Raw genomic sequence first — 56,524 nt, forward strand, 5'->3', positions numbered from 1 at the left:
TCCACAACGGCATCGAGTACGGAATGATGCAGGCCTTCGCCGAAGGCTTCGACATTCTCAAGACCAAGAACTCGGAAAACCTGCCGGAAGACCAGCGCTTCGATCTGAACCTGGGCGATATCGCTGAAGTCTGGCGTCGCGGCAGCGTCGTGTCGTCCTGGCTGCTGGACCTGACCGCCGATGCGCTGGCCACCGACCCACAGCTCAATGCCTACTCCGGCTCCGTGGCCGACAGCGGTGAAGGCCGCTGGACCATCGAGGCTGCCATGGAGCAGGCGGTGCCGGTGCCAGTGCTGTCCACGTCCTTGTTCGCCCGCTTCCGCTCCCGTCAACAAAGCACGTATGGCGACAAGATGCTCTCCGCCATGCGTTTCGGTTTTGGTGGTCATAAGGAACCAAAATAATGGGTTTGACCCGAAGCAAGCAAAAGGCCCCGGTCGCTCCGGCGACCACGCTGTTCCTGTTCGGCGCCCACGGCGACCTGGTCAAACGGCTGTTGATGCCGGCCCTCTATAACCTGTTCCGTGACGGACTGGTAGGCGAGGACCTGCACATCGTCGGGGTTGACCACAACACCGTCAGCGATGCCGACTTCGCCAAAAAGCTCGAGGACTTTATCCGTCAGGAGGCAGCCAGCAAGGTCGCCGAAGGTGGCAAGGATCCGCTGGACCCGGCGTTGTGGGGCAGCCTGGCCAAACGCATCACTTACATCACCGGGGATTTTCTCGACGACGCCACGTACACGGCCATCGACGACAAGATCAAGAGCACGGGCACCAATAATGCCGTGTTCTACCTGGCGACCGCGCCGCGTTTTTTCAGCGAAGTGACTCAGCGGCTTGGCTCGTCTGGCCTGATGGTGGAGGGCGAGGATCATTTCCGTCGCGTGGTGATCGAAAAGCCGTTCGGTCACGACCTGCCAAGTGCGGTCGCGCTGAACAATTGCTTGTTGAAGGTGATGAGCGAGAAGCAGATCTACCGAATTGACCATTACCTGGGCAAGGAGACGGTGCAGAACATTCTGGTCAGCCGTTTCTCCAACGGTCTGTTCGAATCGTTCTGGAACAACCATTACATCGATCACGTGCAGATCACCGCGGCCGAAACCGTGGGTGTCGAGACGCGCGGCAGTTTCTATGAAACCACCGGCGCGTTGCGGGACATGGTGCCTAATCATCTGTTCCAGCTGCTGGCGATGGTGGCCATGGAGCCGCCTGCGGCGTTTGGCGCTGATGCGGTGCGCGGTGAAAAAGCCAAGGTGATTGGCGCCGTTCGGCCCTGGTCGGAGATGGAAGCCCTGGCCAACTCGGTGCGTGGCCAATACACCGAGAGCACCGTCAATGGCAAAAGCGTGCCCGGCTACCGTCAGGAAGACCGGGTCGCGGAAGACAGCACGACCGAGACCTATGTCGCGCTCAAAGTCATGGTCGACAACTGGCGGTGGATGGGCGTGCCATTCTACCTGCGCACCGGCAAGCGCATGAGCGTGCGTGACACGGAGATCGCCATCTGCTTCAAGCCCGCGCCGTATGCACAATTCCGCGACACCGACGTGGATCGGGTAGCGCCGAACTTCCTGAAAATCCAGATCCAGCCTGACGAAGGCATGTGGTTCGACCTGCAAGCCAAAAAGCCCGGGCCGACGCTGGATATGCAAACCATTGAGCTGGGGTTCGCCTACAAGGACTTCTTCGAAATGCAGCCGTCGACCGGCTATGAAACTCTCATCTACGACTGCCTGACCGGCGATCAGACCCTGTTCCAGCGCGCCGACAACATCGAAAACGGCTGGCGCGCGGTGCAGCCGTTCATTGATGCCTGGGCCAAGGATCCCCACGTCGAGCCTCATCAGGCCGGCGAGGATGGCCCTGCCGCCGCCGATGAGTTGCTGGCCCGTGACGGCCGCATTTGGCAGCGCCTCGGATGAGTGCAGCCACGCAGCCCCTCATCCGGTTCATGCTGTCGGACATCGATGGCACGTTGCTGCGGCCCGATCACAGCTTGAGCCAAGCCAACATCGACGCCATACGCCAGCTGCAAGCCGCCGGGATTCAATTCTCGGTGGCGAGCAGCCGGCCGCCTCGCGCGATGCGCCGGCAGATAGAAGCCCTGGGCATCGACCTGCCGACGGTGGCATTCAATGGCGCCAATATCATTAACCCTGACGGCAGTCTGCTGAAGGCTCATCGCATCGACCCTCAGGCCGCGCGCACCAGCCTCGACCTGTTCGCCGGTGAGCAGGTGGCGGTGTGGGTGTTTGCCGACGATCAATGGCTGCTCGTCGACCCCCACGGGGATTACGTCGAGCATGAGCGCAATACGCTGGGTTACGACTTCGTCAAGGTCGATCACTTTGATGACTACCTCGATCGGATCGACAAGATTGTCGCCGCCAGCAAGGATTTCGAACTGCTCAAGCGGCTGGAGATGCGGCTCAACCCATTGATCGCCGACACCGCGCGAGCGGCCCGATCCCAGGCCTATTACCTCGATGTCACGGCACTCGATGCCAACAAAGGCACGGCGCTGCAATCCCTAGCGGAAACGTTGGGAGTAGCGCTCGCCCAGACGGCGGCCATCGGCGATGCCGGCAACGACGTGGCGATGTTCCTGCGCGCAGGGCTGTCGATTGCCATGGGGCAGGCTGAAGCCGAGGTCAAGCACCATGCCGATCATGTGACCGGCAGCAACCTGGAGGACGGCGTCGCCACGGCCATCGAACGTTATATCCTGCCGCGCTGATCGGCGTGGCAGCGGGCGGCGGCCGATCGATACGTCGAGCGGCCGAGCCTCTCTCCCAAAGACACCAGAAGGGACCTGCACCCCATGGCTGTATTGATCGAAGACTATGCGCTGCTCGGCAACTGCCGCACAGCAGCGCTGGTGGCTCGCGACGGGTCACTGGACTGGCTGTGTTTCCCCCGATTCGACGCTCCTGCCTGTTTTTCCGCGCTTTTAGGCGACAGCGATAATGGCCGCTGGAAAATCGCTCCCACCGACTGCAACGCCACGTCCCGGCGCCGCTACCGCGACGGCACGCTGATTCTCGAAACCACCTTCACCACCGACACCGGCTCCGCCTTGCTGGTGGACTTCATGCCCATGGCCGAAGACAGCAGTGTGGTGCGTATCGTGATCGGCCTTGAAGGGCGGGTCGATTTCGCGATGGACCTGGCAATTCGCTTCGATTACGGCAGCACCGTGCCTTGGGTCGAAAAGCGCGAGCCCCACACCATGACGGCGGTCGCCGGCCCGGAAATGCTGGTGTTGCGCACGCCTTCCGAATTGCACCCGATGGACCATCACACGGAGAGCCGGTTTACGGTCGAGGCTGGACAGCGACTGGGTTTCGGCTTGTCTTGGCAGGCTTCCCATGAGCCTGTGCGCGAGGCCTTCGATTTGGAAGCGGCATTGGCGCAGACCGAAGGTTTCTGGCGTGAGTTCTCGGATCGCTGCCCGGATGTCGGCCCCTGGACCGATCAGGTCAAGCGCTCATTGGTCACCCTGAAAGCCATGACCTATGCGCCCACAGGTGGCATCGTCGCCGCGGTAACCACGTCGCTGCCCGAACAACTGGGGGGCGAACGCAACTGGGATTACCGCTTCTGCTGGTTGCGCGATGCGACCATGACGTTGCTGGCGTTCATGAATCTGGGCTACTACGAAGAAGCCACGGCCTGGCGTAACTGGCTGTTGCGTTCGGTGGCGGGCAACCCTGAGCAGGTGCAGATCATGTATGGCCTGGGCGGCGAGCGGCGTTTGCCGGAATATCAGTTGCCCTGGCTGAGCGGCTACGAACACTCGCGCCCGGTGCGCATCGGCAACGCCGCGGCGACGCAAATGCAACTGGACGTCTATGGGGAAGTGGCGGACGCCATGACTCAGGCCCTCAAAAGTGGCTTGCCGCGTCTGCCTCGCAGCACGGAAATCCAGAAAGTGATCATGCCGTTCCTTGAGAAGGTCTGGCATCTGCCGGACGCCGGGATCTGGGAAATCCGCTCCGAGCCCAGGCACTTCACGCATTCCAAGGTCATGGCTTGGGTGTCGTTCGATCGTAATGCGGGGGTGCTGGCCCAAAGCGACAATCCTGAAGATCGCGAGCGGGGGCGCCACTATCGACAGATCGCCGACGAGATTCATGCCGACGTCTGCGCCCACGGCTACGACGCCGATCTCGGCAGTTTCGTGCAAACCTACGGTGGCAAGGCATTGGACGCCAGTCTGCTGCAGATCGCCCTGACTGGGTTTTTGCCGGTGGACGATCCTCGCGTGACCGGCACCGTTGCGCAAATCGAACAGACCCTGATGCAGGACGGCTTGCTGTTGCGCTACGACAGCGAACGCAGCACCGATGGCGTGTCAGGAAGCGAAGGGACGTTCCTGGTCTGCTCATTCTGGCTAGCCGACGTTTACGTGCTGCAAGGGCGTGACGAAGAGGCGTGCGAGTTGTTCGATCGCCTGTGCGGGCTGTGCAATGACCTGGGCCTGCTGGCCGAGCAATACGACCCGCGGGAAGGCCGCATGCTGGGCAACTTCCCTCAGGCGTTCAGCCATATCGGCATCATCAACACCGCGCTGAACCTGCACCGGGTGATTTGCCCGGTAAAAACCCGCGCGACGGCGGAGTCGGACGCTGTGGTTGGTTAAGTGAGGGCCCATTGGAAAATGGCGCGGGATACCCGCGCCGAAGACCCTGTAGGAGACGCCGGAGGTACGACGGCAGCGACAGCGGTGGATCAGCGGCAGATAGGCGAGCTGACAGACCGTCGTCGCTGCCGTCGTACCTCCGACGTCCCCCACCCCGTGAACTGCCTGCGGCGTCTCGCAAGGTTGGCGCCATCGTGGCGGTCGTCAACGCGCCTTACGAAACGTGAAATTGATCCGCTGTTCGCCCAATTGCGGATGCTCAGCCTGTTTGATCGGCATTACGCCGTGGAAGCGCAGACGATCTTCGCCGCCCCACACCACCACATCGCCATGGAACAACGGTACCCGCTGAGTAGCATCGTTTCGTGCCAGCCCGCCGAACAGAAACATCGCCGGAATGCCCAGTGAGACCGAGACCACGGGCCATTCATACGCCTGTTCATCCTTGTCTTGATGCAGTGACATTTTCGCGCCGGGGATATACCGATTGATCAAACACGCATCGGGCACAAACCCCGGGAAACCCGCCGCATCCGCTGCCTGCTGCGCCAGTTCGAAAAACACCTCGGGCATTGCGGGCCAGGGCTGACCGGTCTGAGGGTCGATGCTCGAATAGGCATAGCCTCGCGGGCTGGTGATCCAGCCGAAGCTGCCGCAGCTGCTCAACGCTGCTGACATGGTGTGACCGCCGGGGGTGACCATGTGGCGAAAGGGCGCCTGGGCCAACACGCTGTCGAGGGCGGGCAGCAGCCGGTCGATCAGCGGCAGAGCGAAGCTTCGCAGCACCCAGGAACGCGGGCCAATTCGTTCAGTGGCGGGTGGCTGGGGCGCGTCGTCCGCGAACAGATCCAGGGTCGTGGGCAGGGTGCCTTTGCGGTGCATCATCAGGAATTCCGATTACAGCGCCTTGCTGACCTTCACATCGCTGATCACGTCATCGCTGCCGCTGTGCATTTTTTGCAGGGCGGCCCGCGCTTCTTCAGCGGAAGGGGATTGCAGCAGGGCAAACTCGAAACGGCGTTCGCCATTGAGCTTATAGCTGATGGCATATTTCACGACGGAAGTGGTGGTCGTCATGGCGAGGTTCCTTGAACGGCTGAAGCAGGTGGGATGAACGAAGCTTTCACGCAGCGTGTGCTGGAATGCTCAACTCAAGCGTGAAGACGAACGTCGCACGATCTTGATCGAGTGAGTGAACGTGGTCTTGCGGCCCCCATGGCTGTCCATCTTGCGCCCGGCGGTGTCGATGGTGATGTTCCAGAAACCGGTGCTGGGCACGGCAATCTTGGCCGGGAAGCGGTCGAACGCGCCGCCGTGGTAAGTGTGGCGGCCGCCATTCTTGAAGCTGCGGAAATTCGCGTCGCTCATCAGGCGGATGTTGCAGAGCTGGGAGCACTCGATGACGACCAGGTCGTCTTCATTGAGGTGCTCGCGCTGGTGTACGAATTTCATGGGTGTCTCCGGAGACAGGGCATTCTCGAAAACGCGAAACGATAGCACGGACCGTCGTCAGGTTGAGCGCGACGCCGACTTTTATTGCGGCTCGGGTGACGAAATAAAATGCAAGCGTTCGGGATTTAATCGAAACCCGGCTTGTCGTAGCACCTTTACTGGAGGGATTGTATGAAACTGGCTGTTGTAATGTTGGCGTTGGCGATGACAGGCTGCGCCAGTGTCGCTGACATCGAACACACGCCCGCGACGATGAGCGTGATGTCGGGGAAAAATCCTCAGGAGTACGCCGAGTGCTTCGTCGCCAGAATTTCAGACAGTCGCACGCCCCCGCAAGTCGAACCTCATAAGGAAGGCCTGCGCGTGATCGTCCCGCAGAAATTCTCCAGTGGAACGCCGACCGCTATCGTTGTCATCGAGAAACGTTCGGGCGGAAGTTCGATCAAGCTGTTCGAGGACGGCGGCAACAACCCGTTGCGGCCCAAGGACATACAGCATGCAGTCACGGCCTGCATCTCGGGCGAGTGAGTTAGGCAGGCTGGGTCGTAACTGGACGCTCGGTAAGCGACGCGCCAATATCCGCGTCGTTTACTTGCACATCACCAATACGGTGCGTGTCTTGTAGTTGCCGACGTCGACACCCAGCGTCTTGTCGTCTTCCTTAGGCTGCGGTGTGCCGTTGGTGCTGACGATGTTGTAGCCGGTGCCCGCGCACGAGGCGTCGGCCTTTTCATAGCAAGCGGCCCAGGACATGGCTTCGCCCGAGCAGTCGATGCTCAGGGCCTGCTTGCCGTTCTTCAGGTAAGTGCTTTGCGCGGTGGCGCAGCCGGTCAGGCCCAATACGACAAGGACAAACAGGATCTTGGTCATTTCAAATGCTTCACGATGAGGGCCGGGGTTGAATAATCAGCCTCTGTCTGACTGAGGGGTTGTGCCATCGTTCCGGCATCACCAAAACATTTTTCTGTTCCAGGGCACCCTGAAGCGTTGTCGTTCGTGCGTTACGAGCGTGTGCCGAACGACCCGCTCACATCAGGATTTTTTGTCAGCGCGACGACGTGGCGCTGGGGTGTCCTGAAACACCGAGGCCACTTCAACGGCGCTGCTTTCGCTCGTGAAAGGGCCTGCCACGGCTTCTTGATCGTGGCCCACCAACCACCACTGGCCGTCCTGCAGCTTCTTGATCTGGTAACCGTTAACGCTTTTGACTTCCGACATCGATCCATCTCGATAAGTGATTCAGGCGCGCATGATACGGCGTAACCGCATTATTTTCCTACGCACCCGGATCTTCGCGTCTACGCTCTGAAGTGTCGTTCAATGGCGGTTTCGAGGGAGGGATCCCTCGAACGAATGAGGTCAGGACGGTGAAGGGGTCACTCTCTCGTTCGGCGCAGCCGTCCGCTGCCGAGGTGTCGGGGTGGCGTCATCAAAAAAACGTACGGAACGCGGTGCGGAACTATCTGCGCGGCTGCTCCTCTACCAAGACATCGAATCGGCCAGTGGCGGGGCATTGTAAGGTGATCGCCTCCTGATTAGACTGCGCCGCAACACCCCCAGCCCCATCAAGGACTCATATGATCAAGAAATGCTTGTTCCCTGCAGCCGGTTACGGCACTCGCTTTTTGCCAGCGACCAAAGCCATGCCCAAAGAGATGCTGGCAGTTGTTAACAAGCCACTGATCCAGTACGGCGTAGAGGAAGCACTGGCTGCGGGTTTAAACGAAATCTCCATCGTGACCGGTCGCGGCAAGCGCGCCCTGGAAGACCACTTCGACATCAGCTACGAGCTGGAGCACCAGATCAAGGGCACCGACAAAGAGAAATACCTGGTCGGTATCCGTCGTCTGATCGACGAATGCAGCTTTTCCTACACGCGTCAGACCGAAATGAAGGGCCTGGGTCACGCCATCCTCAGCGGCCGTCCGCTGATTGGCAACGAGCCGTTCGCCGTGGTGTTGGCGGATGACTTGTGCGTCAACCTCGATGGCGAAGGCGTGCTGGCGCAAATGGTCAAGCTGCACAAGCAATACAAGTGCTCGATCGTGGCCATCCAAGAAGTCGATCCGAACGAGACCAACAAGTACGGGGTGATCGCCGGTGAGGAAATCAAAGACGGTCTGTTCCGCGTGACTGACATGGTCGAGAAGCCAAAGCCGGAAGACGCGCCGTCGAACCTGGCGATCATTGGCCGTTACATCCTGACTCCGGACATCTTCGAGAAAATCGAACAGACCGAGCCAGGCAAAGGCGGGGAAATCCAGATCACTGACGCCCTGATGAAGCAGGCCGCTGAAGGCAACGTTCTGGCTTACAAATTCAAGGGCAAACGCTTTGACTGCGGTGGCGCTGAAGGTTACGTCGAGGCCACCAACTTCTGCTTCGAACACTTCTACAAAACCGGTAAGTCCACTCAGTGATGACGCTGTGCCGATAACCTTCGGCGCTCTGTATCGCAGCACAAAGCCACCTTCGGGTGGCTTTGTCGTTTCTATCTTCGAGCCCTTGCCGCGCGCGCTGGAGCGGTTATGCTAGCCCTCCTGCCAAGGAGACATTATGAGCTACGACTTCGACCTTTTCGTCATCGGTGCCGGTTCCGGGGGTGTGCGTGCCGCGCGTTTTTCTGCCGGTTTCGGCGCCCGTGTCGCGGTCGCCGAAAGCCGCTATCTGGGCGGCACCTGCGTCAACGTCGGTTGCGTACCGAAAAAATTGCTGGTGTACGGCGCGCATTTTTCCGAGGACTTCGAGAATGCCAAGTCCTTCGGCTGGACCGTAGGAGCACCTGAATTCGACTGGGCTCACCTGATTGCCAACAAGAATCAGGAAATCAGCCGGCTCAACGGCATCTATCGCAAGTTGCTGAATGACAGCGGCGTCACGCTGATGGAAGGTCATGCCCGATTGCGCGGGCCTCATGAAGTCGAAATCAACGGCCAGGTGCATACCGCCGAGCACATCATGATCGCCACCGGCGGCTGGCCACAAATCCCGGATATTCCCGGTCGCGAGCACGCCATTACGTCCAACGAAGCGTTTTTCCTGAAGGAATTGCCGAAGCGGGTGGTGGTAGTCGGTGGCGGCTACATCGCAGTGGAATTCGCGTCCATCTTCAATGGCATGGGCAGCGACGTCACGCTGATGTACCGCGGCGAGCTGTTCCTGCGGGGTTTCGACGGCGGCGTACGGGAGCATTTGCGAGACGAGTTGACCAAACACGGCATGACGCTGCGCTTCAACACGCAGATCGAGCAAATCGACAAACGCGCTGATGGTACCCTCGACCTGACCCTCAACGACGGCACCCCCTTCAACACCGATTGCGTGTTCTACGCCACCGGGCGCCGCCCGATGCTCGACAACCTGGGCATGGAAACCGTTAACGTCGAACTCGATGACAAAGGCTTCATCAAGGTCGACGACAACTACCAGACCAGCGAGCCGTCGATCATCGCCATCGGTGACATCATCGGCCGCGTACAGCTCACGCCGGTCGCCCTCGCCGAGGGCATGGCTGTGGCGCGGCGGCTGTTCAAGCCGGAGCAATATCGTCCGGTCGATTATCGTCACATACCCACGGCCGTCTTCAGCTTGCCCAATATCGGCACTGTCGGGCTGACCGAGGAAGAAGCGAAAAAAGGCGGCTACGATGTGCAGATATTCGAGAGCCGTTTCCGTCCGATGAAGTTGACCCTGACCGACAATCAGGAGCGCACGCTGATGAAGCTGGTGGTCGATGCCAAGACGGACCGCGTGCTGGGCTGCCACATGGTCGGGCCGGATGCTGGCGAGATCATTCAGAGCATGGCGATCGCCATCAAGGCCGGCGCCACCAAGCAGATTTTCGACGACACCATAGGCGTGCACCCGACGGCCGCAGAAGAGTTCGTTACCATGCGCACCGTCACCCGCTAGTGTTTGATTCCCGGCCTCATGGATGAGGCACGGACCTGCAATCGTTGAAGGATGGACCCGTTTTGACCAGCAAGAGCTTTCCGGCATCCATGCCCTTGAATCCTATCGCGCCTGACGGCAATGCCACTGATGACCAGAGCGCCGACGATCAGTTGCCGGCGGGGCCTGAGGCATTGCGCGAGAGCGAGCGCCAATTCCGCACCCTCGCCGACAACATGAGTCAGCTGGCGTGGATCGCCGATCCCGCCGGGAAAATCTATTGGTACAACGCCCGTTGGTACAGCTACACGGGGACGTCCCATGAGGCGATGATGGCGCTGGGTTGGCGTTCGCTGCACCACCCGGACCATCTGGAGCGTGTGGACACGCGCATGCGTCGCTGTTTTGCCACCGGCTCGATCTGGGAAGACACCTTTCCGCTGCGGGGCAAGGACGGACTGTATCGTTGGTTCCTGTGCCGTGCATTGCCCATTCGCAACGATCAGGGCGCGATCACCTACTGGCTGGGCACCAGCACCGATGTTACCGCTCAAGTCAGCGCCGAAGACGCGTTGCGTGAGCTCAACGAAAGCCTCGAACGTCGCGTGGCAGAGCGCACCCGTGAACTGGCCGAAATCAACGAGCGCTTGCAGGTGGAGATCGGCGAACGGGCGCAGGCCGAAGAGGCGTTGCGTCACGCTCAGAAAATGGACGCCATCGGCCAACTGACCGGTGGCATCGCCCATGACTTCAACAACATGCTGACCGGCGTGCTGGGCGCGCTGGACCTGATTCAGCGGCGTGTCGCGGCGGGGCGGGTGGCGGAAATCGACCGCTACATCGAAGCCGCCATGAGCTCGGCCAATCGCGCTGCCTCGTTGACTCATCGCCTGCTGGCGTTCGCCCGGCGGCAATCCCTCGACCCGCGCCCCGTGGACGTCAACCAGATGGTGGTGTCGATGGAGGAGTTGGTGCGTCGGACCGTGGGCGAGAGCATCGAGCTGGAGATCGACCTGAACAGCGCGCTCCACTTGACCAATACCGATGAGCACCAACTGGAAAACGCGCTGCTGAATCTGGTGATCAACGCCCGAGATGCCATGCCGGAAGGCGGTCGGCTGCTGATTCAGACCGAGGTCATTCACGTCGCCGTCTTCCAGGAGACGCTGACGCCGGGGGATTACGTGCGGCTCAGTGTGCAGGACACGGGCACCGGGATGTCCGCCGAGGTCATCGCCCGGGCGTTCGACCCTTTTTTCACCACCAAGCCGATCGGCCAGGGCACGGGCCTCGGGTTATCAATGGTGTACGGCTTCATTAACCAGACGGGCGGCCATGTCCGGATCGACAGCGTAGAAGGCCGTGGCACGCGTATCGATCTGTATTTGCCCTGCCATTTCGAGTCCACCGGCAGGCAGTTGCCTGCAGCAGAAGATGCCGCCGCGCCACGGGCGGGGCAGGGCGAGCGGATCCTGGTGGTGGAAGACGAGCCCGACGTGCGGATGCTGGTGGTGGACGTACTGCGCGAGCTGGGCTACTTGGTGGACGTCGCCGCCGATGGGCCGTCTGCGTTGCCCTATTTGCAGGACCTGGGTCGGATCGATCTGCTGGTGACCGATGTGGGCTTGCCAGGCATGAACGGCAGGCAGCTGGCAGAGATTGCCCGCCAACATCGTCCCCACTTGCGGGTGCTGTTCATGACTGGCTATGCCCGCAATGCTCAAGTACGCAGCGACTTTCTGGAGCAGGGCATGGACATGCTGACCAAGCCCTTCAGCATCGATGACCTGGCGCAGCGGGTGCGCGTATTGATCGAGACTCCCGGCGAGGCGCCTTAGCCCTCCACCGCGTCCTGGGCATCGGCGCGGCCTGCGCGCAAGTTCTCCAGCGCGACCTCGGTTTTGATCAGAATCAGCTCCAGCACGCGATTCTGTTGGTCGCGCTCGGTCAGCCGCTCCTGAATCTTCTCGGCTTCGTTCAGCGCGTTCTGCAAACGTTCCTGCAGCAGCGCGCATTGCGTGTGGGCCTGCAGATGTTGCGCCTTGAGGGCATCGATCTGTCCATCTTTGTCTTGCAGCCGAGCGGCGCTGTCGTGGGCTGCCTGAGTCAGTTGTGCGTTCTTTCGCTGCTCGGCATGCAGGTCTTTCTGGGTTGCCAGCAATGTCGCGGTCTGAGTACCCAGTTTGGTGGTCTGCGCGGCGTGACGCTCGATCAGGTCGTTCAAACGACGTTCGACGCTGGCCATCGCGTCCTCCATCGTTTTTTTCTCGGCGTCGAGTCGGGCCTGGGCTTCGTCGATCTGTTCCTGCGCCTGCTCCCTCAATCGCCGTGCTAGCCGAGCCACCAGACCGTTCAACTCATCGTCGACAGGTGTCACAGGCGTTTCGGGGCTCGGACTGTCCAACTCGCGCATCAGCCGATGGATGGTGGACTTGGAGCCGGTATTGCCCATTTCGATACGTATCGCGTCGATGCTCGGATTTTCACCGCGGGCGATGATCGCCGCGCGTGCAGCCTGTACATCTGCCTTGTTTATCCCGCTGCGGGCCATGCGAGCTCCTGAAAAAATGGAACGGATACGTACCGCCTGTTACGTACCATCAAAGCCGCGGGAGTTTGCCTGAGTTTATGAGGGTTGTCTGCGGCGGGTTGAACATCGATGGGTGAACTGAGTAGGCTGGGCGCGAATTCGGGCGTGGAGACGTCGCCAAGCTGTCACTGATTTCTTCTATGTAGAGTGTCAGTTCATAGCGAAAACAAATGACTGACATGAGGTTTGCCAATGAGCCCTGCTCGGTGATTGTGCGTAAGATCCTCCCCATCGAATTTAAATGCATTCTTTCTACAAACCCCTAAGGAGATTCACCCGATGCCTATCATTAACAGCCAAGTAAAACCGTTCAAAGCTACTGCTTTCAAAAACGGCGCTTTCGTTGAAGTTTCGGATGCTGACCTGAAAGGCAAATGGTCTGTGGTGTTCTTCTACCCAGCCGACTTCACTTTCGTCTGCCCGACTGAGCTGGAAGACCTGGCTGACAACTACGACGCCTTCCAGAAACTGGGCGTTGAGATCTACTCCGTGTCCACTGACACTCACTTTGCTCATGCTGCCTGGCACAACACCTCGCCAGCCATCGGCAAAATCCAGTACACCATGATTGGTGACCCAACCCTGACCATCTCCCGTAACTTCGACGTGCTGATCGAAGAAGCTGGCCTGGCTGACCGCGGTACATTCGTGATCAACCCAGAAGGTCAGATCAAAATCGTTGAACTGAACGACGGCGGTGTTGGCCGTGACGCTTCCGAGCTGCTGCGCAAAATCAAAGCGGCTCAATACGTTGCTGCTCACCCGGGCGAAGTGTGCCCAGCCAAGTGGCAAGAAGGCGAGGCTACCCTGGCGCCTTCCCTGGACCTGGTCGGCAAGATCTAAGTCCTCATGTCAGGACTGGGGGCGATGAGCCCATAAGCACGTAAACCGCATCGCCCCCAAAAAACGCCCGGGCGGTCAACGCCTGGGCGTTTTTATTTCAAGCACTGCAGTTCAGACCCTGAATGCCAAGAAAAGGAAGCCGAATCATGTTGGACGCCAATCTTAAAGCTCAATTGAAATCGTACCTGGAGCGGATCACTCGCCCAATCGAGATCGTCGCGTCCCTCGATGACGGCGCAAAATCCCAGGAAATGCTGGCCCTGCTGAACGACATCGTCAGCAGCTCCCACCAGATCACCCTCGACACCAACGGCACCGATGCCCGCACGCCATCCTTCGCCCTGAACAGCCCGGGTCAGGACATCAAGTTGCGCTTTGCCGGTCTGCCAATGGGTCACGAATTCACCTCGCTGGTGCTGGCGCTCCTGCAAGTCGGCGGCTACCCGTCCAAAGCCACCGAGGACACCCTCGAGCAGGCGCGTTCCCTGACCGGTGAGTTCAAGTTTGAGACCTACTTTTCGCTGACCTGCCAAAACTGCCCTGACGTGGTCCAGGCGCTGAACCTGTTGGCCGTGCTCAATCCGAACGTGCAGCATGTCGCCATCGAGGGCGGTCTGTTCCAGCAGGAAGTCACCGATCGTCAAATCATGTCGGTGCCGAGCATCTACCTGAACGGCGAGTTGTTCGCTCAAGGTCGCATGAATCTGGAAGAAATTCTGGCGAAGATCGATACCAGCGCCGGTGATCGCCAGGCTGAGAAACTGAACGCCAAAGAAGCCTTCGACGTCCTCGTGGTAGGCGGTGGCCCTGCAGGCTCCGCAGCGGCGATCTATGCAGCGCGTAAAGGCATTCGCACCGGTGTCGCAGCTGAGCGTTTCGGCGGTCAGGTGCTGGACACCATGGCGATCGAAAACTTTATCTCGGTGCAGCACACCGAAGGCCCGAAACTGGCCGTCGCCCTGGAAGAGCACGTCAAGGAATACGAAGTCGACATCATGAACCTGCAACGCGGCGATCAGCTGCTTCCGGGCAAAGATGGCGCGCTGCACCAGGTCAAGTTCGCCAGTGGTGGCGTGCTGAAGGCCAAGACCGTGATTCTGGCGACCGGTGCCCGCTGGCGCGAAATGAACGTCCCCGGCGAGCAGCAATACCGCAACAAAGGCGTGGCGTACTGCCCGCATTGCGACGGCCCGTTGTTCAAAGGCAAGCGCGTGGCGGTCATCGGTGGCGGCAACTCCGGCGTCGAAGCGGCGATTGACCTGGCCGGGATCGTGTCCCACGTGACCCTGCTGGAATTCGACAGCTCGCTGCGTGCCGATGCCGTGTTGCAGCGCAAGCTGCACAGCTTGCCGAACGTCACCGTGCTGACCAGTGCTTTGACCAGCGAAGTGACCGGCGACGGACAGAAAGTCAACGGCCTGCGCTACAAGAACCGCATCACCGGCGAAGAGATCAATGTCGAGCTGGAAGGGATCTTCGTGCAGATCGGTTTGCTGCCGAACACGGAATGGCTCAAAGGCACCATCGAGTTGTCGCCTCGTGGCGAGATCTTGATCGACAACCGTGGCGAGACCTCGATTCCGGGCATCTTTGCAGCGGGCGACGTCACCACTGTGCCGTACAAGCAGATCGTGATTGCGGTGGGCGAGGGCGCCAAGGCCTCGCTGAGCGCCTTCGATCACCTGATCCGCACCAGCGCTCCGGCGTGACATTGCGCTGAGTCAGCGTCAGAAATGAAAAAACCTCATGAGCGATCATGAGGTTTTTTTCGTTTCAGACCTGTCGATGACCTTGCGGGAGCCGCTCCTACGGTCAGTGTCAGCCCCAGCGTTTCTGTTTTACTCGGCCACCGGCGTCGGCTGAATGATCTCGACCCAATAACCATCCGGGTCTTTGATGAAGGCCAGGCTTTTCATGCGGCCATCGGTCAGGCGTTTCTGGAAGTCGACGCCCAGTGCCTCGAAACGCGCACACGCGGCGTGGACGTCAGGCACGGAGACGCAGATGTGGCCAAAGCCACGAGGGTCGGCGTTGCCATTGTGGTAAGCAAACGCCGGGTCTTTTTCAGTGCCGTGGTTGTGGGTCAGTTCCAGGATGCCCGGGATGCCTTTCATCCAGACGTTGCGCGCGGCGTCGTCTTCGGGGATCTGTGCTTTGTCGACCAGCGCGAGAAAGTACAAGCTGAATTCGGCTTCAGGAAAATCGCGTTTTTCCACCAGGCTGAATCCCAGGACACGGGTGTAGAAATCCAGCGACGCGGTGATGTCCTTGACTCGCAACATGGTGTGGTTGAACACGAATTTCGCGGTGGCGGCGTCCGGCTGGGCGGTGACGCCCGGGAAGGTGTTCAGTGCATGCAGACTCATGGTGACTCCGAGTGATCCTGTAAATGTTGCGCAATGATACGGGACATGATGGCTGAGCCATACCTCAACGTGCAGGAACCGCGTGGCAGGCCTTGTCGCCGTGTTGTCTGTGGCTCACACTTTGCGGCTCGACGTTCAGGTATCTCCCATGCTCTCCACGTTTCGTACGTTTGCTTTGACCGGCGTGTGCCTGGTCTCGGGCGGCCATGCTGCACTGGCAGCCGACGCGATGATCGTCTGGCCCAGTGACTGGGAAGTCGAAGCATTGCCGCCGTCCGATTCCGATCCCGACCGGCCATCGGTTCAGATCCGGCAAAGGGCGGTGAAGAATGATGACAATGGTGACCCGGCCATGGTCGTTGAGCTGACCCAGACTCGCTTGCAGCCAGGGCATGACGTCAACGTGGAAGGGGTCCTGCTGGAAATGCGCAAAGCGGTTCAGGTGAATTTCGTGCGCGGCGGCTTTCAAAGCGTGTGTACGAAAATGAAGGACAGCACGCTGAGCGAAGTGCCCGCCAAGGAAACCACGTGCACGATCACTCAGAACGGCGCGCATGTCATGACCCAGACGCTGGTAGCAGCGGCCAGTAAAGACAGGGCATGGTCGTTGTCTTACGCGGGCTCGGCCGATGGCTATGCCGCGAACAAGGAGGAAGTGTTACGAATCAGGGACAGCCTGCGGCTGAACGCAGTGCCCTGATCACAGGGTGCATGAACGGCGGGCATAAAGAAGCCCGCCGAAGCGGGCATGGGGCGCTAATCCTTTAGCAGCCTCCATCCTCTAGGTGTCGGTGTGAAAAAAACGTGAAGAAGTTTGCAGCCGGTCGGCGAGTGCCGGTGCATGGGCACCTGAAGGGAAGCCGGATCAACATCTAATTTTAGGCCTACTATCAATCCGGGTAATAATACCTACTCATTACCGCTTTGTATTAATAGTGCCGTGCGAGTACAGCGAAAGTCATTGCGCCGCAATCAGACAACTCCTTTGGCCCGCCCTGGCGATATACATTCTGTTCAGCGAGGCGACAGGTTTGGGGTTAACGGCGGGGTGATGGGAAAGATCTTTATCATTATCAAATCGGCTTATAAACAAGCCCCTGATGAGGGGCTTGTTTATAAGGTTCCGCGCGCCAGGGTCTGGCAATTAACCACGCAACCAGCTGTCCACGGTGTCGGCGCCGTATTGTTCTTTCCAGGACTTCAGGCCGCGATGATTGCCGCCTTTGGTTTCGATCAACTCGCCCGTGTGCGGGTTTTGGTAAACCTTAACTACGCGTGCGCGGCGGCGTTTAGGGCCTGCGGGCGCAGCGGCGGTAGCGGACGGGTTCGGATCGAGGATGGCGATGATATCCCGCAGGCTCTTGTCGTAGCTGGTCATCAGGGCCTGAAGCTTCTGCTCGAATTCGATTTCTTTCTTCAACCCGGCATCGTTCTTCAGGTTCTCCAGCTGAGCCAGCTGTTCCTGAAGGGCTTTTTCTGCTGCGCGAAACTCGGCAAGTCTGGACAAAATAGTACTCCGGCGGTAAATGGCTGTTGTCAGCCCGACGCAAGCAACATGGACGTAATTAAAGCCTTGTGCTCATTGTTTGACTACCCTTCTGTGCGGTGACGATGCCATCGGATGAAGAAACTAACGGGGGTTAGTCAGCTGTCTATCGATGACAGGGTAGTTGTGATTCGTTACGGGGCAAATGATGCACGTTTTTTGCGAGTTGGAAAATAGGCAAAGCGCATTTGAATTCTGAAACTTGCCAACATCTCAACCGAGTCTGACAGGACATACCTGAGTTGACGCTAATGTTTGTAAGTAATTTCTCAAACTAGGGTGTTAATGGAAACTGCCGTTGATGCGATAACGCCAGACGCCGTTTGCTATAGGCCCTGTTGCAGCGCAGGGTCATCAGGATTCAGTTGCTCGAGTTCGGCCAGTAATACCTGCACCTTCTGCAATTGCCCGGTTTCTTTCCAGTATCGGATCAGCAGCGTGCGCGCGCTGCGGTTGGCCGGTTGGCGCTGCAGGATGTCTTCCAGCTGGCGCTGCGCAGGCTCAAGCTGTTGTAGATCGTGCAATGCGACAGCGAGGTCGAGCCGATACGCCGTGTTTTCCGGTTCCAGCTCGACTGCCTTGGCCAGGGCCAACAACGCGTATTCATGTTGGTGGTGCCGCAACAGCCATTGGCCCAGCGCGTGTTGCAGCAGCGAAGAACGGGGGTGCTTCTCCTGCCAAACCGCCAATGCCTGGCGGGAGCGGTCCGATTCGCCTTGCTGATCCAGCAACTGCACTTGTGCGACGCCTACCTGGATGTTGTTGGGTTCCAGTTTCAAGGCGAGGTCGAGGGCCTCGGCGGCTTTGTGGGTGTCGCCCCGATTGATGAACAGTCTGGCGAGTTGTAGCTGGCTTTGCCCGCTGGGAGGTTGTGACACGAGCGTGCTTTCGTAGTCTTCGGCGGCGGTCTGAAGCGCGCCGTAATACAACCCGACATCGTCCGGCGACAGGCCCAGCAAGGCGCGAACGGCGCTAAAGCGCACGCCTTGGTCAGGGTCGTCGAGCAGGGGGCCAACCAGCACGCTGCGTTGCGCCTCGGGGACGATGGCCGTGACGGTGTCGATGGCCGCCTGTTGCACGAGCGGGACGTGGTTCTTCAGCTCGACGTCGAGGATTTTCAGTGCCTGCGCGCTGGGGTAATTGGCCAGCTCGACCAGCAGCCCGGCCCGGCGGATGTCGGAAAGGTCGGTACGGCTGAATTGTTGATAGAGGACTCGGGCAGCGCCAGGCTTGCCATCGTGGGCCTGCTCCAGCGCTTCGGCATAACTGTGGTTGACGACCGGCGGTGGAGGCGGCGCGTGCCAGGCGCGCACGAGCAACCCGAGGGCGACGATCATCGCGACGATGACAGCTGTAATCGCCATCTTCCAGCGGCGTCGGACCTGCGCGTGCCGTGGAGAGTGCTGCGAAGACGCTTTTGACATACCGGTTTCCGTTTTTGCGTGGACAGCAGCTTCGGGGAGTCGCGGGCAGGTGTCAAACGGCAATCGGCCTGACGTCGAAGGCCCCGGTCTTGCATGCCCCTGTGCATCGTCCTCCTCAAAGTCTCGACTCATGACCGATACCCACATGCCTCCTGCCCTGCGTTTCATGCTGGCCGCCCGGCGCAGTGAGCTTGCCGGGCTTGAGGGGCTGGCCCAGACCTGTGAGCTGGTGACGTCGATCAGTCAGCTGGTGCATGCGCTCCAGCGCGAACGTGGCTACTCGAATGTGTACCTGGGGTGCATGCACCCGCGGCACTTGACCCAACTTGATGCATTGAGCACAGAGGCTAGGACTGTGGAGCATCAGGTGGTGACGTTGTTTCAACGCATCGATCTGGACGCCAATACCGCCCCGGATCGGGCGCGGCTGTTCAACCGGCTGGCCTTCGTGATGCATGGACTGGATGAGTTGCCCGGGCTGCGTCGACGCATTCGTGATCAGCGCGCGACGGCAGTGGAAGCCACCGCAGCACTGACCCGGTTGATCGGCGGCCTGCTGGCGGTGGTCTTCGAAGCCGCCGACACGGCGGTCGACCCGCAGATCACACGGGTGTTGGTGGCGTTGTTCAATTTCATGCAAGGCAAGGAACTTGCCGGGCAGGAGCGGGCAGCGGGTGTGGCCGGTTTCTCCGCGGGTTTTTTCGACGCCACGCTGCGGGCGCGCATCGAGCATCTGGCCCATGGGCAGGAGCGGTGTTTTCAGACGTTCGTCGAGTTTGGTGAGGACGCAGCGGTGCAGGCCTGGCGCGCGCAGCAGGCCAGCGAAACCACCACGCAGGTCACACGATTGCGGGGTGTCGCGCTGAAGACGTCGGAGACCGATCGGGTCGATTCGACGCTTTCGGACATGTGGTTCGAGTTGGCCACGGTGCGCATCGACGCCATGCGCGCCGTGGAAACCCGATTGGCAGAGGTGTTGTTGCAGCACTGCCAGGTCAGCATCAGACAGGCCCGTGCCGATCTGGACAACCACCGCACGTTGCTCAATCGACTGGTCAGCCTGAAAACCGCTGGCTGCATGGATCAGGCGGTCCTGTTCAACGTCCAGGCGGTGGAGCTCGACAGCCCGCCGCCAGATGGCTTGGGGCATCACGTCGGGCGTTCGGTGCTCGACATGCTCCAGACCCAGACGCAACGGTTACTCAGTGCCCACGACGAACGCGACGAGGCCCGCAAGGCGTTGAACGAACGGAAGGTGGTGGAGCGGGCCAAGCGTCGGCTAATGGACGAGTTCCAGCTGAGCGAGAACGATGCTTACGAGCGCCTGCGTGTGTCGGCCATGGACCGCGGGCAGCGCATGGTCGACGTGGCGCAGGCATTGCTGGATCGGGTGGCGCAGCGCACGAACCGGCGTTAGCCGCCGGTCATGTTCATGAATCGCACCACTTGCACATCGTCGTTGATCTCGAAGTTGTGCTGGTAGGGCTTGAGCTTCATGGCTTCGATGATGGCTTTTTCGAGCTTCTCCGGCTGGCCGGGCTTGGCGCGCAGAACGGCCTTCAGGTCAGCGGAGTGTTCGTTGCCCAGGCACAGCAACAGCCGACCTTCCACCGTCACGCGCACGCGGTTGCAGGTGGCGCAGAAATTGTGGCTGTGGGGCGAAATGAAGCCGACGCGGGTGTCCGGGGCTTCGGCCAGGCGCCAATAGCGCGACGGGCCTTGGGTCGATTCGGTGGAGTTGATCAAGGTGTAGCGCTCGGCAATGCGTTCGCGCACGTGATCGCTGGAGTAGAAGGACTCGGCGCGGCTGTGTTCGCTGATGATGCCCAGTGGCATCTCCTCGATGAACGTGATGTCCAGCCCGCGATCGATGGCGAAGCCCACCAGGTCGTTGATCTCGTGATCGTTGCGCCCTTGCATCACCACGCAGTTGAGCTTGGTGTGGCGAAAACCGGCAGCATTGGCGGCGTCGATGCCTGCGATCACCTTGTTCAGGTCGCCGGTGCGGGTCAGCTCCTTGAACCGGGCAGGGTCGAGGCTGTCGAGGCTGACATTGAGGCGCTTGAGGCCGGCATCGAACAGCGGGGCGGCGAGCTTGTCGAGCTGCGAGCCATTGGTGGTCATGCACAGCTCGCGCAGGCCAGGGAGGGCAGCAATGTTTTTACACAGGCTGACAATCCCGGCGCGCACCAGAGGTTCGCCACCGGTCAAGCGAATCTTTTTCGTGCCCAGGGCGACGAAGCGCTCGGCGATCTGCTGAATTTCCTCGAGGGACAGAATTTGCTGGCGAGGCAGGAAGGTCATGTCTTCGGCCATGCAGTACACGCAGCGAAAGTCGCAGCGATCAGTCACCGACAGGCGAACGTAATCGACCTTGCGTGAAAATCCGTCCAGTAGAACTCGATCAGACATTGCGTTTCTCGACAGCGTGTGGCGTGGCAGGAATGAAGCGCGCAGCTTCTGATAAGAGTGCAGCGCGCAGCAATCGTTATATTTTTTGGCTCGTCGGTCGCTCAAGGCTCGCTGGGGAAACAGGGGCCGAGGCTTGGGTCGCCTTGGAATACGACACGTAATACGCCAGCCCGACAAAAATTGCACCCCCCACCGCGTTGCCAAGGAAGACGGGCACGAAATTTTCGATGAAATCGGCCCATGTCAGCGCGTCGACAAAAATGGCTGCAGGGATCACAAACATGTTGGCGACCACGTGCTGGAAGCCGATGGCCACGAAACCCATGATCGGGAACCAGATGCCGACCACCTTGCCGACCATGTCTTTACTGGCGTAGGAAAGCCAGACCCCCAGGCACACCAGCCAGTTGCAGCCGATACCGGAGATGAACGCCTGGCTGAAATCGGCGCTGGCTTTGGCCTTGGCGATGGCCACGGTCTTGGCCAGGAAGGGGCCTTCGGTAAGCCCCAGCACGTGGCCGAAAAAGTACGCGACGAACAGCGCGCCAAGGAGGTTGGCGAAGGTGACCAGCAGCCAGTTGCGGGCCACGGCGCCCGCCGTGATGCGTCCCGCGAACATCGCGGTCGGCAGGCTCATCATGTTGCCGGTCAGCAGCTCTCCGCCGGCCAGGATCGTCAGGATCAAGCCGATCGGAAAAACTGCAGCGCCCACCAGGTTGCCAAACGATGCCCAGGGAGCGGGGATCAGGGTGCTGACATGAATGTCCAGCACAAAGCCGAGGGAAATGAACGCACCGGCCAGAAAGCCCAATATCAACACCGACAAGGTGGGCAGGTGCGACTTTTTAACGCCGGCTTCGATGGCGATTTCGGCAATTTGTTGAGGCGTGTTGATGGACATGTCGGAGACTCGTACGCAAAGGCGAGCGGCGCGCTACGGGTTCGCGCGCTACGCAGATAGTCAGGGTGGTGTTCAAGCGTCCGGTCTCGATGCGTCACGTCGCGGCCGACGTGACACCCATCCTTGTGAAGTGACGCTGCGACCCCAGGCCGCATGGCAAAACCGTCGATAAAGACGTATTCAATTGATAAGCACGCTACCGATCCCACGCCAGAGCGTCCAATCGCTTGTTCCGATGAAGTCATCGACAGGCTCTATCGGGTCACGTCTTGTCTTCACGGCTCATGCTGCGTTCGTAGCGTTCCAGCAAGGGCTGAATGCTGATGCCGTGCAGCAGGATGCTTAGCGCGACCACCGACAGGGTCAGGCCGATGGTGGATTGCACGTCGTCCATCGGCAGACCGTGGGACAGGGCATAGCACAGGTAATACAAGGTGCCGATGCCGCGAATGCCGAACCAGCCCACCAGCGCTTTCTGTGGGCGGGTCAGTAAACGCTTGCTGATCATTAACCAGACGCTCAGCGGGCGAATGACGCAAAACAGCGCCAGGCCCAGTCCAACGGCGCGCCAGTCCCAATAAAAGGCGATGGCGGCGCCCAGCAGCGTGATCATCAGCACTTCCATGGCCCGTTCTACCAGGCTGCCGAACGCCAGCATGTCGCCCATCATGACCCCTGCCGCCAGTTGCGAATCGCTGAGGTCTTCGTCATTCGGCACAGTAGCGGCCTGTGGGTCGCTGTCCATGTGGCCCAGCACGGGTTGCGCGATGTGTTCCGAAGGCACTTCCGACTGGGTGGTATGGACCTCGGCGCGACGCAAGCCCAGACCGGCCGCGAACACGGAGAGGAACCCATAAGCCCCCAGACCTTCGGCCAGCACGTAGGCAATGGCGATCAGCGCCAGGGCAAGAAAGTCATTTGGCGATGTGGTGCTGTCGGCGTTCTTGACCCTGAGGTAGATCATGAAATGACCGACGCCACGTCCCAGCCCATAGCCCAATAGCAGACCGACGGGCACGCCCCAGACGATGTTTTTCAGCAGCCAGCCCTGCACCCAGGTGAAATCCGCGGTGCCGTGGGTGAGAAACAACAGGGCGAAGATCACAAACGGAAAAGCGCTGCCGTCGTTGAGTCCGGCCTCCCCGGACAGGCCGAAGCGCACCCGGTCAAAGTCTTGGGCGTTGTTGACCTGAACCAGGCCTGCCAGCACCGGGTCGGTGGGGGACAGCATCGCGCCCAGCAGCAGCGACATGGCCCACGGCAACCCAAGCAGGTAATGCGCGGCGAGGCATACGCCGAGGATGGTCGCCAGCATCACGGGCACTGCGAGCAGGTAGGCTGAGTGCCAGGCCGAACGGTGCAGCGGCAGCCGCAGCTTGATTCCGGTGTTGAACAGCGAGAACAGCACGGCGATTTCTGTCAGGCGTTCCAGCCAGTGGCGGGATTCACGAATGTCGAGCTGGACCAGGTCCAGCCCCCAGGGCCCGATGCAGGCGCCGAAGGCGAGACACACCGCCGAGGTGGTCACCGGCAGCCAGCGCAAATAAGAAGACGTGAGTGCGAGGAGCATCAGCAAGACACCCAGCACGGTCATACACAGAATAAAACTCATCCGGCCTCGTTAAACGTGAGTAGGTGGGGTTCTCTGTGTGACTGTGTGGGTCTGGGATAGTTATAAGGAATATGAGTGGACTGCGCAGAACCTGTGGGGCCAGCAAGCCGGCTCCCACACGTCACAGCGTTTCCTCAGGAATGTCGCGTGCGCTTACCGCTCGATGGTCCGGCTCCAGCGTGCGTTCCATTCCGGCCGGACCAGATTGACCTTGTCCCAATCGATGGTCACCGCCGTTTCCAGGTATTTGTTCATCGCATCGACCTGGCCTCGGGTGCGGTCGCTGGTCGGGGTTTTCGGGTTGGACGGGATCTGATCGCCCAACTCCAGCGCCGGTGCTTGCGCTTCCGGCGTCAGCAGGAACTCGGCCAGCTTTTGCGCCAGTTCCGGCTGATCGTTGTTGGCGATGGTGCATTCGGCCACATTCAGCACCACGGCGCCTTCTTTCGGCGGGGCATACTCGACCGGAATGCCCTTGAGCTTGAGCGCCGTCACTTGCGTTGGGGTCAACGGGAACAGCGCCGCTTCGCCGGTCTGCACCATCTCGGAGATCTTCGCCGAGCTGGCGATGTATTCCAGCACGTTCGGCCCGACGGTTTTTGGCCAGGCTTTGAAGCCCGGCTCGACGTTGGTCTCGTCGCCGCCCTGCAAACGGTTGAACATCAGAAAACCGTGCAGGCCGAAGGTCGAAGACGCCAGCGACTGAAACACCAGTTTGTCCTTGTAGCGCTTGTCAGCCATGTCGCCCCACGAGGTCGGCGCGCTCCAACCGTTCTCCTGGAACAGCTTGGTGTTGTACGCCAGCCCCGTGACGCCAAGGCTCACGGCCACCGCTTCGTCCTTGATCTTGCCCTTGTCCGGAATGTCCGCCAGGGTCGCGCTGGGCTTCAGCTTGCCGCACAGGCCCATGGAAATGGCCCGGTACATAATGCCGTCATCGAGGAACATCACGTGCATCTGCGGGTTGTCCTTGCTCGCCTGGACCTTGGCGAGAATGTCCGACGAGGTGCCCGGCACGATCACCACTTTGACATTGTTGGCCTTCTCGAACGCCGGCAACACCTGATCGGCGTACAACCGCTCCATGGTCCCGCCGTTCATGCCGAGGTAAAGCGTGGTTTCCGCCTGTGCAGTGCCCGACGCCAACAGCGCGGCCAGAGGGAGGCAAGACAGTCCAGTGAGGGCAAAATGTTTGATGCTGTTCATGGTTTTCATGGGTGTGGGCTTCCTCTGAACAAAGGGATGACGTTGGCCACGGGTGTGGGCGCAGCCGTAACGGGCTGGACAGGCTGTGAAACGGGTTGAAAGCGGCGGATCGAAAACGCGTCGAGGGCAATGCCGGACGCGCCGAGACAGACCATCTGCGCCAGTGCTTCCCCTGCGGCAGGACCGATCTGGAAACCGGACCCGGCAAAACCGAAGCCGTGCAGCAGGCCCGGTTGCGTTGAACTGGCGCCGAGCACCGGTTCCCGGTCGGGCAAGTAGCCTTCGGTGCCGCTCCAGGTGCGGATCGCTTGGGCGCCGGCCAGTGGCGGGTACAGTTCGGCTGCGTTGCGCAAAATGTCGAGGATCGCCGCCTGACCGGGCCGCGCCTTGGTCGGGTCGAGGGGGAAGCCCTGTCCGCCGCCCAGCACGCAATTGCCCCGTGCGACTTGGCGGGCATAGATTCCGCCGCCTTCGACGCCGGTGCTGACGTCCATGAACATCGGCAACGGCTCGGTGACCAGCATCGCCGGATGCCCCGAGCGCATGGGGACTGGCTCGCCAAACTGCTCGGCCAGTGCAGCGGCCCAGGCCCCGGCGCAGTTCAGCAGCCACGGCGCACGAAACGCTTGACCGTGGGCAGTGTGCACCGAGAAGGCCTGACCGTCGTGGCTGACCCCCGTGACCTGCGCCTGTTCGAGCACCTGGGCCCCGGCGCGGCGGGCGGCAAAGGCGAAGGCGGGGGAGACCAGTCTTGGATTGGCGTGGCCGTCGTCGGCGCACAACGAAGCGCCAACCGCGACATCCCCCGCCCAGGGAAAGCGGGCCCGTAATTGCGCACGGTCGAGCAATTGCAGATTCAGCCCAAAGCCTCGGGACGCCTGTTCGTAGGCCACCAGCGCCGCCATGTCCTGATCGCTGCGGGCGAGTTTCAGGTGACCAGAACGCAGGTATTCGCCGTCGATACCGATGAGGCTTTTCAGGTCGCTCCAGATGCCGTGGGCCCGTTGCGACAACGGCAATTGCGACAGCGGCCGACCCTGTCGCCGCACACCGCCGTAGTTGACGCCGCTGGAATGCGAGCCGAAAAAATCCCGCTCCAGCAGCGCCACGCGTTTGCCCTCTCTGGCCAGAAACAGGGCGGCGGAGGCACCGACGATGCCGCCGCCGACGACCACGGCATCCATTTCGACAGGCAGGCTCATGGCTCAATCTCCACGCCAAAGGGCAGCGGCTTGATCGGTGCCTGACCGCGCAACCGGCCAACGCTGGCGATGTCGCGACCTGAGGCGTGCGCGACGAGTTCGGTCGCCGCCAGCCCGCACATGCGGCCTTGACAGCGTCCCATGCCGACGCGGCACATGGCCTTGACCCGGTTAATCTCCCAGTGCCCCTCGGCGACGGTCTGGCGAATGTCCCCCGCGCTGATTTCCTCGCAGCGGCAGACGGTCATTTCGTCTGGCGCGGTGGCAGCCCAGTGTTCAGGGAAAGGAAACGCCGTTTCCAGGCCGTGACGGAAGCGTTGAATGCCGTCAAGTTTGCGTTGCAGCTCGCCGCTGCGATTCGGATCAACCTGATGCCCGGTGTCGCTCAGCAGCGTCAAGGCCGCGAGTTCTCCGGCCATTTCTGCCGCGTCGGCGCCCATGATGCCGACGCCGTCCCCGGCCAGATACACACCCTCGACACTGCTGCGACCCTGAGCATCGCGAGTAGGCAACCACGCGCGGTTGAGCGGGCTCCAACTGAAGTCGCACCCCAACAGGTCGGCCAGTTGCGTCTCGCTGCGCAGGGCATGAGCGAACGCGACGGCGTCGCAGTCCAGCTGCTTGAGCTGCTGGCCGTCTCGCCACCGCGCGCTGCTGACCCGCTGTTGTCCTTGAATGCTGTCCAGTTCAACGCCCTGATGCACCGGGATCCCGTGCGCGGTGAGCCAGCCCCGGTAATACACGCCTTTGGCCAGGGTCGCCGGTTGACCGAGCAACGCGGGCAGGGCGCGGGTCTGGGCCGACAGCGGCGAGCTGTCCAGCACCGCCAGCACCTTCGCCCCGGCCTTGGCGTATTGATAGGCCACCAGATACAGCAACGGTCCGCTGCCGGCGAACACCACACGCTCGCCGATGGCGCAGCCCTGGAATTTCAGCGCGATCTGGGCGGCGCCGAGGCTGTAGACACCGGGCAGCGTCCAGCCGGGAACGGGCAGAATCCGGTCCGTGGCGCCAGTGGCGACGATCAGGTGCTTGTACCGCACCTGCGCCGCCACGCCGTTGAACAGGGTGTCCAGGGTGTGCGATTCCGCGTTCCATACCAGGGTTTCCGGGCGGTAATCAATGTCAGCCTGAAGGCGATCCAGCGTCGAATGCACAGCTTGGGCCTTGGACGCCTCGAAGCCATACAGCGCCTTTGCCGAGCGCTTGAAGTTGTCCGGCTGGCGACGGTAGATCTGGCCGCCCCCGCGCAGGCTTTCATCGATCAGGCAAGGTTGCAGTCCGTAAGCTACGAGTGTCTGCGCGGCGCGAATGCCGGCAGGGCCCGCGCCGACGATGACGAAATCAGTCTGCTTCATAGGCTGCGCCCCGGGTCGCGGCTGATGCTCAGTCCGGCTTCCAGCAGCGTCGCGCAGGCGCGCACCCGGCCCCCGTCGCCGAGCTTCACCCAGCAATCCTGGCACGCCCCCATCAGGCAGAAGCCGGCGCGGGGCTCGGCGCTGAAATCGCTGCCGCGCAGATGCTCCGAGGAGGTCAGCACCGCCGTCAGCAGGGTGTCGCCCGCCAGGCCGCTGGCGGGCTGTCCGTCGAGGGTGAAGCGCAGAACCTCGCGGTCGTGTTCGGCCAGTCGTTTCAGCAAAGCCATGGCGCGTTCTCTGTGAGGCGTGAAGGAGTTGAGATGAACATCAGTGACGGCCCACCAGTACGCGGTCCAGGCCATACACCCGGTCGAGAATGATCATGGTGGCGGCGGTCAGGGCGATCACCAGCGCTGATACGGCGGCCATCATCGGGTCGATGGATTCGGTGGCGTACACGTACATGCGCACCGGCAAAGTCTGGGTCGAAGGCGAGGTCACGAAGATCGACAGTGTCACTTCATCGAAGCTGTTGATGAACGCCAGCAGCCAACCGCCCGCGACCCCGGGCAGGATCATCGGCAGGGTGATCTGGCGAAACAGCGTGAAGCGGCTGGCGCCGAGGGATTCGGCGGCCTGCTCGGCGCTGCGGTCGACACCGATGGCCGCCGCGATCACCAGCCGCAACACGTAAGGGGTGATCACCACCACGTGGGCGAACATCAGCCACACGAAACTGCCGTTGACTCCCATCAGCGCGAACAGGCGCAGCATCGCCACCCCCAGTACCAGGTGCGGAATGATGATCGGCGACAAGAACAGCCCGTTGAGGAAGTTGCGACCCGGGAACCGGTAGCGTGTGATCGCCAGCGCGGCGGGCACCGCGATCAGCGTCGCCAGGGTGGCGGCGACCACGGCGAGGATCAGGCTGTTATAGAACGCCTGAATGAAATCGGCGCGCTCAAACACGGCCTTGAACCAGCGCAGGGAAAGCCCATGCCACGGCAGGCTCAACGTGTTTTCCGGCGTGAACGCCACCAGACACACCACCGCCAGCGGCGCCAGCATGAACACCACGATCAGGGCATGAAAGGACAGGGCCAGAGGACCATTCTTGGACATCGGATCATTCCCCCAGGGATTTTTTATAGCGGCCTTCCACCAGCCGGTTCCAGGACAGCATCACCAGCAGGTTGATCAACAGCAGCGCGACGGCAATCGCGGCGCCCATGGGCCAGTTGAGTTCCGAGAGGTATTGGTCGTAGACCGTGGTGGCGACCATCTTCAGGCGTCGGCCTCCCAGCAGACCGGGAATGGCGAACGAACTGGCGGACAGTCCGAACACAATCAAGGTGCCGGACAGCACGCCCGGCATCACCTGCGGCAGCACCACCAGACGCATGACCGTGGCCTGACTCGCACCCAGCGACAGCGCAGCCTGTTCGGCAGAGCGGTCGAGCTTTTGCAGCGAGGTCCACACCGGAATGATCATGAACGGCAGCATCACGTGGACCAACGCCAACACCACGGCAAACGGGGTGTAGAGCATCTTGATCGGGCGTCCGCCCAAGGCCTGGATCGCCTGATTCACCAACCCGTCGGCCCCCAGCAACAGGCTCCAGCCGAAGGCGCGCACCACCACTGAAATCAACAGCGGCGTGAGGATCAGGATCAGGAAGATCGAACGCCACGGCGTGCCCATGCGGCTGAGGATGTACGCCTCGGGCACCCCGATCACCACGCACAGCAGGGTCACCAGTGCGCTGATCCAGAACGTGCGAAAGAAGATTTCGTAGAAGTACGAATCGGTTACCAGATTCAGGTACTGCGCGAACGTCCAGCTGCCGCTTTTGACGCCGACCGTGTAGTCGAACACGTTGAACGACAACACCAGTGTCAACAGCAACGGCAGCACCAGCAGACCGCCGAACAGCACCAGTGCCGGGGCCGAGAGCAAGTAACCGCGACCGGTGTCGCGCAGGACCGCACTCATGCCGACACCTCGTCCGCGTCCAGCACGCGCAGCAATTCGGCGGGCCAGTCCAGGCCCACTGCCGTGCCTTCATTCATCGGGGCGTCGCCGTTGTTGCGGCGCACGACGGTCAGCTCGCCGATCGGCGTGTCGATGCGATACAGCCACTGGCTGCCGAGGAAGTAACGGGTGACGATTCGTCCTTGCAGGCGGCCCTCACCGGCGCTGACCAGGTCGATTTTTTCCGGACGCAGGCTGAGGGTCAGTTCGCCGTCGCCTTGGGTCTGTCGCACCTGGGCCGCGCCGCTGGGGTCGCGCTCACCGCGCAGCAGGTTGGCTTTGCCTACGAACCCCGATATGAAGCGGGTGCGCGGGTGTTCGTAAAGTCTGTAGGGCTCGTCGATCTGGGTGATGCGCCCGGCCTGCATGACCACCACGCGATCGCTGATCGACAGCGCTTCGGCCTGGTCGTGAGTGACCATCAACGTGGTAATCCCGACTTCCCGCTGAATGCGCCGAATCTCGAACTGCATCTCTTCGCGCAGATTGGCGTCGAGGTTGGACAGGGGTTCGTCGAGCAGCAGCACCGGCGGTTCGATCACCAGCGCCCGGGCCAGCGCCACGCGCTGACGCTGGCCGCCGGAGAGTTCGCGGGGATAGCGCTCGGCATGCTGATTCAGGCGCACCAGTTCCAGCACGCGGGACACGCGTCGTTGAAGGTCGTCGGCGGCGACTTTGCGCATCTTCAAACCGAAGGCGACATTGTCGCGCACCGTCATGTGCGGAAACAGCGCGTAGGACTGGAACACCACGCCCAGGCCCCGGCTCGCGGGTTTGGCGTGGGTGATGTCGCGACCGTCGAGAAGGATCGTGCCCGAGGTGACATCGACGAACCCGGCGATCATTTGCAGGGTGGTGGTCTTGCCGCAGCCGGACGGGCCGAGCAGGGACACGAATTCGCCTTTTTCCACCGACAGGTCGGTGGCGACCACTGCATCGACGGCGCCGTAACGTTTGCAGAGTGCCTGGAGTTGAAGGAAAGCCATGGCTGCGGTCCACCTTTTGGTGCACGCCGGGGGGCATGCGTTTTTTATGGGCAGATGCGAAGAGAGGCGGCGTGCCGATGGGTCGGCATGCTCAATGGACGCTGGCGCTCGATCGGGGTCGGCTGCCGGTGTTATTCAAATCGCCCTGGTGGACTGAGCCTAAGCCGAAGACTAGGATGCGCTCAACGAAGAATTTCATTGAGCGAGTAGTATTTTCGAGTTTATCCGCTGAATGAATAACAACAGGAAATAGTCGAAATTGGATTCCACTGATCGGAATAATGACTTGAAAGAATCGGGCGTGGGTGCGGTCTCGCGGCTGTTCGCGGTGTTGCGTTGCCTGGGGGAATGCCCTGAAGGCGGCGAGCGCGTGACGCAACTGGCCCAGCGGGTCGGTTTGTCGCAGCCGACCACCCACCGTTTGCTGCGCAGCCTGATCGACGAAGGCATGGTCGAGCAGGACGCGCGCAGCAAGCGCTATCGTTTGAGCCTGGAATTCTTCACCTTGGCGGCAAGAGCGGGGCAGACCGGCAACTTGCGAGACGTGGTGCGGCCGAGCCTGTTGCGGTTGTCGGCATCGCTGGGGGATTCGCTGTTCCTGCTGGCGCGCAGCGGTTTCGATGCGGTGTGCCTGGACCGCAGCGAAGGGCCTTACCCGATCCGGACCTTCACCGGGGATATCGGCGGCCGCGTGGCATTGGGGGTGGGGCAGGGCAGTCTGGCCATTCTGGCGTTCCTGCCGGAAGACGAGCGCGACACGGTGATCCGTTACAACCTGCCGCGATTGCGGGATTTTCACCTGTACGACGAAGTCATGCTGCGCTCGGAAATCGACAACGTCCGACGCTTGGGCTACGCCTCGCGCAACACCGGGGTGCTGGAAGGCATGGCCGGTCTGGCGGTGCCGATCCTCGACCGCGAAGGCCGGGCCGTGGCTGCGCTGAGCGTGGCGACCATCAGCGACCGCCTCAATGCCGAGCGCATGCCCACTGTGGTGGACATGCTTAAACGCGAGGCCGCGGCCATCGGCCAACGCATCAACCCGTTCGACCCCGTACTGCGCAGGCCATCGCAGGTGTTTGGGCAGCGGGCGTCGTGAGGTCATCAGGCGTTGAGTCAGCGATGCCGCCATCGCGGCCGTCGTGCCTCCGGCGGCTCCTACGGGTTTTGTGTTGGCTGCGGGTTATCGGGTCGACGCATGTTTGGCGATTCCGGGCCAATTACGTCTTTCGAGCTCAACGCCTAACCCTGTAGGAGCTGCCGGAGGCACGACGGCCGCGAAGCGGTGGATCAGACAGCTCACCACCTAGCTGACCCACCGCCATCGCGGCCGTCGTGCCTCCGGCTGCTCCTACAGATTTGTGTTGGTTGCGGGTTATCAGGTCGACGCATATTTGGCGATTGAAAGCCAATCACCGATCCCGAACCTCAGCACATAACCCGTAGGAGCAGCCGGAGGTACGACGGCCGCGAAGCGGTGGATCAGACAGCTCACCTCCAGCTGACCCACCGCCATCGCGGCCGTCGTCCCTCCGGCGGCTCCTGCAGATTGGCGGCCAGCCGGCATCCGCGGATCGACCTGGATGAGGATCCAAAAACACGCGCTCACTCAGATGTTTAGCTCACTTGTCGCCGGTTTATTGACCTGCTTTTTCGCCACGGCATTGACGCTTTTTGACCGCTCGTCGGGCGCGTGGTCGGGGGTTTAAAGAAGCGCTGCGGCGGGTCGAATCAGCCTGTGTAAGCCCTCCATTTTCGACACGGTGGCACAGGGATGTGGCAAGCACGCATTTTTTCGGGTCATTCCGAAAACCGCAGTTTCCCCTGATGAGATTTCGCGTATGTCCAAATCCCTGAGATTGCAGATTCTGGCGCTGCTGGGTGGCAGCCTGGTCTTGGTGCTGCTGATCGCACTGGCCTGTTTTCAGTTCCTTTCCAGCAACGTCCACGCCTATCGCGGCCTTTTGGACGGGCCGCTGCAGGCTTCACAGCTTGTCGATCAGGCTAACCTTCAGTTCAAGATTCAGGTTCAGGAGTGGAAAAACGTATTGCTGCGAGGCAAACAGCCGGCCGATCGTGACAAGTTCTGGGGACAGTTCGAGGAGCAGGAGCGTCAGGTGCAGGACACCCTCGGTCGGTTGAGTGGGATGGCCGGGCTGGACGCAGCGAACAAAGCCCAGGTCGAAAAACTGCGTGACGAACACCGTGCGTTGGGCGTGGCCTATCGCAAGGGCCGCGATGCCTTCGTGGCAGCAGGCGGCGATCCGGTGACGGGCGATCAGGCGGTCAAAGGCGTCGACCGCGCCACCAGCGATCAGATGAGTGAACTGGTGGTCAACCTGCGCCACGTCAGTGACGAACAGTCAAAGGCGATCACCCATACAGCCGACCAGACCATCCTCATCGGCACCCTGGTCATGCTGGCCTCGGCGCTGTTGGTGGGGCTGCTGACGCTGTGGATGGTCAATCGCAACATCGTTGGCCCGATCAGCCTGTTGATCGAATACGTTGCGCAACTGAGTCAGGGGCGTTTTAGCGACCGGGTGAGCGTGACCCGTCAGGATGAGCTCGGACGACTGGCCGTGGCGGCGAACACCCTGCGCGATTTCCTTGCGGACACCTTCACGCGGTTGAAGCGCAGCACCACTGATCTGGACAGCGCGGGCGGCGAGCTGAAGGCTATCGCGACCCTGATGGCCCAGGGCACCCACGAGCAATTCGAGCGCACCGATCAGGTGGCGACGGCGATGACTGAAATGTCGGCCACCGCGCAGGAAGTCGCGCGCCACGCAGCGCAGGCGGCTCACGCGGCGGATGAAGCCGATCGCAGCTCTCAGGACGGCGGCAAGGTGATGAGCGCGACGATCACCGCCATCACCCAGATGCGCACGGAGATCAGCAACACCGCCGACGTGATTCGGCGTCTGGAAAGCGACAGCGGGCGCATCGGCAAGGTGTTGGAAGTCATTCGCGGCATCGCCGAGCAGACCAACCTGCTGGCCCTGAACGCTGCCATCGAAGCGGCGCGCGCCGGGGATGCCGGACGGGGTTTTGCCGTGGTCGCCGATGAAGTGCGCACGTTGGCCCAGCGCACAGCGGCATCGACCGCGGAAATCAACCAGATCATCAGCTCGGTGCAGACCGGTGCCATCGATGCCGCGCAGGCCATCGAGAGTGGCCAGGCGCGCAGTCAGGAGAGTGTGGATCAGGTCGCACTGGCCGGTTCTTCGCTGGCTCGCATTACCACGGCAGTGGAAGCGATTCGCGACATGAACCGCCAGATCGCCACCGCAGCAGAAGAACAGACTTCCGTGGCCGAGGACATTTCGCGCAACCTCACGGAAATCACCGCGATTGCCACCACCAACCAAAGCAATGTCCAGCGCACCCAGACGGCGAGCCAGGATCTGCATGAATTGTCGGTGGGGTTGAACGACGTCATTTCACGCTTGAGCGCCTAGCAGCAGCGGCGAGTTTCAAGCCTCAAGCGGCAAGAGGGCGTGCGCGCCGTTGCGGGTGGCTTACGGTTGTCAACGATGTGAACATGTAGGAGTGAGCTTGCTCGCGATCGCGTTCCGACCGGCGACAAGTCTTTGGATAGAAGAACGCAATCGCGAGCAAGCTCACTCCTACAAAGGGACTGCGTCAGGCCTGGCGGAATACGAGGGCTTTAAGGCCGCCGTCAGGGTCGATGTCGGCGAATTCGGGCGGGTTGTCCAGTCGCTGTTCGAAGCGCAGGCCCGGCGCTTCCTGCGTCACCCCTTCGATCAGGAAATCCGCCCCCAGCGCCGGATCGTTCATGCAGGCCAGCACGGTGCCGTTCGGCGTCAACAGCTCGGGCAGTTTGCGCAGCACGCGCTGGTAATCCTTGGTCAGCAGAAAGCTGCCTTTCTGAAACGACGGCGGGTCGATGATCACCAGATCGTACGGCCCGCCGCTTTTCACCTTGCCCCAGGATTTGAACAGCTCGTGGCCGAGGAAGCTGACGCGGCTCAGGTCGTGGCCGTTCAGGCGATGGTTGTCACGGCCCCGGCTCAATGCCGCCCGTGACATGTCCAGATTGACCACGGATGCCGCGCCACCCTCGATAGCGGCCACCGAAAAGCCGCAGGTATAGGCGAACAGGTTCAGCACACGCTTGCCTGAGGCATTGGCCCGCACCCAGTCGCGGCCATGGCGCATGTCGAGGAACAACCCGGTGTTTTGCTTTTTGCCGAAATCCACGCGGTACCGCAGGCCTCCCTCGGTCAGCGTCCACTCGTCCGGTATCTCGCCGAGCAGGGTTTCAGTGTGGCTGTCCGGCAGGTAGCGATGTTGCAGGAGCAACGTATGGGCCTGACTCGCCTGCCAGGCCGGCGTCTGCGTCAGAGCCGTCAGCACGCGTTTCAGCGCATCGAGGTCGTCAACGGCCGGTTCCTTGAACAACGACACCAACACCACGCCCTGCATCCAGTCCACCGTCAGTTGCTCAAGGCCCGGCCAGCGCCGTCCGCGGCCATGGAACAGGCGCCGGGTTTCAGCGGGGGCAGGGGCGAGGGCGGCGAGCAGGTGCGCGTGGAGGGTGTTCAGTGCGTCGGCGTTCATTCGAAGGGCAGAGGGTCGGCAGTGAGAAAGGTCGGCATTCTAAACCCAATTCCGCACCGTGAATGATTATCCTGTGGGCCCTCGAACATCGCCTTTGTGAAGAAGACCACCATGACCCCACCCCTGACGCTGCGCGACGCCCTTGATCACGACATGCCCGCCGTGCAACGGATCTATGCCCACCATGTCATCCACGGCACGGCCAGTTTCGAGCTGGAGCCGCCGACCCTCGTTCAGATGCTGCAGCGTCGGGCCGACATTCGTGCCAACGGCTTGCCGTACGTCGTCGCCGAGGCAAACGGCGAGATCGTGGGTTATGCCTACGCGACGCTGTATCGGCCTCGTCCGGCGTACCGCTTCACTGTGGAAGACTCGGTCTACGTACGCGAGGGCATGGCCGGGTTGGGCATTGGCCAGCAGCTACTGGAGACGGTGATTCAGCGGTGCACGGACGATGGTCGGCGGCAGATGGTGGCGATCATCGGCAACAGCGAAAACCTCGCCTCGGTGCGCCTGCACGAACGCCTCGGCTTTCGCACAGTGGGGGTGTTCGAATCCGTGGGCTTCAAGCATGGCCGCTGGCTCGACACCGTGATCATGCAGCGCGAGCTGGGCGAGGCGGGGCACAGCCTGCCGGTGTGAACCCCAGCGCTACGGCACGCTGCTGGCGGCGATGGGTTTGACGTCTGCCGACTCGCCGTGTCGGCGGCCGGTCTCCGGCACGGCGACCCACAGCAGCACGAAGGCCACCGCCGCAATCGCCGCCAGGGTGAGGAACGCGGCGTCGTAGCCCGCTTCGCGGATCACCAGCCCGGCCAGGCCATTGCTCAGCGCTGCACCGAGCCCGAACACTGTGGAAATCGCCCCCAGGCTGACGTTGAACCGGCCGGTGCCATGGGTCAGGTCCTTGACCACCAGCGGCATCAACGCGCCGAACGCCCCGGCGCCGATGCCGTCGAGTAACTGCACGCTCACCAGCCAATACGGGTTGTCCGACAGCACATACAGCACGCCGCGCAATGGCAGGAAGATGAACCCCGCCAACAACAGCGGCTTGCGTCCCCAGCTGTCGGCCTTGGCGCCCACCAGCCAGGCGACCGGGACCATGACCAGTTGCGCGGCGACGATGCAGGCGGAGGTCAGTGGTGTGGCGAGGTTGATGTCGATCTGTGACAGCTTTTGGCTGACCAGCGGCAACATGGCCGCGTTCGCCAGGTGAAACAAGCCACAGCAGATGGCGAAGACCAGCAGAGGCCGGTTGTGCAACAGCACGGACACGCCACTGGGTTGATCCTGGCCGTTCTCCTGTCGCGCATCGAACCCTCGGGCGACGTCATGATCGATCGCCGAGCCGTCGACGAAACTGACCGCGACGATGCTCGCCAGCGCCATGAACGCCATCAGGTAAAACACCGCAATCGGCCCGAACGCCCACGACAGCCCACCGGCCAGCAACGCGGCGCAAGCGTTACCGGCGTGGTTCCAGGTTTCATTACGGCCCGTCCGCCGGGTGAAGGCTTTGGGGCCGGTGATGCCAAGGGAAATGGCGGCGATGGCCGGGGCGAACACCGAGCCCGCGATGGCCCCCAAGCCCTGGGTGATCGCGACCCAAGTGAAGTCGTGGATGAACGGCAGGACCACGCAACTGGCGGTCACCAGCAGCGCGGCAATGACCACCACCATGCGTTTGCTGCGGGTGCGGTCAATCAGCGCACCCGCTGGCGTCTGGGTGACCAAAGCGGCTATACCGGCAAGTGTCATGACCAGGCCGATGCTGGCCGGGTCCCATTTGTGCACCGCCAGCAGATAGATTGCCAGGTATGGCCCCAAGCCGTCGCGCACGTCGGCGAGAAAGAAATTCAGACCATCCAGCGAGCGGTTGTTACGGTGTTCGGAAGGAGTGTTCAAGGCTGGCCTCGCCAAATGGGTCGCGCAGCCAAGAGGGGCGCAGGCTGCTCACGATTAATGACCTGTCGAGCGCTGAATTCGTTCGACGCCGGGCGCCCGACTTTTGCGCGGACGACAATTGTCTTTATCGCCCCGATATTTGAATCCGGCGCGAGGCAGGCATAAGCTGCGCGCCATTAATGACGACCCGCGCTGTTCGTGTCGTCGTGTAGTCACTTTTCGATCAGGAACTGCCATGTCCAGTCTGTTTCCCGCCGCCCGTCCACGTCGCCTGCGCAGCAACGGCAACTTTCGTACGCTGTTTCAGGAAACCGAACTCACGTTGAACGATCTGGTGTTGCCGATCTTCGTCGAGGAAGAGGTCGACGACTTCGTGCCCATCAACAGCATGCCGGGCGTCAGCCGCATTCCCGAGTCGAAGCTGGCACAGGAAGTCGAGCGCTATGCCCGCGCCGGGATCAAGTCGGTGATGACGTTCGGCGTCTCCCACCATCTGGACGCCAGCGGTAGCGACACCTGGCAGGAAAACGGTCTGGTCTCGCGCATCTCGCGCACCATCAAAGACGCTGTGCCGGACATGATCGTCATGTCCGACACCTGCTTCTGCGAATACACCGACCATGGCCACTGTGGCGTGATGCACGACGGCCACGTCGATAACGACGCCACCATCGAAAACCTGGGCAAGCAGGCGGTGATGGCTGCGCGCGCTGGCGCTGACGTGATTGCCCCGTCGGCGGCGATGGACGGTCAGGTTCGTGCCATCCGCGCTGCGCTGGATGCTGCCGGTTTCACGAATACGCCGATCATGGCCTATTCCACCAAATTCGCCTCGTCGCTCTACGGCCCGTTCCGCGAGGCCGGCGGCTCAGCGCTGAAAGGTGATCGCAAGACCTACCAGATGAACCCGATGAACCGTCGCGAAGCACTGCGTGAATCGCTGCTGGACGAAGCCGAAGGCGCCGATGCGCTGATGGTCAAACCCGCAGGCGCGTACCTGGACATCATCCGCGACATCCGCGAGGCGTCCAACCTGCCATTGGCGGCGTATCAGGTCAGCGGCGAGTACGCGATGATCAAGTTCGGCGCCCAGGCTGGAGCCATTGATGAAGCCCGCGTCGTGCGCGAAACCCTCGGTTCGATCAAGCGTGCGGGCGCGGACCTGATCTTCACCTATTTCGCGATGGACCTGGCGCTGCAAGGGATCTGACGGCGCACGTGCATGAATTGTGGGCGTGAGCTGGTTCACGAAGACGTCGGTGCACCTGAACGATTGTCTCAAGCCGGACGTGCGCATTCGTGAGCAAGCTCACTCCCACAGGGGCTGTCAGCCCTGATCATTCAAGGAGTTATGTCAGCCCTGATCACTCCAAGGGGTATGTCAGTGCTGCCCATTCCGCGAGACGTGTCAGCGTCGATTTTTACACCTGCCACGCCTTGCTGGCCTCCGTGAGCATTTCCTCGATCAACACGCTGAAGCGTTGACTCAACAGGCTCTGGGGACGATCTTCGGGCAGCAGCAGGTAGGTGGAAAATCTGATTTGCGGCGCGAAAGGCCGGGTTTCGATGCCCATGTGCAGGTATTCGCGCGCGACCATCGGGCTGACGATGCTCACGCCCAAGCCCAATGCCACCAGCGAGCAGACCGTGGCGGCGTAGGGCGTCTCCAGTTTCAGCTTGCGGTGTTCTTTCTCCCCCGCGAACGCGCGGTCTACCCGGGTCCGGGAGCCATCGTTCATTGACAGCGAAATGAATTCCTCGCCATGCAGGTCCTCCGGTTTCACCGCGTCGAGCGCGGCGAGGCGGTGCCCTGTGGGGAACACACAGACCCCGGGCACGTCGCAAATCCTGCGGGTGCGCACGCCTGGCATGTCATCACCGACGTAAGACGCCAGGCCCACGTGACAGAACTGGGACGCTGCCCAATGCGCGACCATCGGCGAGTCGTTGGTGTGTATCGAGATCGCTGCCTCCGGATTCTCCTCCCGAAAACGCTGAATGACCCGCGGCAATAACGTCAGCGACAGCGACGGCACGGCCGCGATACGCAGTTGTCCGGTGCCGCCCTGGCGAATGTTTTGCGCCGATTTCTCCAGACTCTGCAACCCGATGAACGCGCGTTCGACATCGCCGAACAGCGCCGCGCCTTCATCGGTGGGCAGCAAACGGCCGCCGATACGTTCGAACAATTTGAACCCGCTGGCGCGTTCGAGCTGTGCGATCAGGCGGCTGATATTGGGTTGCGAGGTGTGCAGCGACTCGGCGGCGGCGGTCATCGAGCCGCTCAACATGACTGCACGGAACGCTTCGACTTGTTTGAAGTTCATGGCAGGCCATATCAATTCGGTATGAGCCACTACTGTATTGTCATTTGTTGGCATGGGCCAGAGGCTTTATAACGGTATCCGACATCGACTGTTCGCGCAGACGAACGCGATGCCTTGGCGCAATCACGCGCTGCACTTCTCGCTGCATCCTCTGCCCTTGAAATCGTTGCGTGGTGACGTCTTCGCTCGTCGCTGCGCGGGTCAAACACCAGGAGGCAACATGTCGTTTTCGTTGAAATCTTTCGCTCGCACCGTGGCTTTCTCATGGGTCTCCCTGGCGGGTCTGGCGCAGGTCCACGCCGCAGAGTTGCCCCCTGTGCCCGATGAGATCAAAGCCGCCGGGCAATTGCGCGCTGGCGTTCGTTGCGACCAGCCGCCCTATGGTTTCCAGAACAACAACGGCGAATTCGCCGGCGTCGAAGTCGAGATGTCCAAACAGATTGCCCTGTGGGCGCTGGGCTCCAAAGACAAAGTCACCTTCACCTGCGTCACCGCGGAAAACCGTGTGCCGCACCTGTTGGGACGCAAGGTTGATTTCCTCATTGCGACCCTGGGCGTCACCCCCGAGCGTCAGCGTGTGATCGACTTCACCACGCCCTATCGCTGGGGCGCCAGTGACGTAGTGGTGAAGAAAGACAGCCCGATCAAGTCGATCAAAGACCTCAACGGCAAGACCCTTGCGACGCTGAAGGGCTCGGTGCAGGCCAAGTGGTTCGAGGACCACATGCCCGAGGTCAAGACCTTGCGCATGAACAGTGCTGCCGACGCCTTGCAGACCTTTCGCCAAGGCCGCGCCGATGCCTACACCCACGACGCTGCCACCCTGGTGGTGGTCGCGGCGAACGACGGTGACGCCCGGTTGATCAACGAACCGTTCCAGATCTCCGACGCGGCCATTGGCGTGCGCAAAAACGACGAAGCCTTCCGCGATTACCTGAGTGCTGCGGTGGCCAAAATGCACGAGGACAAACTGTTCCGCGGCTGGGTCCTGCAATACGTCCCGGAGAACATCCAGAGCTACTACCTGAGCGTGTTCGAACAGGCCAAGCCTGAAGAAAAACTCTGAACGGACGCGGTCATGGATTTCGATCTCAATTACCTGGTGGCGCAATGGCCAGCCCTGCTCGACGGCGTGTTGATGACGCTGCGGGTGTCGCTGCTGGCCATCGCCTGCTCGCTGGCCATCGGCATCGTCGGCGGCGCGATACGCTCGTTTCGTATCCCACTGCTGTCGCACGTGGTTGTGCTGTACGTCGAACTGATCCGCAACACACCGATTCTGGTGCAGTTGTTTTTCATCTTCTACGGCCTGCCAGCCATCGGTCTGGAGCTGTCGCTGTTCTGGTCCGGCGTGGTCTGCCTGTCGCTCTGGGCAGGCGCCTATCAGGTGGAAAACATGCGCGGCGGGCTGGCCACGGTGGAGCACAAGATGCGCGAAGCAAGCATGGCCCTGAGCCTCAAGCCCCACCAGTACTTTTATCTGGTGGCCTTGCCGATCGCTTTTCGCACCAGTCTGCCAGCCGTGCTCAACACCGCCATTTCGCTGCTGAAGAACTCCTCGTATCTGCAAGCCATCGGTCTGGCTGAGCTGACATTTGTGGCGGTGGACCGCATCGCCACGGATTTCCGCGCGATCGAGATGTTCAGTGCGATTTGCGTGATGTACCTGATCCTGGTGGCGATCCTGTCCTTGCTGACGGGGCGCTTGTCCGCTCACCTGCAACGGCCTTTCCGGCACTGAGGCCCCATGAACTTTCTGATCGAAAACTGGGGCTTCGTGCTCAAGGGCTTGTGGATGACCGTGCGCCTGGCGCTGGTGATCCTGCTGTTCACCACGATCATTTCGACGGTGTTCGGCGTGCTCGCCACGCTGAAGAACCGGGTGTTGTGGTGGACGATTCACGGTTATGTCGAGCTGTTCCGGTCGATTCCGCTGATCGTCAACGTGTTTTTCATCTTCTTCGGCGCGCCGATGTTCGGCCTGGACCTGAGCCCGTTCGCGGCCGTGGTCACCGGGCTGACGTTATGGGGCAGCGCCAATGGCATCGAAATCGTCCGCGGCGGGCTGGAGTCGGTGAACCGCCACCAGTGGAAAAGTGCCTGGACCCTGGGCCTGCGCCCCTGGCAGATCTACCTGCACGTGATCGCGCCGCAGTCGATGAAGGCCATTTTGCCGGCTTACACCGGGTTGCTGACCATGCTGGTGCAGGCCACGTCGCTGGGGGCTTTGGTGGGCGTCAGCGAATTTCTCAAAGTCGGGCAGATCATCGTCGAGCGCTCCACGGTCATGACCGGCGTCAGCCCGGCCTTCGCGGTCTACGGCGCGGTGCTGCTGGTGTACTTCGTCATCTGTTCATTGCTGAGCTGGCTCAGCCGTTATCTCGAACGTCGCCTGGGTCGCCCGGCGATGCGCGCCACTCGTTAAGGGATGTGATCATGCAAGAATCCAAAGTCAGTCGTCGCTTGAAAGAGGCCACCGCCCCCGAGGTCAACGAGTACATCTACCGACCTCGTCTGGAGGGGTTCGCCGATGGCTTCCTCAACCTGGGCAATGTCAACAAGGCGCACATCGTGATGCTCGCCGAGCAGGGCCTGATCCGAAGCGAACACGCGACCGCCCTGGCCAAGGGCGTGCTGGATATGGAGGCAGCCGGTCCGGGCGTGGTCACCCTCGACCCTTCCCGTGAGGACGCCTATTTCAACTACGAAGCGCACCTGATCGAGCAGATCGGCACCGACGTCGGCGGACGCCTGCACACTGGCCGCAGCCGCAATGACATCCTCGCGACCCTCGATCGCCTGCGTTGCCGCGAGGTGCTGATGACACTGATTGACGCGCTGATCCAGACCCGTCAGACGGCGCTGAACAACGCCGAGGTGTTCGCTGAAGTGGTGATGCCCGGCTACACCCACCTGCAACCGGCGCAGCCCATCACCTATGGCTATTATCTGTCGGCGGTGGAGCAGGCCCTGGCGCGGGATTGCCAGCGCCTCACGCAGACGCTCGCCTCGATGAATCAAAGCCCGCTGGGCGCCGCGGCGTTTGCCGGTACACCGTTCGATATCGACCGTGCGCGGACCGCCGAGCTGCTGGGCTTCGACGGCTTTGTAGACAACGCGCTGGATGCCGTGGGCTCGCGGGATTTCATCCTCGAAAGCCTCTCGCACCTGAGCCTGCTGTCGGTGTTCTGGAGCCGGGTGGCGCAGGATTACTTCGTCTGGAGCACCCATGAGTTCAGCTTGATCGACTTCCCCGACAGCGTCGCGGCCACGTCCAGCATCATGCCGCAGAAGAAAAACCCCACCGTACTGGAATACCTCAAGGGTCGCAGCGGCCACATCATCGGGTTGCTGATGGGCGCCAGCGTCACGGTCAAAGGCAGCAATTTCTCACACACCGGCGACGCCAACCGCGAAGGCACGCGCGGGTTCTGGGAGGCAGCGGAAGAGAGCGTGCGCTGTCTGAAGCTGCTGGAACTGGTGCTGCGCACCGCCACGCCGAATGTCGAACTGGCGGTGAAACGCGCCGGGGACGATTTCTCTACCGCCACCGGCCTGGCCGATCTGATCGTGCGCGAGGCCGATCTGTCGTTCCGCGAGGCCCATCACATCGTCGGCGCCGCTGTGCGCAGGGCCATGGACGCCGGGCTGCCTGCCCATCGAATCGACACTGGCATGGTCGACCTCTGTGCGATGGAGCAACTGGGGCATGCCCTGAATCTGCCCGCAGACAAGGTGCGCGAGTGCCTGGATCCCACCGCTAACGTGCAGTCCCGCGATTCCGCGGGCGGGCCGGCGCTGTCCTCATTACGCCCGAGCCTGGCCCGCGCCAATGCGCGGCTGCAGCAGGAGCGCCAAGCCAATCAGGCCCGGCGCGATCGCCTTTCGGCGGCTCAGGAACACCTTCAGGCGGCCACCCGCGCGCAGGCCGGCCTATGAACAGCATGCTGACAGTTCGTGGACTGCATAAACATTTTGGATCGGTGGAAGTGGTCAAGGGTGTCGACCTCGACGTTGCCCAAGGGGAGGTGGTGGTGATCATCGGTCCCAGTGGGTCGGGCAAATCGACCTTCATCCGCTGCCTCAACAGCCTGGAAGCACCCTCGGCGGGCAGCGTGGTGGTGGGCGGTGGCGAGTCGGTGAAGGCCGACGATCGCAAGGCCATGGCGCGATTGCGTGAAGACATCGGCATGGTGTTTCAGGACTACACCTTGTTCCCGCAAATGACGGTGATGGCCAACATGATCCTGGCGCCGGTGAAGGTCAAAGGCGTCAGCAAAGCCGATGCCCAGGCCAATGCACTGGCGCTGCTGGACCGCGTGGGCCTCAAGCACAAGGCCGACGGCTACCCCAGCGAGCTCTCTGGCGGCCAGCAGCAGCGCGTGGCGATTGTGCGTGCGCTGGCGATGAAACCGCGCTTGTTGCTGTTCGATGAGCCGACGTCGGCGCTCGACCCTGAAACCGTGGGTGAAGTGTTGAGTGTGATGAAGGGCCTGGCGGCAGAGGGCATGACCATGATCGTCGTCACCCATGAAATGGGTTTCGCTCGGGAAGTGGCAGACCGGGTGGTGTTCTTCGACGGCGGCAAGATCGTCGAGATGGGCCCTCCCGCGCAGATCTTTTCAGCGCCGGAACACCCCCGGACCCGGCAGTTTTTGCAAAGCGTGTTGCACTGATTCAGGCAGCGGCGGTTTCCCCGGGTGCAGCCTGGTCAGGGTGCGCCTCACGCCAGGCGTCGAGCCCGCCGACCAAAGCCTTGCCTCGGGTCAGCCCCGCTGCGCGCAGTTTTTCCGCCAGCAAGGCCGCCGACAGCTCATTGGGGCAGGCGCAATAAAGCACCATGTCGACGTCGCCCAGTTGCTCGACCCACGGCGCGAGCGGTTCTTCGAGGCTGATCGACAGCGCGCCCGGAATGCCTTCGACCACTGCTGTGTGAAAAGTCGGGCGAACGTCGATGATCACCGGCGCGTTGTCGGTATCGCGTAGGGCCAGTAGCTGGGGCACGGTGATGCGCGGCACGTGCGAGGTGCGCTTGATCAGGCGACGGCGCTTCCAGTATTTCCAGCCGATGAACAGCGCGAGCGCCAGCACCACGGCGCCGACCGCCAACGGCAGATAACCGGTCAGCCACCCCAGCAACGGGATGATGGCGTCGGTGAACAGCATCCCCAGCAACAGCGCCGACCCTGCCCAAATGAACGACCCTGCCAGCGAATAACGCATGAACAGCGCAAACGGCGTGGCGTTCATGCCGGCGACCGTCGTCACCAGCGCGCCCGCGCCGGGCAGGAACTTGGACAGCAGCATCGCCCGCGGACCGACCCGGTCATAGACGTTCAGGCCCTGACGGATGCAGGTGTCTTGAGACAGGGAAATCTTGCAGATGGATTTGAGCAGCACGCCACCATAACGCTTGCCTGCGAAGTACCACAGGGTATCGGCGATCAGACACGCCAGCATCGCCAGCAGCACCCCGGCCCCCAGCAACGGCTTGCTTTGCATGGCCAGCGCGCCGGTGACAATCAGGGTGGGGTAGGCGGGGACGGGGAGGCCGATCTGCTCCAGCAAGACGTTAACGAACACCAGCAGCAGGCCGTGGCTTTCATTCAATTGCTGGAGTTCGTTCATAGGTGGCTCGGGTCGGCGAGCGCGCAACGGCAGCGCTCGAAAAAAAGGGCGTCAGTAACGTGGCCTGAACGCCCCTGTCTGTCAACGCTGAATGCACGGCGTGCGCTGCCGTTCGCCGGATGTCACTGCGTTGTTTTGAGCAGCACCGGCTGTTCGCTGTAACGGTCGGCGAACAGTTGCTTGAGCTGCCCGGCCTTGGGCAAATCGTTGATGACGATGTACGGGTAGGTCGGGTGGGTGGTGAGGAAGTTCTGGTGATAATCCTCCGCCGGGTAGAAGCCGTTGTAGGTTTCGATTTTCGTCACGATCGGCGCGTTGAAGGATTTCGCGGCGTCCAGTTGCGCGATATAAGCCTGGGCAACGGCTTGCTGTTCGGGGGTTTCCGCAAAGATCGCCGAGCGGTACTGGGTGCCATGGTCCGGGCCCTGGCGGTTGAGTTCAGTGGGGTTGTGGGCCACCGAGAAGAAAATCTGCAACAGGGTGCCGTAGCTGACCTGCGCCGGGTCGAAGGTGACTTCCACCGACTCGGCATGTCCGGTGTCGCCTTCGCTCACCCGTTCATACTGCGCGGTATCGGCCTTGCCGCCGGCATAGCCGGACACGACCTTTTTCACCCCTTGCACGTGTTGGAACACGCCTTGAACGCCCCAGAAGCAGCCCCCCGCAAACACGGCGGTTTCGGTGCCAGCGGTTTTCACGGCTTCATCTTTTAGGGGCGGTGCGAGGCTGACGGCGTCTTCGGCCGCGAGCGAACAGGCCGCGGTTTGCAGCAGGGCGGCGCCGAGCAAGAGGCGCAGGCCCATGCGGCGCCCTTGAGGCAGCGCGGCGCGGAAGGTAGGAACGTTGAATCTTTTCATGTCTGACACTCCTGAAACGGGGTGGAATCAACCGAAGGTGAAGGCGTAGGCGGACACGCCCGGGTCGTTGAATTCGATGCTGAAGGTGTGGTCAGTCACGTCACCGGACTGCCGCACCAATTGGTAAAGGCGCTGTTCGGTCACGGTGCCGCTGCCGTCGGGCGCGACGTCGGTGCCGTGGGCATCGCCCGGCGCCTGGCCGTCGATGGACACTTTGAACCTCACCGGTTGGCCGTCGCTGCCGGGACCCAGCACCAGGTGCAGGTCCCGGGCGTGGAAGCGGTAGACGATCTTGCCTTGAGGTGCCTTCAAACTGGCCTGCTCGGAACCGATGTTCCACAGACCGTCCAGACCCCAGGTGTTGAGCGACAGGTGTTGCGGCGTGCTGTAGTCAGTCACCTGATTGCTCTTGGCGCCACCCGGCGAAGCGAAATGTTCGGCGCGTTCGAAGCCCAGGTAGGTTTCAGGGGATTTGACGTCGCTCATGTTTGCTGCCTGTTGCACGCCATTGCCGCTGGCGTCGATCAGGTCGGTGGTGATCTGGCTGTTGCCTGCTTCGCGTAACAGTTCCTGGATGACCCGCTCGGATTCGTCGTAGGCGCCCTCGCCGAAGTGGTGATAGCGAATCCGACCCTCGGCATCGGCGAAGTAGTGGGCGGGCCAGTACTGATTGTCGAAGGCGCGCCAGATCTTGTAGTCGTTGTCGATCGCCACCGGGTAGTGGATGCCCAGGTCTTTCATGGCCTTGGTGACATTGTTCACGTCGCGCTCGAAGGCGAATTCCGGGGCATGCACGCCGATCACCACCAGGCCCTGATCGCGGTATTTGTCGGCCCAGGCTTTGACGTAGGGCAGGGTGCGCAGACAGTTGATGCAGGAGTAGGTCCAGAAATCCACCAACACCACTTTGCCTTTCAGCTGTTCGGCGGTCAGTGGGGCGGAGTTCAGCCATTGCACCGCTCCGGCGAGGGACGGCAACTGGCCTTCGACCGGCAGGCTCGACGTGCTGTTTTTCGCGGACATCATCATCGCACCGGAGGCTTGCATGCTGGCGCCTGCTTCATCTTTACCAGGGATGTTCTGCGCCATCATCGCGCCGCCCCGCATGACGTTGCTGTCTGTGCCTTTGCTCGTGAACTGGCCCACCAGCGATTGCTCCAGGCTGCCGGTGGACGCGGTCGACACGCGGGCAAGGATCCCGGTGTCCAGGCCCAGTGCAATCGCCGCGACCCCCGCCAGCATCGCGGCGCCCAGCCCCCGACGAATCCACTCACCTGCCCCCAGCGAGCGTTTCATCGCGCTGAACACCTTGCCGCCCAGCAACAGCGCCAATGCCAGCGACGTCGCCGCGCCTGCGGCGTAGGCCAAGAGCAGCAAGGTGGTGCCGACGCTCGCGCCTTGCAATGCGGCGCCGGTCAGCACCAGACCGAGGATCGGGCCGGCGCAAGGGGCCCACAGCAGGCCCGTCGCCACGCCAATCATGAACGACGCCCAGGGGCTGGGCTTGGCATCGATGCCTGCGTTTTCCGACAGGCGACTGCCGGCGGCCACCAGCGGGCGGGTCAGCCGCTCGGCCAATTTCGGCAGCAACAAGGTGAGGCCGAACAGCGCGACGAAGATCAGCGCCAGGCCACGGCCATATTGGTTGAGCTGCACCACCCAGCCGCCGCCGACTGCCGCCAGGGTGGCGACCAAAGCGAAGGTCATGGCCATGCCCACCAGCAACGGCAGGCCGCTGCGCACGAACGGTTGGCCGGTACGGGCGAAGACGAAGGGCAGCACCGGCAGGATGCACGGGCTGACGATGGTTAGGACGCCGCCGAGGTAGGCGAGGATGATCAGGAGCATGGGAGTGGGTCCGTTCAAATTGATCCAGAATTGGATGGGTGACCTGTAGGAGCGTGGCTTGTCCCGCGATCGGCTGCGCAGCAGTCGTTAATCCACATGTATGCGTTTTCTCAGGCCAATCGCGTGCGCAGATTTTGCGTCGGGTTCCCCGCCGATCGCGGGACAAGCCACGCTCCTACACGGTTCAGGCCTGTTCAGCGAAGCTCATCGCCAAGCCGTTCATGCAATAGCGCAAGCCGGTGGGTTTCGGCCCGTCGGTGAACACATGTCCCAGATGCCCGCCGCAGCGGCGGCAATGGACTTCCTTGCGCAGCACGCCGAACGAGGTGTCGGTGCGGATGGCCGTGGCGTTGTCCAGTGGCAACCAGAAGCTCGGCCAGCCGGTGTGGCTGTCGAATTTGGTGGTCGACGAAAACAGCGGCAATTGGCACCCGGCGCAGGCGAACGTGCCGCTGCGGTGTTCGTCATTCAGCGGGCTGCTGTAGGGACGTTCGGTGGCTTCGCGGCGCAACACCTGAAACTGGTCGTCGCTGAGCCGCGCGTGCCATTCGGCATCGCTGTGGCTGACTTCGAAGGTGCCGACGGGCGAGTCCGGGGGCACGATGGTCTCGCCGTCGGCGAATTTCGGCAGTATGCCGAGGGCAATGGCTGCGACACCTGCGCTGCTGCTCAACACCATGAACTGTCTTCTGGAAAGCATGAGAGGTCTCCTGGGTACGGCCTGCGCCAGGCAGGCTCGTAATGCGATGGCGTCACAGTAGGCCCGCGCTGTTCCCGGAATCCTCACCGAGAGTTAAACAATTCGTGATAACTGCCCCGCTGCGAAATCGGCACAATGGCGGCATCGCGCATTCAGCACTGGCAAGGTTTGCTTTCCATGGATCAGCCCAAACGCATTCTGGTGGTCGAGGACGATAGCCATATCGCCGACCTGATTGGCCTGCACCTGCGGGACGAACATTTTGAGGTGGTGCACAGCGCCGACGGCGAAAAAGGCCTGCGCTTGTTGGAGCAGGGCGGCTGGGACGCGCTGATCCTCGACCTGATGCTGCCCGGCGTCGATGGTCTGGAAATCTGTCGTCGTGCCCGGGCCATGACCCGCTACACGCCGATCATCATCACCAGCGCCCGCTCCAGCGAGATGCACCGGATCCTCGGCCTTGAGCTGGGGGCGGACGATTATCTGGCCAAGCCGTTCTCGATGATGGAACTGGTGGCGCGGATCAAGGCGCTGCTGCGACGGGTCGATGCCATGGCGCGCAACCTGAAAATGGACAGCGGCAGCCTGCTCAGCGCAGGGCTGTTCATCGATCCCCTGACCCGTGAGGCGTCGCTGGAAGGCCGTGTGCTCGACCTGACGCCGCGAGAATTCGATCTGCTGTATTTCTTTGTGCGCCAGCCGGGCAAGGTGTTCTCGCGTCTGGACCTGTTGAATTCGGTCTGGGGCTACAACCACGAAGGCTATGAACACACCGTCAACACCCACATCAACCGGCTGCGCGCCAAGATCGAGGCCGACCCGGCGCAGCCGTTGCGCATTCTGACGGTGTGGGGACGGGGCTATAAGTTTGCCGATCCGAGGGAGGCCTCATGAGCATGACCTTGACCCAGCGGCTGTCGCTGGTCTTCGCGCTGCTGCTGTTGATCTGCTGCGGCACGTCGGTGCTGCTGCAGGTGCGCTCCAATAAAATGCACGAGCTGGAGGTGGTGCAGGGCCTGTCCCGGGACCTGGCGCAGCACATCGCCCGCGACACCCAGTTGATGGACGCCAATGGCCTGAAACCCGACGCGGTGCGCGAGCTGTTCAGTCAGTTGATGCTGGTCAACCCCAGTGTCGAGGTGTACCTGCTCGACGGCAACGGCAAGATCGTCGGCGATGCCGCGCCCAAGGATCATGTGTTGCGTGATCGAGTCGATCTGGAGCCGGTACGCAAGCTGCTGGCCGGGGAGCCGCTGCCGATTCTCGGCGACGACCCGCGCAGCCTGAACGCACGCAAAGTGTTCAGTGCCGCGCCGTTGATGGTCATGGGCAAACCGGCGGGCTTTCTGTACGTGGTGCTGTTGGGCGAGGCCCACGACCGTTTTGCCGAGCGTGGTGCCACCAGTGAGGCGCTGAGCACGGCGTTGTGGTCGATTGGCCTGATTGCTTTGCTGTGCCTGTTGGCGGGTCTGACAGCGTTCGGCTGGATCACCCGTCCGCTGCGGCGTCTGACCGATGCGGTGAGCCATTTCGATATCAATGCCGCGCCGGTGCCTTTGCCAGCGTCTGCTGCCGAGTCGGCACGCCAGGGCCATGACGAAATCGCCGTGCTCGACGCCACGTTCAAGCAGATGCAAAACCGCCTGAGCGAGCAATGGCAGACTCTCACCCGCCAAAGTCAGGATCGCCGTGAGCTGGTGGCGAATATTTCCCATGACCTGCGCACGCCACTGGCTTCTCTGCATGGCTATCTGGAGGTGCTGTCGGTCAAGGACGCCAGCCTGACGCCTGAAGAGCGGCGGCGTTATCTGGGCATCGCGCTGGACCAGAGCCGCAAGGTCGGCGGGTTGGCGCAGTCGTTGCTGGAACTGGTGCGACTGGAGCATGGTTTCGTGGTGCCGGTGGTGGAGCGTTTCTCTCTGACGGATCTGGTGCAGGACATTTTCCAGAAGTTCGAGTTGGGCGCCGAAGCCAAGGCTGTCACCTTGACCCCGCACTTCGCGCCGACGGTGCCGGGGGTGCATGCGGATTTAGGGCTGATCGAGCGGGTGATGACCAACCTGCTGGACAACGCCCTGCGCCACACTCCCCAGGGTGGCGAGATCAAGGTGGCGTTATTGCCGAAGGGGCAATTTGTCGAAGTGACCGTCAGTGACAGCGGACCGGGGATTGCCGCGCAATTGCGCGAAGGACTGTTTCTGCGCCCCTTCAACATCGGCGGCGCGCGGCGGGATGGCGGGTTGGGCTTGCGCATCGTGCACCAGATCCTGCAGCTGCATGGTCATCGGATCGAGTTGATCGATGTGCCTGGGCAAGGTGCGACCTTCCAGTTCGCGTTGCCGGTGGATCAGGAAGCGGCGGAGCGGGTGTTGCCGAGGGAGTGATCGGCTTTGCGGTCCACACCGATCCTCCAGGGAAGCGAATCCATTCTGGGCGGCATTCCGACGAGAGGCCGGTACAGCCAACACCCCTGCATCAGCCGAACCAGTTTTCGCGAATGAATTCGCTGCCAACGGGAAAAATGTACGGTGTGTCGAGGTGGCCCACACGAATTCCCTTGTGGGAGCCGGCTTGCTGGCGAAGGCAGTGTGTCAGCCACTTCATCGGTGACTGACACGCCACCTTCGCCAGCAAGCCGGCTTCCACAAGGTGACGCGTCGCATCTGGCGAGTCTGATCGCCTCACGGCAACAACAATCCATGCTCCATCGCGTATTTCACCAGCCCGGCCGGTTTGTCCACCTTCAACTTGCGGCGGATGCTCAGGCGGTGGGTTTCGACAGTTCTGACGCTGATTGCCAGATCCCGGGCGAGGGTCTTGTTGTCGAGCCCTTTGGCCAGCCCCACCAGCACCTGCACTTCACGGGGCGTCAGCTCGTTTTCGTCGGTCTTCTTCGACACCAGCTTGAGTGTCACCTCGGCGCTGTAAAAGGTGCCGCCCGTGGCGATCGCTTCGATGGCCGCGACGATCTCCCGTGAAGGCGCGTTCTTCAGCACGTAGCCGCTGGCCCCGGCGCGGATCGAGGTGGCGACGTATTCCTGATTGTCATACATGCTCAGGATCAGAATCTTGATGGCCGGGCAGCGCTGGCGGATCAGCTGAGTGAGTTCCAGGCCGTTCATGTCCTGCAGGCCGATATCTACCAGCAGAATGTCCGGCCTGACTTCCTCGCACATCTTCAGCCCCTGCGCGGCATTTTCGGCTTCCCCTACCACCTCGAACAGCGGCCGCGCCGAGAGCAGGGCGCGCACACCGTCGCGGACCAGCGAATGGTCGTCGACCAGGGCAATACGGATGGTCTGGCTGGCACTCATGATCGATTGAGGTTTCCTGTATGAAGGTCAGGCGACGATGTTGACGGGCACGGTCACGGTCAATTCGCTGTGGCCGGGCACCGAGTAAAGGTTGAGCTGGCCGTGGAAGTGCTCGACTCGCTCGCGAATATTACGCAAACCGATGCCGCCCTGTATCTCCTGTAGCCGCTCGACGTCGACCCGAAATCCCACACCGTCGTCGCGCACGGTGAGCTGAACCTGCTGTTTCGAGCTGCGTAAATCGATGTAGACGTTCTGCGCGTGGGCATGACGTTCGATATTGGTCAGCGCTTCCTGCAGGATCCGGAACAGCGCCACGGGGGCGCCTTCGGCCAGCTTCAGATGGCTGAGGTTATGGGTGTAGTGGATGGTCAGGCCGGTCTGCTGCTCGAACTCGGCCACCAGTTGTGTGACGGCCGCGGCCAGCCCCAGTGTATCGAGCAGGGAAGGGCGCAGGTCATGGGAGATGATGCGGATTTCGCCAATGGCGTCGCCGAGCCGTTCGGTGCCCAGACGCAACGTCTCCAGCCCGCGCCGGTCATTGCCTTCCAATTGCAGGCCGGCGAGTTCGAACTGGAATTTGATCGACACCAGCACTTGGCTGATGCCGTCGTGCAGCTCACGGGACAGCCGCGAACGCTCTTCCTCCTGCAAATTCATGATGCGCTGATTGAGCATTTGCAGCTTGCGGTCGGCCAGGCGGTGTTCGCTGGCGTTGAGAGTCACGCCGCAGACGAACACCAGCAGCACCGCAATCAGCGCCACGCCGCCAATGTCGAGCATAGTGGCGTAGATGCCCCGCGCGACTTCCTGACGGGCCTGTTGCGTGGCCCGCTCGACGTCTTCCAGGTAAATTCCGGTGCCGAGCATCCAGCCCCAGCGCTCGAGCATGACCACGTGGGCGAGTTTGTCGGTGACCTGTCCGGTGGAGGGTTTTTCCCAGGCGTAGTGCTGGAAACCGTCGCCGGACTCAGCGCTTTGCAGCAGCGCGCGGATGACCAGCAGCCCTTGCGGGTCGGTCATGTTCCACAGGTCCTTGCCCACCAGCGCCGCCTGCCGCGGGTGCATCAGGTTGCGGCCGCTCTGGTCGTAGACGAAGAAATAACCGTCGATGCCGAAGCTGAGTTTGGACAGCTCTTCCAGGACCTGCTGCTTGGTCCGGTCATCATTGCGACCGCTGTCATAGATCGGCGCCAGGGCGCTCATGGCCATCTCGACGTAGTTTTTCAGCTCGGCACGTTTGCTGGCCAGAATGCTGTCCTCAATCAGCTGCGCCTGCTGCTCGCCAAGGCGCTGGTTCTGCACGATAACCAGAGCGCAAATCACGCACACGGCGAGGATCAGCGGCAAAATGCCCAGGGCGACAATCTTGTGTTTGAGTTGCATGGCGTGGGGCGTCCGGCGGGAGCGGGTGTTGTTGTGGGCGTATTACAGCATGAACATCCGGGGCGACTGGAACATCTTTTCGCGAATGAATTCGCTCCCACAGGAGAAAGGCGTGGCCGCATCAACCGAGGCGTACACGGTTCAAACTGTGGGAGCCGGCTTGCTGGCGAAGGCGGCGTGTCAGTCGCCTGATGAGGTACAGGCAGACCGCATTCGCCAGCAAGCTGGCTCCCACAGGGAAATCGCCTCGCCAAGAGCATCTGCGTAAAACTACGCAGACGAAACCGTAGTAGTACGAATTTCTCTTGCTGACAACTGCGCGGATAGTGGCGACGCTCCGTTATCCCGGATCAGACAATAACAATTACGCCGCAAGCCATGAGCTTCGGCAGGAGACCCTCAATGACCCGACTGACCAAACACCTGGGTTGGTTCGCCGTCGCTGCCCTCGGGGCATGCGCCTTGGGCGTCGTCGCACTGCGTCGCGGCGAAGCCATCAACGCACTCTGGATCGTCGTGGCTGCCGTCGCCATCTATCTGGTTGCGTACCGCTACTACAGCCTGTTCATCGCCAATCACGTCATGCAACTCGATCCGACCCGGGCGACCCCGGCGGTGATCAACAACGACGGCCTGGACTACGTTCCGACCAACAAACACATCCTCTTCGGTCACCACTTTGCCGCCATCGCCGGTGCAGGCCCGCTGGTCGGTCCGGTGCTCGCCGCGCAAATGGGCTATCTGCCCGGCACGCTGTGGCTGATCGCCGGCGTGGTCCTGGCCGGTGCGGTGCAGGACTTCATGATCCTGTTCCTCTCCACACGCCGTAACGGCCGCTCGCTGGGCGACATGGTCCGCGAGGAAATGGGCCGCGTTCCCGGCACCATCGCCTTGTTCGGCTGCTTCCTGATCATGATCATCATCCTCGCGGTGTTGGCGCTGATCGTGGTGAAGGCCCTGGCCGAAAGCCCGTGGGGCATGTTCACCGTGCTGGCGACCATCCCGATCGCGATGTTCATGGGCGTCTACATGCGCTATGTCCGTCCGGGCCGTATCGGTGAGATTTCCATCATCGGCGTCGTGCTGTTGCTGTTGTCGATCTGGGCCGGTGGCCAAGTGGCGGCCAGCCCTGAGTGGGCGCACGTCTTCACCTTCACCGGCGTGCAGATCACCTGGATGCTGGTGGGTTATGGCTTCGTTGCCGCGATGCTGCCGGTCTGGCTGCTGCTGGCGCCTCGTGACTACCTGTCGACCTTCCTCAAAATCGGCACCATCGTCGCCTTGGCGATCGGCATTCTGATCCTCGCGCCTGAGCTGAAAATGCCGGCCCTGACCCAGTTCACCGACGGCACCGGCCCGGTCTGGAAAGGCGCGCTGTTCCCGTTCCTGCTCATCACCATCGCCTGTGGTGCCGTTTCCGGTTTCCACGCGCTGATCTCCTCGGGCACCACGCCGAAGCTGCTGGACAACGAGAAGAATGCCCGCTACATCGGTTACGGCGGCATGCTGATGGAGTCGTTCGTGGCGATCATGGCCATGGTGGCGGCGTCGGTCATCGACCCAGGCGTGTATTTCGCCATGAACAGCCCGGCGGCTGTGGTCGGTGGCGACGTGACAGCGGTGGCTCAAACCATCACCAGTTGGGGCTTCACGATTTCCCCGGAAACCCTGGTGGCGACGGCCAAAGACATCGGTGAAAACACCGTCCTGGCCCGTGCCGGTGGGGCGCCGACCCTGGCGGTCGGTATCGCGCAGATCCTGCACCAGGTCCTGCCAGGCCAGAACACCATGGCGTTCTGGTACCACTTTGCGATCCTGTTCGAAGCGCTGTTCATCCTGACCGCAGTGGACGCCGGTACCCGTGCCGGTCGTTTCATGTTGCAAGACCTGCTCGGCAGCTTCGTGCCAGCCCTCAAGCGCACCGAATCGTGGACCGCCAACGCCATCGGCACCGGGGGCTGCGTGGCGCTGTGGGGTTATCTGCTGTATCAGGGTGTGATCGATCCACTGGGCGGTATCAACACCCTGTGGCCGCTGTTCGGTATCTCCAACCAGATGCTGGCGGGTATCGCGCTGATGCTGGCGACCGTCGTGCTGATCAAGATGAAACGTCAGCAATACGCGTGGGTTACGATTCTGCCCGCTTCCTGGCTGCTGATCTGCACCGTGACCGCAGGCCTCATCAAGCTGTTCGACCCGAGCCCTGCCGTCGGCTTCCTGGCCCTGGCCAAGAAATACAGTGCAGCCGCTGAAGCCGGCCAGATCATCGCGCCGGCAAAAACCGCCGATCAGATGCAGCATGTGATCTTCAACGCGTACACCAACGCCGCGCTGACCACGCTGTTCCTGTTCGTGGTGCTGAGCATCCTGTTCTACGCGATCAAGGTCGGTCGTGCGGCGTGGGTGAAAAAAGAGCGCAGCGACAAGGAAGCGCCGTTCCAGGCGATGCCGGAAGCGCACTGATGTTCAACGACCTGAGTCGCCTCGGCAAATACCTCGGGCAGGCCGCCCGCCTGATGGTGGGCATGCCTGACTACGATAACTACGTCGAGCACATGCAAAAGACCCATCCGGATGTGCCGGTGATGTCGTACGAAGCGTTCTTTCGCGAGCGTCAGGATGCGCGTTACGGCGGCAAGGCAGGGCCTAAATGTTGTTGAGCCGCTGAGACTCGGCTTTTGATCGAAAAAACGCGCCATGGGTGATCCCTGGCGCTTTTTTTTGGCTGTGACGAAGCCAATACAGTGATGGCCACCACAACGCGCACTGTTGTAGGAGCCGGCCTGCTGGCGAAGGCGGTGGGTCAGGCAATCATGAGATGACTGGAGACGCGCATTCACCAGCAAGCTGGCTCCCACAGGTTTCGGGGCGGGGGCGGACTCGCGACTTTAGAGCAACTGCATTTTTAACCTTTGACTTACCCACCTGAGATTTGTAAGTATTACACATGTAATCTAAAGCAGGTTTCTCCCCCATGAATCGCAGCGACCTGCGCCATATCAACCTCAATCTGTTGTTGATTTTCGAAGCCTTGATGAACGCCCGCAGTGTGAGTCTGGCGGCTGAGCGCATGTACCTCGGTCAGCCTGCCGTGAGTTCTGCGCTCGGTCGGTTGCGGGTGCTGTTCAACGACCCGCTGTTTCAGCGCGTGGGCCGTTGCATGGAGCCGACGCCAAGGGCGCAGGAGATCGCGTTGCTGCTCGGCCCCGCGCTGGAATCCATCGCCATGGCGGTGAAGCGTCCCAAGGCGTTCGATGCGGCAACCAGCGATCAGGTGTTTCGCATTGGCCTGACCGACGACGTGGAGTTCGCCTTGCTGCCTTCGATGCTCAAGCGCATTCGCGCAGAAGCGCCACGGGTGTCGCTGGTGGTGCGGCGGGCCAGTTATCTGCAGATGCCGCGATTGCTGGCCAGTGGCGAAGTGACGGTGGGCGTGGGCTTCACCACCGACCTGCCAGCGTCCGCCAAGCGCCGTACATTGCGCAGCACGCCCATCGTGCTGTT

At 61.7% G+C, this 56,524-nt stretch carries 52 protein-coding genes and 2 pseudogenes (1 of these 54 cut by a window edge); 26 read left to right on the forward strand and 28 right to left on the reverse strand.

What is annotated here, in order from left to right; translation table 11 throughout:
* The 4 genes and pseudogenes from B3N48_RS15135 to B3N48_RS15150 all read left to right on the forward strand — a co-directional run.
* Window positions 1-404 (forward strand): annotated as a pseudogene (locus B3N48_RS15135) (6-phosphogluconate dehydrogenase (decarboxylating)); the annotation flags it as partial.
* Entirely contained in the window at window positions 404-1,927 is a 1,524-nt protein-coding gene (gene zwf / locus B3N48_RS15140; protein ID WP_296185035.1) for a glucose-6-phosphate dehydrogenase, read from the forward strand. The pseudogene B3N48_RS15135 and the gene zwf, both read left to right, overlap by 1 nt.
* Window positions 1,924-2,742 carry an HAD family hydrolase gene (locus B3N48_RS15145; protein ID WP_296185037.1) on the forward strand — a complete coding sequence of 273 codons (819 nt, stop codon included), beginning with the start codon at window positions 1,924-1,926 and terminating at the stop codon, window positions 2,740-2,742. Before zwf ends, B3N48_RS15145 begins: the two co-directional genes overlap by 4 nt.
* An 84-nt stretch (window positions 2,743-2,826) precedes the next feature.
* The gene (locus B3N48_RS15150) at window positions 2,827-4,647 is read left to right on the forward strand and encodes a glycoside hydrolase family 15 protein (protein WP_296185040.1); all 1,821 of its coding nucleotides are present in this window, start codon (window positions 2,827-2,829) and stop codon (window positions 4,645-4,647) included.
* Between the two features lie 204 nt (window positions 4,648-4,851).
* On the opposite strand, the gene alkB is transcribed toward B3N48_RS15150, so the two are convergent.
* From alkB to B3N48_RS15165, 3 genes are all read right to left on the reverse strand, one after another.
* The gene (gene alkB / locus B3N48_RS15155; RefSeq protein WP_296186139.1) at window positions 4,852-5,529 is read right to left on the reverse strand and encodes a DNA oxidative demethylase AlkB; all 678 of its coding nucleotides are present in this window, start codon (window positions 5,527-5,529) and stop codon (window positions 4,852-4,854) included.
* A gap of 15 nt (window positions 5,530-5,544) precedes the next feature.
* A complete protein-coding gene (locus B3N48_RS15160) occupies window positions 5,545-5,724 on the reverse strand; it encodes a hypothetical protein (protein WP_296185042.1) in 180 nt (59 codons plus the stop codon).
* Between the two features lie 69 nt (window positions 5,725-5,793).
* Window positions 5,794-6,099, reverse strand: a complete 306-nt coding sequence (locus B3N48_RS15165; protein WP_296185045.1) for a DUF1883 domain-containing protein — start codon at window positions 6,097-6,099, stop codon at window positions 5,794-5,796.
* 171 nt (window positions 6,100-6,270) lie between these two features.
* On the opposite strand from B3N48_RS15165, the gene B3N48_RS15170 reads away from it, so the two are divergent.
* Window positions 6,271-6,627, forward strand: a complete 357-nt coding sequence (locus B3N48_RS15170; protein WP_296185048.1) for a hypothetical protein — start codon at window positions 6,271-6,273, stop codon at window positions 6,625-6,627.
* Window positions 6,628-6,687: 60 nt separating this feature from the next.
* Here the strand turns inward: B3N48_RS15170 and B3N48_RS15175 are convergent, their stop codons facing one another.
* Together B3N48_RS15175 and B3N48_RS15180 are read right to left on the reverse strand one after the other, a co-directional pair.
* Window positions 6,688-6,969 carry a hypothetical protein gene (locus B3N48_RS15175; protein WP_296185049.1) on the reverse strand — a complete coding sequence of 94 codons (282 nt, stop codon included), beginning with the start codon at window positions 6,967-6,969 and terminating at the stop codon, window positions 6,688-6,690.
* Window positions 6,970-7,131: 162 nt separating this feature from the next.
* Window positions 7,132-7,317: a hypothetical protein gene (locus tag B3N48_RS15180; protein WP_296185051.1), complete on the reverse strand. Its 186-nt coding sequence runs from the start codon at window positions 7,315-7,317 to the stop codon at window positions 7,132-7,134.
* A gap of 359 nt (window positions 7,318-7,676) precedes the next feature.
* On the opposite strand from B3N48_RS15180, the gene galU reads away from it, so the two are divergent.
* The 3 genes and pseudogenes from galU to B3N48_RS15195 form a co-directional block, all read left to right on the forward strand.
* Window positions 7,677-8,519 carry a UTP--glucose-1-phosphate uridylyltransferase GalU gene (gene galU, locus B3N48_RS15185; RefSeq protein WP_296185053.1) on the forward strand — a complete coding sequence of 281 codons (843 nt, stop codon included), beginning with the start codon at window positions 7,677-7,679 and terminating at the stop codon, window positions 8,517-8,519.
* Window positions 8,520-8,655: 136 nt separating this feature from the next.
* A complete protein-coding gene (gene gorA / locus B3N48_RS15190; protein WP_296185055.1) occupies window positions 8,656-10,011 on the forward strand; it encodes a glutathione-disulfide reductase in 1,356 nt (451 codons plus the stop codon).
* Window positions 10,012-10,175: 164 nt separating this feature from the next.
* A pseudogene (locus tag B3N48_RS15195) lies at window positions 10,176-11,828 on the forward strand (ATP-binding protein); the annotation flags it as partial.
* Here the strand turns inward: B3N48_RS15195 and B3N48_RS15200 are convergent.
* Window positions 11,825-12,541, reverse strand: a complete 717-nt coding sequence (locus tag B3N48_RS15200) for a DNA-binding protein (protein ID WP_296185057.1) — start codon at window positions 12,539-12,541, stop codon at window positions 11,825-11,827. The pseudogene B3N48_RS15195 and the gene B3N48_RS15200 sit on opposite strands and share 4 nt — an antisense overlap.
* Before the next feature lie 318 nt (window positions 12,542-12,859).
* Here B3N48_RS15200 and ahpC point away from each other — a divergent pair, with 318 nt between their 5' ends.
* Window positions 12,860-13,423 (forward strand): alkyl hydroperoxide reductase subunit C, encoded by a 564-nt coding sequence (gene ahpC / locus B3N48_RS15205; RefSeq protein ID WP_296185060.1) that lies wholly within the window; start codon window positions 12,860-12,862, stop codon window positions 13,421-13,423.
* Between the two features lie 146 nt (window positions 13,424-13,569).
* Window positions 13,570-15,132 (forward strand): alkyl hydroperoxide reductase subunit F, encoded by a 1,563-nt coding sequence (gene ahpF, locus B3N48_RS15210; RefSeq protein ID WP_296185063.1) that lies wholly within the window; start codon window positions 13,570-13,572, stop codon window positions 15,130-15,132.
* A 129-nt stretch (window positions 15,133-15,261) separates the two neighbouring features.
* Here the strand turns inward: ahpF and gloA are convergent, their stop codons facing one another.
* Window positions 15,262-15,789: a lactoylglutathione lyase gene (gloA, locus tag B3N48_RS15215; protein ID WP_296185065.1), complete on the reverse strand. Its 528-nt coding sequence runs from the start codon at window positions 15,787-15,789 to the stop codon at window positions 15,262-15,264.
* 148 nt (window positions 15,790-15,937) lie between these two features.
* Between gloA and B3N48_RS15220 the strand changes: the two genes are divergently transcribed.
* Window positions 15,938-16,489 carry a DUF4946 domain-containing protein gene (locus B3N48_RS15220; RefSeq protein ID WP_296185066.1) on the forward strand — a complete coding sequence of 184 codons (552 nt, stop codon included), beginning with the start codon at window positions 15,938-15,940 and terminating at the stop codon, window positions 16,487-16,489.
* 444 nt (window positions 16,490-16,933) lie between these two features.
* Here the strand turns inward: B3N48_RS15220 and B3N48_RS15225 are convergent, their stop codons facing one another.
* Together B3N48_RS15225 and B3N48_RS15230 are read right to left on the reverse strand one after the other, a co-directional pair.
* Complete coding sequence (locus tag B3N48_RS15225) at window positions 16,934-17,296, reverse strand: histone-like nucleoid-structuring protein, MvaT/MvaU family (RefSeq protein ID WP_296185067.1); 363 nt, start codon at window positions 17,294-17,296, stop codon at window positions 16,934-16,936.
* A 365-nt stretch (window positions 17,297-17,661) separates the two neighbouring features.
* Window positions 17,662-18,699: a hypothetical protein gene (locus B3N48_RS15230; RefSeq protein ID WP_414704245.1), complete on the reverse strand. Its 1,038-nt coding sequence runs from the start codon at window positions 18,697-18,699 to the stop codon at window positions 17,662-17,664.
* Window positions 18,700-18,889: 190 nt separating this feature from the next.
* On the opposite strand from B3N48_RS15230, the gene B3N48_RS15235 reads away from it, so the two are divergent.
* A complete protein-coding gene (locus B3N48_RS15235) occupies window positions 18,890-20,176 on the forward strand; it encodes a nitrate regulatory protein (protein ID WP_296185069.1) in 1,287 nt (428 codons plus the stop codon).
* Here the strand turns inward: B3N48_RS15235 and moaA are convergent.
* The 10 genes from moaA to B3N48_RS15285 all read right to left on the reverse strand — a co-directional run bounded on the left by moaA (window position 20,173) and on the right by B3N48_RS15285 (window position 30,468).
* A complete protein-coding gene (gene moaA, locus B3N48_RS15240; RefSeq protein WP_296185071.1) occupies window positions 20,173-21,171 on the reverse strand; it encodes a GTP 3',8-cyclase MoaA in 999 nt (332 codons plus the stop codon). The genes B3N48_RS15235 and moaA overlap by 4 nt on opposite strands.
* 76 nt (window positions 21,172-21,247) lie before the next feature.
* Entirely contained in the window at window positions 21,248-22,072 is an 825-nt protein-coding gene (locus B3N48_RS15245) for a formate/nitrite transporter family protein (protein WP_296185074.1), read from the reverse strand.
* A gap of 262 nt (window positions 22,073-22,334) precedes the next feature.
* On the reverse strand, window positions 22,335-23,684 hold the full coding sequence (locus B3N48_RS15250) for a cation:proton antiporter (protein WP_296185076.1): 1,350 nt from the start codon (window positions 23,682-23,684) through the stop codon (window positions 22,335-22,337).
* 153 nt (window positions 23,685-23,837) lie between these two features.
* Complete coding sequence (locus B3N48_RS15255; RefSeq protein WP_296186143.1) at window positions 23,838-24,890, reverse strand: ABC transporter substrate-binding protein; 1,053 nt, start codon at window positions 24,888-24,890, stop codon at window positions 23,838-23,840.
* Between the two features lie 5 nt (window positions 24,891-24,895).
* A complete protein-coding gene (locus B3N48_RS15260) occupies window positions 24,896-26,092 on the reverse strand; it encodes an NAD(P)/FAD-dependent oxidoreductase (protein WP_296185077.1) in 1,197 nt (398 codons plus the stop codon).
* On the reverse strand, window positions 26,089-27,450 hold the full coding sequence (locus B3N48_RS15265) for an NAD(P)/FAD-dependent oxidoreductase (RefSeq protein WP_296185081.1): 1,362 nt from the start codon (window positions 27,448-27,450) through the stop codon (window positions 26,089-26,091). Before B3N48_RS15265 ends, B3N48_RS15260 begins: the two co-directional genes overlap by 4 nt.
* Window positions 27,447-27,737 carry a (2Fe-2S)-binding protein gene (locus tag B3N48_RS15270; RefSeq protein WP_296185084.1) on the reverse strand — a complete coding sequence of 97 codons (291 nt, stop codon included), beginning with the start codon at window positions 27,735-27,737 and terminating at the stop codon, window positions 27,447-27,449. Before B3N48_RS15270 ends, B3N48_RS15265 begins: the two co-directional genes overlap by 4 nt.
* Before the next feature lie 40 nt (window positions 27,738-27,777).
* Window positions 27,778-28,572 carry an ABC transporter permease gene (locus tag B3N48_RS15275; RefSeq protein ID WP_296185086.1) on the reverse strand — a complete coding sequence of 265 codons (795 nt, stop codon included), beginning with the start codon at window positions 28,570-28,572 and terminating at the stop codon, window positions 27,778-27,780.
* A gap of 4 nt (window positions 28,573-28,576) precedes the next feature.
* Window positions 28,577-29,443: an ABC transporter permease gene (locus tag B3N48_RS15280; RefSeq protein ID WP_296185087.1), complete on the reverse strand. Its 867-nt coding sequence runs from the start codon at window positions 29,441-29,443 to the stop codon at window positions 28,577-28,579.
* A complete protein-coding gene (locus B3N48_RS15285; protein ID WP_296185089.1) occupies window positions 29,440-30,468 on the reverse strand; it encodes an ABC transporter ATP-binding protein in 1,029 nt (342 codons plus the stop codon). Before B3N48_RS15285 ends, B3N48_RS15280 begins: the two co-directional genes overlap by 4 nt.
* Before the next feature lie 259 nt (window positions 30,469-30,727).
* On the opposite strand from B3N48_RS15285, the gene B3N48_RS15290 reads away from it, so the two are divergent.
* Both B3N48_RS15290 and B3N48_RS15295 read left to right on the forward strand, forming a co-directional pair.
* On the forward strand, window positions 30,728-31,567 hold the full coding sequence (locus tag B3N48_RS15290) for an IclR family transcriptional regulator (RefSeq protein ID WP_296185091.1): 840 nt from the start codon (window positions 30,728-30,730) through the stop codon (window positions 31,565-31,567).
* A 742-nt stretch (window positions 31,568-32,309) separates the two neighbouring features.
* A complete protein-coding gene (locus B3N48_RS15295; protein ID WP_296185094.1) occupies window positions 32,310-33,929 on the forward strand; it encodes a methyl-accepting chemotaxis protein in 1,620 nt (539 codons plus the stop codon).
* A 184-nt stretch (window positions 33,930-34,113) separates the two neighbouring features.
* Here the strand turns inward: B3N48_RS15295 and B3N48_RS15300 are convergent, their stop codons facing one another.
* A complete protein-coding gene (locus tag B3N48_RS15300; protein WP_296185098.1) occupies window positions 34,114-35,052 on the reverse strand; it encodes a class I SAM-dependent methyltransferase in 939 nt (312 codons plus the stop codon).
* 111 nt (window positions 35,053-35,163) lie between these two features.
* Between B3N48_RS15300 and B3N48_RS15305 the strand changes: the two genes are divergently transcribed.
* Complete coding sequence (locus B3N48_RS15305; protein ID WP_296185100.1) at window positions 35,164-35,694, forward strand: GNAT family N-acetyltransferase; 531 nt, start codon at window positions 35,164-35,166, stop codon at window positions 35,692-35,694.
* Between the two features lie 9 nt (window positions 35,695-35,703).
* Here B3N48_RS15305 and B3N48_RS15310 read toward each other — a convergent pair whose 3' ends face one another.
* Window positions 35,704-36,960 (reverse strand): MFS transporter, encoded by a 1,257-nt coding sequence (locus tag B3N48_RS15310; protein WP_296185101.1) that lies wholly within the window; start codon window positions 36,958-36,960, stop codon window positions 35,704-35,706.
* A 235-nt stretch (window positions 36,961-37,195) separates the two neighbouring features.
* Here B3N48_RS15310 and hemB point away from each other — a divergent pair, with 235 nt between their 5' ends.
* The gene (hemB, locus tag B3N48_RS15315) at window positions 37,196-38,170 is read left to right on the forward strand and encodes a porphobilinogen synthase (protein ID WP_296185103.1); all 975 of its coding nucleotides are present in this window, start codon (window positions 37,196-37,198) and stop codon (window positions 38,168-38,170) included.
* A 211-nt stretch (window positions 38,171-38,381) separates the two neighbouring features.
* On the opposite strand, the gene B3N48_RS15320 is transcribed toward hemB, so the two are convergent.
* On the reverse strand, window positions 38,382-39,287 hold the full coding sequence (locus tag B3N48_RS15320) for a LysR substrate-binding domain-containing protein (RefSeq protein ID WP_296185104.1): 906 nt from the start codon (window positions 39,285-39,287) through the stop codon (window positions 38,382-38,384).
* Between the two features lie 220 nt (window positions 39,288-39,507).
* Here B3N48_RS15320 and B3N48_RS15325 point away from each other — a divergent pair, with 220 nt between their 5' ends.
* The 5 genes from B3N48_RS15325 to B3N48_RS15345 are packed head-to-tail and all read left to right on the forward strand — an operon-like array spanning window position 39,508 to window position 43,963.
* Window positions 39,508-40,353: a transporter substrate-binding domain-containing protein gene (locus B3N48_RS15325; RefSeq protein ID WP_296185105.1), complete on the forward strand. Its 846-nt coding sequence runs from the start codon at window positions 39,508-39,510 to the stop codon at window positions 40,351-40,353.
* Between the two features lie 12 nt (window positions 40,354-40,365).
* Window positions 40,366-41,028 (forward strand): amino acid ABC transporter permease, encoded by a 663-nt coding sequence (locus tag B3N48_RS15330; protein WP_296185106.1) that lies wholly within the window; start codon window positions 40,366-40,368, stop codon window positions 41,026-41,028.
* Window positions 41,029-41,034: 6 nt separating this feature from the next.
* Window positions 41,035-41,712 (forward strand): amino acid ABC transporter permease, encoded by a 678-nt coding sequence (locus B3N48_RS15335; RefSeq protein WP_296185107.1) that lies wholly within the window; start codon window positions 41,035-41,037, stop codon window positions 41,710-41,712.
* A gap of 11 nt (window positions 41,713-41,723) precedes the next feature.
* Entirely contained in the window at window positions 41,724-43,226 is a 1,503-nt protein-coding gene (gene argH / locus B3N48_RS15340; RefSeq protein WP_296185108.1) for an argininosuccinate lyase, read from the forward strand.
* Entirely contained in the window at window positions 43,223-43,963 is a 741-nt protein-coding gene (locus tag B3N48_RS15345; protein ID WP_296185109.1) for an amino acid ABC transporter ATP-binding protein, read from the forward strand. Before argH ends, B3N48_RS15345 begins: the two co-directional genes overlap by 4 nt.
* 1 nt (window position 43,964) lies before the next feature.
* Here the strand turns inward: B3N48_RS15345 and B3N48_RS15350 are convergent, their stop codons facing one another.
* The 4 genes from B3N48_RS15350 to msrB all read right to left on the reverse strand — a co-directional run bounded on the left by B3N48_RS15350 (window position 43,965) and on the right by msrB (window position 48,320).
* Window positions 43,965-44,915 (reverse strand): VTT domain-containing protein, encoded by a 951-nt coding sequence (locus B3N48_RS15350; protein WP_296185111.1) that lies wholly within the window; start codon window positions 44,913-44,915, stop codon window positions 43,965-43,967.
* Window positions 44,916-45,037: 122 nt separating this feature from the next.
* Window positions 45,038-45,772 carry a peptide-methionine (S)-S-oxide reductase MsrA gene (gene msrA, locus B3N48_RS15355; RefSeq protein ID WP_414704246.1) on the reverse strand — a complete coding sequence of 245 codons (735 nt, stop codon included), beginning with the start codon at window positions 45,770-45,772 and terminating at the stop codon, window positions 45,038-45,040.
* 27 nt (window positions 45,773-45,799) lie between these two features.
* The gene (locus B3N48_RS15360; protein WP_296185113.1) at window positions 45,800-47,620 is read right to left on the reverse strand and encodes a cytochrome c biogenesis protein DipZ; all 1,821 of its coding nucleotides are present in this window, start codon (window positions 47,618-47,620) and stop codon (window positions 45,800-45,802) included.
* A 184-nt stretch (window positions 47,621-47,804) separates the two neighbouring features.
* Entirely contained in the window at window positions 47,805-48,320 is a 516-nt protein-coding gene (gene msrB, locus B3N48_RS15365) for a peptide-methionine (R)-S-oxide reductase MsrB (RefSeq protein ID WP_296185115.1), read from the reverse strand.
* A gap of 177 nt (window positions 48,321-48,497) precedes the next feature.
* Between msrB and B3N48_RS15370 the strand changes: the two genes are divergently transcribed.
* The gene (locus tag B3N48_RS15370; RefSeq protein ID WP_296185117.1) at window positions 48,498-49,214 is read left to right on the forward strand and encodes a response regulator transcription factor; all 717 of its coding nucleotides are present in this window, start codon (window positions 48,498-48,500) and stop codon (window positions 49,212-49,214) included.
* Window positions 49,211-50,704: a sensor histidine kinase gene (locus B3N48_RS15375; RefSeq protein WP_296185118.1), complete on the forward strand. Its 1,494-nt coding sequence runs from the start codon at window positions 49,211-49,213 to the stop codon at window positions 50,702-50,704. Before B3N48_RS15370 ends, B3N48_RS15375 begins: the two co-directional genes overlap by 4 nt.
* Before the next feature lie 297 nt (window positions 50,705-51,001).
* Here the strand turns inward: B3N48_RS15375 and B3N48_RS15380 are convergent, their stop codons facing one another.
* Both B3N48_RS15380 and B3N48_RS15385 read right to left on the reverse strand, forming a co-directional pair.
* Window positions 51,002-51,634, reverse strand: coding sequence for a response regulator (locus B3N48_RS15380; protein WP_296185119.1), 633 nt, complete (start codon window positions 51,632-51,634; stop codon window positions 51,002-51,004).
* Window positions 51,635-51,661: 27 nt separating this feature from the next.
* On the reverse strand, window positions 51,662-53,020 hold the full coding sequence (locus tag B3N48_RS15385) for a cache domain-containing protein (protein WP_296185120.1): 1,359 nt from the start codon (window positions 53,018-53,020) through the stop codon (window positions 51,662-51,664).
* 402 nt (window positions 53,021-53,422) lie between these two features.
* Between B3N48_RS15385 and B3N48_RS15390 the strand changes: the two genes are divergently transcribed.
* From B3N48_RS15390 to B3N48_RS15400, 3 genes are all read left to right on the forward strand, one after another.
* Window positions 53,423-55,483 (forward strand): carbon starvation CstA family protein, encoded by a 2,061-nt coding sequence (locus B3N48_RS15390; RefSeq protein WP_296185121.1) that lies wholly within the window; start codon window positions 53,423-53,425, stop codon window positions 55,481-55,483.
* Complete coding sequence (locus B3N48_RS15395; RefSeq protein WP_296185122.1) at window positions 55,483-55,680, forward strand: YbdD/YjiX family protein; 198 nt, start codon at window positions 55,483-55,485, stop codon at window positions 55,678-55,680. Before B3N48_RS15390 ends, B3N48_RS15395 begins: the two co-directional genes overlap by 1 nt.
* Window positions 55,681-55,994: 314 nt before the next feature.
* Window positions 55,995-56,524, forward strand: partial view of a LysR family transcriptional regulator gene (locus tag B3N48_RS15400; protein ID WP_296185124.1) — the 5' portion only. It continues 406 nt past the right edge of the window; the window shows 530 of its 936 coding nt (coding positions 1-530); its start codon is at window positions 55,995-55,997; its stop codon lies off the right edge, out of view.

This window comes from Pseudomonas sp. UBA1879 (genome assembly GCF_002338065.1).
Lineage (GTDB): Bacteria > Pseudomonadota > Gammaproteobacteria > Pseudomonadales > Pseudomonadaceae > Aquipseudomonas.

Coding starts and splice junctions, on each gene's coding strand:
- B3N48_RS15385 (WP_296185120.1), bottom strand. CDS start 53,020: ATGCAACTCAAACACAAGATTGTCGCCCTGGGCATTTTGCCGCTGATC.
- B3N48_RS15285 (WP_296185089.1), bottom strand. CDS start 30,468: ATGGCTTTCCTTCAACTCCAGGCACTCTGCAAACGTTACGGCGCCGTC.
- B3N48_RS15375 (WP_296185118.1), top strand. CDS start 49,211: ATGAGCATGACCTTGACCCAGCGGCTGTCGCTGGTCTTCGCGCTGCTG.
- B3N48_RS15250 (WP_296185076.1), bottom strand. CDS start 23,684: ATGAGTTTTATTCTGTGTATGACCGTGCTGGGTGTCTTGCTGATGCTC.
- galU (WP_296185053.1), top strand. CDS start 7,677: ATGATCAAGAAATGCTTGTTCCCTGCAGCCGGTTACGGCACTCGCTTT.
- B3N48_RS15150 (WP_296185040.1), top strand. CDS start 2,827: ATGGCTGTATTGATCGAAGACTATGCGCTGCTCGGCAACTGCCGCACA.
- B3N48_RS15230 (WP_414704245.1), bottom strand. CDS start 18,699: ATGGCGATTACAGCTGTCATCGTCGCGATGATCGTCGCCCTCGGGTTG.
- B3N48_RS15280 (WP_296185087.1), bottom strand. CDS start 29,443: ATGAGTGCGGTCCTGCGCGACACCGGTCGCGGTTACTTGCTCTCGGCC.
- B3N48_RS15380 (WP_296185119.1), bottom strand. CDS start 51,634: ATGAGTGCCAGCCAGACCATCCGTATTGCCCTGGTCGACGACCATTCG.
- gloA (WP_296185065.1), bottom strand. CDS start 15,789: ATGAGTCTGCATGCACTGAACACCTTCCCGGGCGTCACCGCCCAGCCG.
- B3N48_RS15260 (WP_296185077.1), bottom strand. CDS start 26,092: ATGAGCCTGCCTGTCGAAATGGATGCCGTGGTCGTCGGCGGCGGCATC.
- B3N48_RS15360 (WP_296185113.1), bottom strand. CDS start 47,620: ATGCTCCTGATCATCCTCGCCTACCTCGGCGGCGTCCTAACCATCGTC.
- B3N48_RS15235 (WP_296185069.1), top strand. CDS start 18,890: ATGACCGATACCCACATGCCTCCTGCCCTGCGTTTCATGCTGGCCGCC.
- B3N48_RS15175 (WP_296185049.1), bottom strand. CDS start 6,969: ATGACCAAGATCCTGTTTGTCCTTGTCGTATTGGGCCTGACCGGCTGC.
- B3N48_RS15390 (WP_296185121.1), top strand. CDS start 53,423: ATGACCCGACTGACCAAACACCTGGGTTGGTTCGCCGTCGCTGCCCTC.
- hemB (WP_296185103.1), top strand. CDS start 37,196: ATGTCCAGTCTGTTTCCCGCCGCCCGTCCACGTCGCCTGCGCAGCAAC.
- ahpC (WP_296185060.1), top strand. CDS start 12,860: ATGCCTATCATTAACAGCCAAGTAAAACCGTTCAAAGCTACTGCTTTC.
- B3N48_RS15300 (WP_296185098.1), bottom strand. CDS start 35,052: ATGAACGCCGACGCACTGAACACCCTCCACGCGCACCTGCTCGCCGCC.
- B3N48_RS15325 (WP_296185105.1), top strand. CDS start 39,508: ATGTCGTTTTCGTTGAAATCTTTCGCTCGCACCGTGGCTTTCTCATGG.
- B3N48_RS15165 (WP_296185045.1), bottom strand. CDS start 6,099: ATGAAATTCGTACACCAGCGCGAGCACCTCAATGAAGACGACCTGGTC.
- msrA (WP_414704246.1), bottom strand. CDS start 45,772: ATGAAAAGATTCAACGTTCCTACCTTCCGCGCCGCGCTGCCTCAAGGG.
- B3N48_RS15145 (WP_296185037.1), top strand. CDS start 1,924: ATGAGTGCAGCCACGCAGCCCCTCATCCGGTTCATGCTGTCGGACATC.
- B3N48_RS15270 (WP_296185084.1), bottom strand. CDS start 27,737: ATGGCTTTGCTGAAACGACTGGCCGAACACGACCGCGAGGTTCTGCGC.
- B3N48_RS15170 (WP_296185048.1), top strand. CDS start 6,271: ATGAAACTGGCTGTTGTAATGTTGGCGTTGGCGATGACAGGCTGCGCC.
- msrB (WP_296185115.1), bottom strand. CDS start 48,320: ATGCTTTCCAGAAGACAGTTCATGGTGTTGAGCAGCAGCGCAGGTGTC.
- ahpF (WP_296185063.1), top strand. CDS start 13,570: ATGTTGGACGCCAATCTTAAAGCTCAATTGAAATCGTACCTGGAGCGG.
- B3N48_RS15370 (WP_296185117.1), top strand. CDS start 48,498: ATGGATCAGCCCAAACGCATTCTGGTGGTCGAGGACGATAGCCATATC.
- B3N48_RS15320 (WP_296185104.1), bottom strand. CDS start 39,287: ATGAACTTCAAACAAGTCGAAGCGTTCCGTGCAGTCATGTTGAGCGGC.
- B3N48_RS15160 (WP_296185042.1), bottom strand. CDS start 5,724: ATGACGACCACCACTTCCGTCGTGAAATATGCCATCAGCTATAAGCTC.
- B3N48_RS15180 (WP_296185051.1), bottom strand. CDS start 7,317: ATGTCGGAAGTCAAAAGCGTTAACGGTTACCAGATCAAGAAGCTGCAG.
- B3N48_RS15350 (WP_296185111.1), bottom strand. CDS start 44,915: ATGAACGAACTCCAGCAATTGAATGAAAGCCACGGCCTGCTGCTGGTG.
- B3N48_RS15220 (WP_296185066.1), top strand. CDS start 15,938: ATGCTCTCCACGTTTCGTACGTTTGCTTTGACCGGCGTGTGCCTGGTC.
- B3N48_RS15335 (WP_296185107.1), top strand. CDS start 41,035: ATGAACTTTCTGATCGAAAACTGGGGCTTCGTGCTCAAGGGCTTGTGG.
- B3N48_RS15330 (WP_296185106.1), top strand. CDS start 40,366: ATGGATTTCGATCTCAATTACCTGGTGGCGCAATGGCCAGCCCTGCTC.
- argH (WP_296185108.1), top strand. CDS start 41,724: ATGCAAGAATCCAAAGTCAGTCGTCGCTTGAAAGAGGCCACCGCCCCC.
- B3N48_RS15305 (WP_296185100.1), top strand. CDS start 35,164: ATGACCCCACCCCTGACGCTGCGCGACGCCCTTGATCACGACATGCCC.
- zwf (WP_296185035.1), top strand. CDS start 404: ATGGGTTTGACCCGAAGCAAGCAAAAGGCCCCGGTCGCTCCGGCGACC.
- B3N48_RS15395 (WP_296185122.1), top strand. CDS start 55,483: ATGTTCAACGACCTGAGTCGCCTCGGCAAATACCTCGGGCAGGCCGCC.
- B3N48_RS15255 (WP_296186143.1), bottom strand. CDS start 24,890: ATGAACAGCATCAAACATTTTGCCCTCACTGGACTGTCTTGCCTCCCT.
- B3N48_RS15245 (WP_296185074.1), bottom strand. CDS start 22,072: ATGTCCATCAACACGCCTCAACAAATTGCCGAAATCGCCATCGAAGCC.
- B3N48_RS15275 (WP_296185086.1), bottom strand. CDS start 28,572: ATGTCCAAGAATGGTCCTCTGGCCCTGTCCTTTCATGCCCTGATCGTG.
- gorA (WP_296185055.1), top strand. CDS start 8,656: ATGAGCTACGACTTCGACCTTTTCGTCATCGGTGCCGGTTCCGGGGGT.
- B3N48_RS15200 (WP_296185057.1), bottom strand. CDS start 12,541: ATGGCCCGCAGCGGGATAAACAAGGCAGATGTACAGGCTGCACGCGCG.
- moaA (WP_296185071.1), bottom strand. CDS start 21,171: ATGTCTGATCGAGTTCTACTGGACGGATTTTCACGCAAGGTCGATTAC.
- B3N48_RS15265 (WP_296185081.1), bottom strand. CDS start 27,450: ATGAAGCAGACTGATTTCGTCATCGTCGGCGCGGGCCCTGCCGGCATT.
- B3N48_RS15295 (WP_296185094.1), top strand. CDS start 32,310: ATGTCCAAATCCCTGAGATTGCAGATTCTGGCGCTGCTGGGTGGCAGC.
- alkB (WP_296186139.1), bottom strand. CDS start 5,529: ATGCACCGCAAAGGCACCCTGCCCACGACCCTGGATCTGTTCGCGGAC.
- B3N48_RS15345 (WP_296185109.1), top strand. CDS start 43,223: ATGAACAGCATGCTGACAGTTCGTGGACTGCATAAACATTTTGGATCG.